The sequence below is a fragment of the Tsuneonella sp. HG249 genome, assembly GCF_053819205.1.
Window position 1 is genome coordinate 1,999,325 of the sequence record NZ_JBSOQY010000001.1, and the last position, 56,739, is coordinate 2,056,063.

48 protein-coding genes (1 of these 48 running past the window's edge) are annotated in these 56,739 nt (G+C 64.1%); 22 read left to right on the plus strand and 26 right to left on the minus strand.

The window, feature by feature from the left end:
* The first annotated feature begins 37 nt into the window (after positions 1-37).
* Positions 38-1,078, plus strand: coding sequence for a glycoside hydrolase family 43 protein (locus ACWPM1_RS10065; RefSeq protein WP_455694696.1), 1,041 nt, complete (start codon positions 38-40; stop codon positions 1,076-1,078).
* On the opposite strand, the gene ACWPM1_RS10070 is transcribed toward ACWPM1_RS10065, so the two are convergent.
* From ACWPM1_RS10070 to dgoD, 3 genes are all read right to left on the minus strand, one after another.
* Positions 1,050-2,573, minus strand: a complete 1,524-nt coding sequence (locus tag ACWPM1_RS10070; protein ID WP_455694697.1) for a tryptophan halogenase family protein — start codon at positions 2,571-2,573, stop codon at positions 1,050-1,052. The genes ACWPM1_RS10065 and ACWPM1_RS10070 overlap by 29 nt on opposite strands.
* A gap of 94 nt (positions 2,574-2,667) precedes the next feature.
* Positions 2,668-5,445 (minus strand): TonB-dependent receptor, encoded by a 2,778-nt coding sequence (locus ACWPM1_RS10075; RefSeq protein ID WP_455694698.1) that lies wholly within the window; start codon positions 5,443-5,445, stop codon positions 2,668-2,670.
* A 111-nt stretch (positions 5,446-5,556) separates the two neighbouring features.
* The gene (dgoD, locus tag ACWPM1_RS10080) at positions 5,557-6,693 is read right to left on the minus strand and encodes a galactonate dehydratase (RefSeq protein WP_455694699.1); all 1,137 of its coding nucleotides are present in this window, start codon (positions 6,691-6,693) and stop codon (positions 5,557-5,559) included.
* A 90-nt stretch (positions 6,694-6,783) separates the two neighbouring features.
* On the opposite strand from dgoD, the gene ACWPM1_RS10085 reads away from it, so the two are divergent.
* The 6 genes from ACWPM1_RS10085 to ACWPM1_RS10110 are packed head-to-tail and all read left to right on the plus strand — an operon-like array spanning position 6,784 to position 12,096.
* Positions 6,784-7,662 (plus strand): 2-dehydro-3-deoxygalactonokinase, encoded by an 879-nt coding sequence (locus tag ACWPM1_RS10085; protein ID WP_455694700.1) that lies wholly within the window; start codon positions 6,784-6,786, stop codon positions 7,660-7,662.
* On the plus strand, positions 7,659-8,285 hold the full coding sequence (locus tag ACWPM1_RS10090) for a 2-dehydro-3-deoxy-6-phosphogalactonate aldolase (RefSeq protein WP_455694701.1): 627 nt from the start codon (positions 7,659-7,661) through the stop codon (positions 8,283-8,285). Before ACWPM1_RS10085 ends, ACWPM1_RS10090 begins: the two co-directional genes overlap by 4 nt.
* Positions 8,282-9,214, plus strand: coding sequence for a Gfo/Idh/MocA family protein (locus tag ACWPM1_RS10095; RefSeq protein WP_455694702.1), 933 nt, complete (start codon positions 8,282-8,284; stop codon positions 9,212-9,214). The genes ACWPM1_RS10090 and ACWPM1_RS10095 overlap by 4 nt, the downstream gene beginning before the upstream one ends.
* Positions 9,215-9,245: 31 nt before the next feature.
* A complete protein-coding gene (locus ACWPM1_RS10100; protein ID WP_455694703.1) occupies positions 9,246-9,947 on the plus strand; it encodes a FadR/GntR family transcriptional regulator in 702 nt (233 codons plus the stop codon).
* 1 nt (position 9,948) lies between these two features.
* Entirely contained in the window at positions 9,949-10,800 is an 852-nt protein-coding gene (locus ACWPM1_RS10105) for an SMP-30/gluconolactonase/LRE family protein (RefSeq protein ID WP_455694704.1), read from the plus strand.
* A gap of 24 nt (positions 10,801-10,824) precedes the next feature.
* On the plus strand, positions 10,825-12,096 hold the full coding sequence (locus tag ACWPM1_RS10110; protein ID WP_455694705.1) for a family 1 glycosylhydrolase: 1,272 nt from the start codon (positions 10,825-10,827) through the stop codon (positions 12,094-12,096).
* Between the two features lie 15 nt (positions 12,097-12,111).
* Here ACWPM1_RS10110 and ACWPM1_RS10115 read toward each other — a convergent pair whose 3' ends face one another.
* The 6 genes from ACWPM1_RS10115 to ACWPM1_RS10140 form a co-directional block, all read right to left on the minus strand.
* Complete coding sequence (locus ACWPM1_RS10115; protein ID WP_455694706.1) at positions 12,112-12,360, minus strand: hypothetical protein; 249 nt, start codon at positions 12,358-12,360, stop codon at positions 12,112-12,114.
* Positions 12,361-12,478: 118 nt separating this feature from the next.
* On the minus strand, positions 12,479-13,783 hold the full coding sequence (locus tag ACWPM1_RS10120) for an ABC transporter substrate-binding protein (RefSeq protein WP_455694707.1): 1,305 nt from the start codon (positions 13,781-13,783) through the stop codon (positions 12,479-12,481).
* Entirely contained in the window at positions 13,780-14,610 is an 831-nt protein-coding gene (locus ACWPM1_RS10125) for a carbohydrate ABC transporter permease (protein WP_455694708.1), read from the minus strand. Before ACWPM1_RS10125 ends, ACWPM1_RS10120 begins: the two co-directional genes overlap by 4 nt.
* Complete coding sequence (locus ACWPM1_RS10130) at positions 14,607-15,485, minus strand: carbohydrate ABC transporter permease (protein WP_455694709.1); 879 nt, start codon at positions 15,483-15,485, stop codon at positions 14,607-14,609. The genes ACWPM1_RS10125 and ACWPM1_RS10130 overlap by 4 nt, the downstream gene beginning before the upstream one ends.
* Complete coding sequence (locus ACWPM1_RS10135; RefSeq protein WP_455694710.1) at positions 15,482-16,576, minus strand: ABC transporter ATP-binding protein; 1,095 nt, start codon at positions 16,574-16,576, stop codon at positions 15,482-15,484. Before ACWPM1_RS10135 ends, ACWPM1_RS10130 begins: the two co-directional genes overlap by 4 nt.
* A 64-nt stretch (positions 16,577-16,640) precedes the next feature.
* The gene (locus ACWPM1_RS10140; RefSeq protein WP_455694711.1) at positions 16,641-17,465 is read right to left on the minus strand and encodes a phytanoyl-CoA dioxygenase family protein; all 825 of its coding nucleotides are present in this window, start codon (positions 17,463-17,465) and stop codon (positions 16,641-16,643) included.
* 90 nt (positions 17,466-17,555) lie between these two features.
* Between ACWPM1_RS10140 and ACWPM1_RS10145 the strand changes: the two genes are divergently transcribed.
* A complete protein-coding gene (locus tag ACWPM1_RS10145) occupies positions 17,556-18,959 on the plus strand; it encodes a glycoside hydrolase family 43 protein (protein ID WP_455694712.1) in 1,404 nt (467 codons plus the stop codon).
* 72 nt (positions 18,960-19,031) lie between these two features.
* On the opposite strand, the gene ACWPM1_RS10150 is transcribed toward ACWPM1_RS10145, so the two are convergent.
* Positions 19,032-20,153, minus strand: a complete 1,122-nt coding sequence (locus ACWPM1_RS10150) for a hypothetical protein (RefSeq protein WP_455694713.1) — start codon at positions 20,151-20,153, stop codon at positions 19,032-19,034.
* Positions 20,154-20,355: 202 nt separating this feature from the next.
* Between ACWPM1_RS10150 and ACWPM1_RS10155 the strand changes: the two genes are divergently transcribed.
* Both ACWPM1_RS10155 and ACWPM1_RS10160 read left to right on the plus strand, forming a co-directional pair.
* Positions 20,356-21,912 carry a winged helix-turn-helix domain-containing protein gene (locus tag ACWPM1_RS10155; RefSeq protein ID WP_455694714.1) on the plus strand — a complete coding sequence of 519 codons (1,557 nt, stop codon included), beginning with the start codon at positions 20,356-20,358 and terminating at the stop codon, positions 21,910-21,912.
* 734 nt (positions 21,913-22,646) lie between these two features.
* Entirely contained in the window at positions 22,647-23,456 is an 810-nt protein-coding gene (locus ACWPM1_RS10160; protein ID WP_455694715.1) for an NUDIX hydrolase, read from the plus strand.
* On the opposite strand, the gene ACWPM1_RS10165 is transcribed toward ACWPM1_RS10160, so the two are convergent.
* The 9 genes from ACWPM1_RS10165 to ACWPM1_RS10205 are packed head-to-tail and all read right to left on the minus strand — an operon-like array spanning position 23,457 to position 33,579.
* Positions 23,457-24,413, minus strand: coding sequence for an alpha/beta fold hydrolase (locus ACWPM1_RS10165; RefSeq protein WP_455694716.1), 957 nt, complete (start codon positions 24,411-24,413; stop codon positions 23,457-23,459).
* Between the two features lie 17 nt (positions 24,414-24,430).
* Complete coding sequence (locus ACWPM1_RS10170; protein WP_455694717.1) at positions 24,431-26,038, minus strand: flavin-containing monooxygenase; 1,608 nt, start codon at positions 26,036-26,038, stop codon at positions 24,431-24,433.
* A complete protein-coding gene (locus ACWPM1_RS10175) occupies positions 26,035-27,648 on the minus strand; it encodes an acyl-CoA synthetase (RefSeq protein WP_455694718.1) in 1,614 nt (537 codons plus the stop codon). The genes ACWPM1_RS10170 and ACWPM1_RS10175 overlap by 4 nt, the downstream gene beginning before the upstream one ends.
* A gap of 19 nt (positions 27,649-27,667) precedes the next feature.
* Entirely contained in the window at positions 27,668-28,762 is a 1,095-nt protein-coding gene (locus ACWPM1_RS10180) for an acyl-CoA dehydrogenase family protein (protein ID WP_455694719.1), read from the minus strand.
* The gene (locus tag ACWPM1_RS10185; protein WP_455694720.1) at positions 28,762-29,985 is read right to left on the minus strand and encodes an acyl-CoA dehydrogenase family protein; all 1,224 of its coding nucleotides are present in this window, start codon (positions 29,983-29,985) and stop codon (positions 28,762-28,764) included. The genes ACWPM1_RS10180 and ACWPM1_RS10185 overlap by 1 nt, the downstream gene beginning before the upstream one ends.
* Positions 29,982-30,458 carry a Zn-ribbon domain-containing OB-fold protein gene (locus ACWPM1_RS10190; protein ID WP_455694721.1) on the minus strand — a complete coding sequence of 159 codons (477 nt, stop codon included), beginning with the start codon at positions 30,456-30,458 and terminating at the stop codon, positions 29,982-29,984. Before ACWPM1_RS10190 ends, ACWPM1_RS10185 begins: the two co-directional genes overlap by 4 nt.
* Positions 30,455-31,630 (minus strand): thiolase C-terminal domain-containing protein, encoded by a 1,176-nt coding sequence (locus ACWPM1_RS10195; RefSeq protein ID WP_455694722.1) that lies wholly within the window; start codon positions 31,628-31,630, stop codon positions 30,455-30,457. Before ACWPM1_RS10195 ends, ACWPM1_RS10190 begins: the two co-directional genes overlap by 4 nt.
* 10 nt (positions 31,631-31,640) lie before the next feature.
* A complete protein-coding gene (locus ACWPM1_RS10200; RefSeq protein ID WP_455694723.1) occupies positions 31,641-32,780 on the minus strand; it encodes an NAD(P)H-dependent flavin oxidoreductase in 1,140 nt (379 codons plus the stop codon).
* Positions 32,781-32,793: 13 nt separating this feature from the next.
* Complete coding sequence (locus ACWPM1_RS10205; protein WP_455694724.1) at positions 32,794-33,579, minus strand: FadR/GntR family transcriptional regulator; 786 nt, start codon at positions 33,577-33,579, stop codon at positions 32,794-32,796.
* A gap of 131 nt (positions 33,580-33,710) precedes the next feature.
* Here ACWPM1_RS10205 and ACWPM1_RS10210 point away from each other — a divergent pair, with 131 nt between their 5' ends.
* The 3 genes from ACWPM1_RS10210 to ACWPM1_RS10220 are packed head-to-tail and all read left to right on the plus strand — an operon-like array spanning position 33,711 to position 35,813.
* Entirely contained in the window at positions 33,711-35,012 is a 1,302-nt protein-coding gene (locus ACWPM1_RS10210) for a cytochrome P450 (RefSeq protein ID WP_455694725.1), read from the plus strand.
* Between the two features lie 23 nt (positions 35,013-35,035).
* Entirely contained in the window at positions 35,036-35,362 is a 327-nt protein-coding gene (locus tag ACWPM1_RS10215) for a 2Fe-2S iron-sulfur cluster-binding protein (RefSeq protein ID WP_455694726.1), read from the plus strand.
* Positions 35,363-35,414: 52 nt separating this feature from the next.
* The gene (locus tag ACWPM1_RS10220) at positions 35,415-35,813 is read left to right on the plus strand and encodes a PaaI family thioesterase (RefSeq protein ID WP_455694727.1); all 399 of its coding nucleotides are present in this window, start codon (positions 35,415-35,417) and stop codon (positions 35,811-35,813) included.
* A 959-nt stretch (positions 35,814-36,772) separates the two neighbouring features.
* On the opposite strand, the gene ACWPM1_RS10225 is transcribed toward ACWPM1_RS10220, so the two are convergent.
* Together ACWPM1_RS10225 and ACWPM1_RS10230 are read right to left on the minus strand one after the other, a co-directional pair.
* Positions 36,773-38,335 carry an ABC1 kinase family protein gene (locus ACWPM1_RS10225; RefSeq protein WP_455694728.1) on the minus strand — a complete coding sequence of 521 codons (1,563 nt, stop codon included), beginning with the start codon at positions 38,333-38,335 and terminating at the stop codon, positions 36,773-36,775.
* A gap of 30 nt (positions 38,336-38,365) precedes the next feature.
* The gene (locus ACWPM1_RS10230; protein ID WP_455694729.1) at positions 38,366-38,857 is read right to left on the minus strand and encodes a MarR family winged helix-turn-helix transcriptional regulator; all 492 of its coding nucleotides are present in this window, start codon (positions 38,855-38,857) and stop codon (positions 38,366-38,368) included.
* A gap of 124 nt (positions 38,858-38,981) precedes the next feature.
* On the opposite strand from ACWPM1_RS10230, the gene ACWPM1_RS10235 reads away from it, so the two are divergent.
* The 3 genes from ACWPM1_RS10235 to ACWPM1_RS10245 are packed head-to-tail and all read left to right on the plus strand — an operon-like array spanning position 38,982 to position 43,175.
* Entirely contained in the window at positions 38,982-40,109 is a 1,128-nt protein-coding gene (locus ACWPM1_RS10235; protein WP_455694730.1) for an HlyD family secretion protein, read from the plus strand.
* Positions 40,106-41,677 carry an MDR family MFS transporter gene (locus ACWPM1_RS10240; RefSeq protein WP_455694731.1) on the plus strand — a complete coding sequence of 524 codons (1,572 nt, stop codon included), beginning with the start codon at positions 40,106-40,108 and terminating at the stop codon, positions 41,675-41,677. Before ACWPM1_RS10235 ends, ACWPM1_RS10240 begins: the two co-directional genes overlap by 4 nt.
* Positions 41,678-41,687: 10 nt before the next feature.
* On the plus strand, positions 41,688-43,175 hold the full coding sequence (locus tag ACWPM1_RS10245) for an efflux transporter outer membrane subunit (protein WP_455694732.1): 1,488 nt from the start codon (positions 41,688-41,690) through the stop codon (positions 43,173-43,175).
* Positions 43,176-43,362: 187 nt separating this feature from the next.
* On the opposite strand, the gene ACWPM1_RS10250 is transcribed toward ACWPM1_RS10245, so the two are convergent.
* The 5 genes from ACWPM1_RS10250 to ACWPM1_RS10270 all read right to left on the minus strand — a co-directional run bounded on the left by ACWPM1_RS10250 (position 43,363) and on the right by ACWPM1_RS10270 (position 52,352).
* Positions 43,363-46,344, minus strand: coding sequence for a TonB-dependent receptor domain-containing protein (locus ACWPM1_RS10250; RefSeq protein WP_455694733.1), 2,982 nt, complete (start codon positions 46,342-46,344; stop codon positions 43,363-43,365).
* Positions 46,345-47,051: 707 nt separating this feature from the next.
* Positions 47,052-47,954 (minus strand): alpha/beta fold hydrolase, encoded by a 903-nt coding sequence (locus tag ACWPM1_RS10255; protein WP_455694734.1) that lies wholly within the window; start codon positions 47,952-47,954, stop codon positions 47,052-47,054.
* A gap of 215 nt (positions 47,955-48,169) precedes the next feature.
* A complete protein-coding gene (locus ACWPM1_RS10260; RefSeq protein WP_455694735.1) occupies positions 48,170-51,199 on the minus strand; it encodes a TonB-dependent receptor in 3,030 nt (1,009 codons plus the stop codon).
* Positions 51,200-51,549: 350 nt separating this feature from the next.
* A complete protein-coding gene (locus ACWPM1_RS10265) occupies positions 51,550-51,840 on the minus strand; it encodes an AlpA family transcriptional regulator (protein ID WP_455694736.1) in 291 nt (96 codons plus the stop codon).
* 50 nt (positions 51,841-51,890) lie between these two features.
* A complete protein-coding gene (locus tag ACWPM1_RS10270; RefSeq protein ID WP_455694737.1) occupies positions 51,891-52,352 on the minus strand; it encodes a helix-turn-helix domain-containing protein in 462 nt (153 codons plus the stop codon).
* Between the two features lie 346 nt (positions 52,353-52,698).
* On the opposite strand from ACWPM1_RS10270, the gene ACWPM1_RS10275 reads away from it, so the two are divergent.
* The 6 genes in view from ACWPM1_RS10275 to ACWPM1_RS10300 are tightly spaced (at most 29 nt apart) and all read left to right on the plus strand, a layout consistent with a single transcriptional unit that may run on beyond the window.
* On the plus strand, positions 52,699-53,028 hold the full coding sequence (locus tag ACWPM1_RS10275) for a hypothetical protein (RefSeq protein WP_455694738.1): 330 nt from the start codon (positions 52,699-52,701) through the stop codon (positions 53,026-53,028).
* 29 nt (positions 53,029-53,057) lie between these two features.
* On the plus strand, positions 53,058-53,345 hold the full coding sequence (traL, locus tag ACWPM1_RS10280; RefSeq protein WP_171128498.1) for a type IV conjugative transfer system protein TraL: 288 nt from the start codon (positions 53,058-53,060) through the stop codon (positions 53,343-53,345).
* A 12-nt stretch (positions 53,346-53,357) separates the two neighbouring features.
* Positions 53,358-53,930, plus strand: a complete 573-nt coding sequence (locus ACWPM1_RS10285; protein ID WP_455694739.1) for a type IV conjugative transfer system protein TraE — start codon at positions 53,358-53,360, stop codon at positions 53,928-53,930.
* Positions 53,930-54,688: a type-F conjugative transfer system secretin TraK gene (locus tag ACWPM1_RS10290; RefSeq protein ID WP_455694740.1), complete on the plus strand. Its 759-nt coding sequence runs from the start codon at positions 53,930-53,932 to the stop codon at positions 54,686-54,688. The genes ACWPM1_RS10285 and ACWPM1_RS10290 overlap by 1 nt, the downstream gene beginning before the upstream one ends.
* The gene (locus ACWPM1_RS10295; protein WP_455694741.1) at positions 54,681-56,015 is read left to right on the plus strand and encodes a TrbI/VirB10 family protein; all 1,335 of its coding nucleotides are present in this window, start codon (positions 54,681-54,683) and stop codon (positions 56,013-56,015) included. The genes ACWPM1_RS10290 and ACWPM1_RS10295 overlap by 8 nt, the downstream gene beginning before the upstream one ends.
* On the plus strand, positions 56,012-56,739 hold the 5' portion of the coding sequence (locus ACWPM1_RS10300; RefSeq protein ID WP_455694742.1) for a DsbC family protein. Its footprint extends 139 nt past the window's final position; only the first 728 of its 867 coding nucleotides appear in the window; the start codon lies at positions 56,012-56,014; its stop codon lies off the right edge, out of view. The genes ACWPM1_RS10295 and ACWPM1_RS10300 overlap by 4 nt, the downstream gene beginning before the upstream one ends.

Here is a 56,739-nt window from a genome sequence, read left to right on the forward strand (position 1 = left end):
GCCGACGCGGCAAGCGCGGCACCGCCCGGAGGTTCACTTGCGCACAACCCTCGCCCTTTTCGCGGGCATCGCCGCGGTCCTGACGAGCGGTCCGGCCGTCGCAAGAGAGCCTTCGCGCCCTTTTGTTCCGGTATTCGAGACCGACTTCCCCGACGCGGCGGTCTTGCGCGACGGTGCCGATTTCCTCGCCTATGCGACGAACGCGCAGGGCGACAAGGCCAATGTCCAAGTCGCCCGCTCGAGCGATCTGGTAAACTGGGAACTCGTGCGCGACGGGGACGGGCTCCATGACGCTATGCCAGTCCTGCCGCCGTGGGCCAACCGCGGACGGACCTGGGCTCCCGAGGTAATCAGGACCGCAAGCGGGTACGTCCTTCACTTCACCGCACACGATCGCGCCAGCGACTTGCAATGTCTCGGCGCGGCATTCAGCACGAGCCCGCTGGGACCGTTCGTGTCGACCGCGACCGAACCACTAGTCTGCCAGACAGAACTGGGAGGAACGATCGACAGCCACCCATTCCGCGACGCCGATGGGCAGATCTACCTTTACTACAAGAGCGATGCCAATAACCCGAAGTTCGGCAAGAAGACGGATATCTTCGTGCAGAAGCTGAGCGCAGACGGATTGGCCGTCGAAGGCGAGCCGGTAACCTTGCTTCGCAACGATACGCCTTGGGAAGCCCACGTGATCGAAGCGCCGACGATGGTGCAGCGGGGGGATGGCTACGTGCTGTTCTTCTCGGCCAACCACTTCGGCTGGGAAACTCACCAGCGGCTGTCGCCCTATTCAATCGGTTACGCCCGCTGTTCCGGCCCGATGGGTCCCTGCACCGATGCGCCGGAAAACCCGATCATCCACAGCTACAACGATCGCAAGGCGGGGTGCCTCAGCGGTCCGGGCCATCAGAGCGTGTTTGCCGTAGGGGGCCGCGAGTTCGTGTCGTTCCATGCGTGGGCCGCCACCAAGGGCTGTCGCCGGGCAGACAACGCGCGATATCTCTACGTCGCCCCGCTATTATGGGATGGTGACACGCCGCGGCTGGGCGTTAGCCTGAGGTCGGCGGAGAAGCGTTAGCGCACGCGCGCGCGACGAACTCGGCGTGGGGCGGCATGTTCTCGGCCATGCGCCGGTAGCTGAGTCCCATCTTGTCGAGCGCGTCCCGGGCCATTGCCGGGTCGATGCCGTTCACAGCGGGCTCGGTCTCCCGCGGAACGACGCCCTGCCCCAGGAGCACCGCCACCCAGCTGGCGGTACCGAACAGCTCCCGCCCTTCGCGAAACAGCCGCCCCTTGGCGCGCCACAGCTCGAGCTTGGCGGCGAGGCTGTCGGGAATGGTCATCGTTCGGCAGTAATCCCAGAAGTCGGAGTCTGTGCGTTCGGTGGCATGGTAATGGAGTATGATGAAGTCCCGCACGTCCTCGAACACCTCGGCCATCTGCCGGTTGTATTCGTCGCGTTCGGCCGGATCGAAGCGGAGGTCGGGGAACAGCGCGATCAGCTTCGCAATCCCGCTCTGGATGAAATGGATGCTGGTCGATTCGAGCGGCTCGACGAACCCGCTCGACAGACCCAGCGAGACGACGTTCGCGTTCCACGCGAGGCGGCGCCGCCCGGCGGTGAACGAGAGGTGCCGCGGCTCGGCAAGCATCTCGCCTTCGAGGTTAGCGCACAGCAGCGACTCGGCCGCGGCCGCATCGAGGTGGGCGCTGGAATAGACCAGGCCGTTGCCCATGCGGTGCTGGAGGGGAATGCGCCACTGCCAGCCCGCAGCGCGCGCCGTCGACCGCGTGAAGGGGTCGGGCGGACCCTCGAGTTCGGAGGGGACCGCCACCGCGCGGTCGCAGGGGAGCCAACGGCTCCAGTCGTCGTACCCGGTGGCCAGTTCCTGCTCGATAAGCAGCCCACGAAAACCCGAGCAGTCGATGAACAGTTCCCCTTCGATCGCGCTGCCGTCGGCAAGCGCCAATGCGCGTACATGCCCGCTTTCCCCATCGCGTGTGACGCTGACAATCTTTCCCTCTATTCGCCGTACCCCCTTCCCCTCCCCGACGCTGCGCAGGAAGCGAGCGTAGAGCCCGGCATCGAAGTGAAAGGCGTATGCGAGTTGCGATAGCGGCAGTCGTGCGTCGGGTCCCGGCCGGGCGAACCGGCCGAGGCGAGCGGCAGCCGCGCTCATCGACCAGTGGGCGATGTCGGGGAGCGAGCGACGCCTGGCCTCGCGAAGGTAGATTTGGTGAAAATGGACCCCCTGGAAGTCCTGTCCATGCGGCCCAAACGGGTGGAAGTATCGCTCCCCCAACTGGCCCCAGTCGACGAACTCAATCCCCAACTTGAAGGTCGCCTTGCTAGCGGCGAGGAATTCGTCCTCGTTGATGCCGACCATGGCGTTGAATGCGCTGATCGGCGGTATCGTGGCTTCCCCCACCCCGACGATGCCGATCTCATCGGATTCGACGAGCACGATCTCGACCGTGCGCGTGTCCAGCAGCACCGACATTGCGGTCGCGGCCATCCAGCCGGCGGTGCCGCCGCCGACGATGACCACCTTGCTGATTGCCTGGTCGCTCATCCTGCCGCTTCGTGCACGCAGCGCGGAGCCGCGGCAACATGCCTTGCGCGCCTTCCGCCGATCACTACGATTCTGCGGGGTCCCGCCCAGGTGTTCAGAAGCGGAAGCGCACCCCGCCCGACATCACCGACTCCTCGAACCGCACGACCATCGGGAAGATCTCTGGCGCGCTCGGCACGCCGGCCGGATAGTTCACCCGGACGATGTCCGACTTGAATGGATCGCCCAGGATGTTGGTCCAGTCGAAGAACACAGTGAAGTTGTCGGTGACGTTGAGACTGCTCGACCAATCCAGCCGTGAAACCGGATTGCCGCGGCCTTGGAGGGTGAAGAATCCATCGCGCTCGGCGCGATCCGCCTCCGGGAAGCTGGTGCGGTGGTTGTAGGCCAGACGAACGGTGAGGCGCTCGTCCTCGTACATGCCGACGAGGTTGTAGGTCCACTTCGACACGTCGGGAATGTCCGCTCGCAGAGTCGTGGCGTTGGGCGCACCGGGGCGCGGTGTGCATTCGGTGTCCGGAGTGGTTGAGCAAAAGAACCCGAACTCGGCTTCCGCATCGATGTAGGTCACGTTCGCCTGGGCGCCGAAATTGCTGAGAATCCCCGGCAGGAAGTCGAAGAACCCGGTCACCTGTGCTTCGAAACCCTGGATGCGCGCTTCGCGGGTATTTACCGGACCGGTGATGACCAACGGCAAGCCAGACTCTGCATCGGCGTCAGGGAATTGGTAGCCCCGATTGGCGATGAATCCGGTCATATCGCGGCGGAACAAACCTACCGACGCAAAACCGGAGCGCGAGAAGTAATACTCCAGGCTGGCGTCGTAGTTGTCGGACTCGAGCGGTTGGAGGAAGGGATTGCCGCCTGACCCGGTGCGCACGCAGTCGGTTGGACCACCGGGCACGCACCCCGGTGGCGGGTTGAGCCGCAGCGCCGGATTGAGCTGATCGAAGCCCGGCCGCGTACGGGTCTGCGTCGCGGCGAGGCGCAGCTGCCACTCCGGCGTGAGGCGGATGCGCATGCTCGCATTGGGCAGCCAGTCGGTGTAGCTGTTCTCGAAGTCGACCGGCACCGGCCCCGCGGTTGTGAACGCTGTCCCGCGAATGTCGCTCTCGGTCTTCACCACCCGCATGCCGAGCGAGCCGTCGACTTCGATGCCGCCCCCTCCTCCGAATGCGTAGTTCAACTGCGCGTAGCCCGCCCACGAGCGTTCACTGATAGTATAGGTGCGTGCCGGGTCGGTCGGCGGACCATCGAGCGACCCGGTACCCGTCTGGGTGATGTTGAACTGCCGCAATTCCGTGAGGTTGTTGTGCACGCTGTCGAAGGTGGGCCCGAACCAGCTCATGGGGAACGGTGCGTTACTATCGCCGCGGAAACCGGCCGGCTGGAGAACATAGTCCAGCGGCACGGCGGTGATCGGAATGCCCCTATCGCGCAGGTTCCAGTAGAAATTACCAGCGTTCGCCGATGCGTTGCGGTCGACGAAACGGGCACCCCATTCGATGCTGGGCAGGAAATCGATTCCCGTGGGCTCGAAGACGAAATCGAGGCGGGCCTGCCAGTCGTCACCCTTGGCGGTCAGGTAATCCTCGAAGAACCCGCGATAGTTATAGATCGCCGGGTTGGTCGGATCGATTCCGCGCACCTGGAAGGTCGGTCCGGAGCCGCCGACTTCGCCGGTGAACCAGTCGACGGAGAAATTGTTGGTATTGATCTCGTAATCGACGCTCTCAGTGCGCAAATCGAAGGTGCTGTCGGTGCGCGCGATGTCGGCGGTTATCAGGAGGGGTCCGGTTTCCCAACGCCCGCCCGCGGCAAACTGGTAGGTATCGGTGTCACGGCTGGTGGCACCCTGGAAGCCCCAGGTCTGGTTGCCGCCGCAGCACGCAGTCGGCCGGTTTACTGTGCCGCTGATGATCTGGTTGCCGTTGAGCACGATGTTCTCGTACGACGCGCCACCCCACAGCGGCTGCGCCCACATCCGGTCTGTCGCGCGCTCGCGGTAGCCCTGCCATAGCCCCTCGACGTAGAACTCGAGGTCGGGTGTGGGCCGCCACTGGATCGCGCCGTTGACCGATGGACGCCAACGCTCGGCTTCGTTGTAGCGAATTTCCGGCCAGTCGGGCGAGCGCGCACCGGCAAGATCGGCAATGAAGAAGCCGTGCCGGCGAATCGAATCCCGGTAGTGCAGCCGCGTATAGGAGACGTTGATAAGCGCGCCGATCTCGCCCGCGCCGACATCCCAGCGGTTGCTGAGGAGCAACTGGGCGTTGGGCTCCACGTCGCGCGACTGGTCGGGGTAGACCGCCCAAACCGAGCCGGCCACTTCGGCGCCGTCGAAGTCGAACGGGCGGCGCGAGCGAACATTGATAAGGCCGGCCACGCCGGGCTCGACGAGGTTGGCGCTCGAAGTCTTGAAGGCCTCAATTGCGCTGATGCCCCCGGCGGGAAAATCCTGCAGGGCCACAGACCGCGTTTCTGCAGTGAAGATCTCGCGCCCGTTGTACGTCGTGGTATAGTTGAAGCGGTCGAGCCCACGCAGTAGCACGCGGCTGGCTTCGCCGCCGTTGCGCTCCACCTGAATGCCGGGAATGCGCGCCGCGGTGTCCGACACGGCAACGTCGGGCAGCTTGCCGATGTCCTCGGCGACGACCGCATCGACGATCTGTTCGGAATTGCGGCGGATGTTCTGGGCGCTCTGAAGCGACTGGCGCAGGCCGGTGACGACGATGCCGGCGTCCTCACCTTCTGGCGGGGCCTCTGCTGCCGGATCGTCCACCGGTGGCGCATCCTGCGCCTGCGCAACGTTCGCGCCCGCAGCCAGCACGATCAGCGAAACCGTGCATCGAACGATCGTTCTCACGCGCATCTTGCACTCCCCACCTAGATTGCCCGCCGTTCGCGGGTCTCGCGCTCGCTGATAGCGGCCCTCCGCATGCCCGGGCAAGCGATTTATAAGATTAATCCTATTCAGAAGCCTTTACCACTCGGCGAAGCTGCCGTCCGCATGGCGCCAGATCGGATTTCGCCAGCGATGGCGGGTCTCGTGCGCGATTCGAACGGCCCCCTCATCGATCTCGATCCCCAGCCCCGGGCCTTGTGGAATCGCGAGGTAGCCGTCGCTCGGCGTCAGAGCCGCTGCATCGGAGCAAAAGGCGAGCAGATCGTGGTTTTCATTGTAGTGAATGCCGAGCGACATTTCCTGCAGCACAACATTGGGAGCAGTCGCCGCCAACTGCAGGCAGGATGCCAGCGCCAGCGGCCCCAGCGGGCAGTGCGGTGCCACGGCGACATCATAGCATTCCGCCATCGCGGCAATGCGCCGGCACTCGCTGAGCCCGCCCGCGTGGCTGAGATCCGGCTGGATTATGTCGGCCGCACCGCTTTCGAGGAAAGGCTTGAAGTCCCAGCGGGAGTAGAGCCGCTCGCCGAGCGCGATCGGTGTTGAGGTCAGATTCCCAAGCTGGACCAGCCCTTCGGGGCTCTCCGAGAGTAAAGGCTCCTCAATGAACAGCAGTCCCAGCGGCTCGAGCGCCTTCGCTAGCTGCTTGGCCATCGCCCGGTGCACGCGGCCGTGAAAGTCGAGCCCCACGTCCAGCCCTGCATCCTGAGCGGCCTTCACCCGGTCGACGATATCATCGAACTTTGGCGTCGAGAGGTACTCGAGTTCGGCAGTCGCGTTCATCTTCACCGCGGAGAAGCCCTGCTCCTTGCGAGCGCGTGCGGCGGCCGCAATGTCGGCCGGGCGGTCCCCGCCGATCCAGGCATAGGCGCGGACCCTGTCGCGTACGCGACCGCCCAGCATCTCCCAAGCCGGCACCCCGTAATGGCGCCCCTTGAGGTCCCACAGCGCCTGATCAAGTCCGGAAAGGGCCGACATGAGGACCGCCCCGCCGCGATAGAATCCGCCGCGATAGCCGACCTGCCAGACATCTTCGATGCGGCGCGGATCGTGACCCATCAACCGGTCTCTGAGCGCCTCGAAGGCGCCATCGACGGCCTCGGCGTGTCCTTCGAGACTTGCCTCACCCCATCCGACCGAGCCGTCGTCCGCCTCAATCCGGACGAACAGCCAGCGTGGCGGAACGTGAAAAGTCTCGATCCGGCTGATTTTCATGAAGCGGGGCGCCCTCGACATCGACGGGTCGCACTTTTATACGATAATTGAACAGCCGCAAGCACGCGCTGCTGCCCTGGGCGGGATATAATGAGCTGGCACCAAGCCTACATCGCCGTCGATTGGGGGACGACCAATCGCCGCGCCTACCGTGTCGAACGCGGTGGACCGACAGCGAGTTTCGAGGACGACTTCGGCCTTTCATCGGTGCCTACTGGTGAATTTCCCGCTGCGGTTACGGAAATTCGCGAGACGCTGGGCGACCTGCCGATGCTGCTCGCCGGAATGGTCGGCTCCAAGCGGGGTTGGCACGAAGCGCCTTATGTGGAGGTGCCGGCGAGCGAAGAAGCGCTGGCGCGGCGGGTTCTCTGGATTGATCACCGTACGGGCATCCTTCCGGGCCTTTGCCAGCGGGGGGACCGCGGCGCGGATGTCATGCGGGGCGAAGAGGTCCAGATCGTTGGCGGGATCGTCGCGGGATTCATTCCAGCGGATTCCGCCGTCTGCCACCCCGGAACGCACGCCAAATGGGTGGAGGTCGTTTCCGGCAGAATCGTTCGCTTTCGAACCATGATGACTGGCGAACTGTTTGCGCTGCTTCGCGAGCACAGCATCCTCGCCGAAGCGGTCACGGGCACGGCAAAGATCGGCCCCCAGTTCGACGCAGGGGTGATGGAGTCGCTCTCGGGCCGGCCTCCGCTGTCCTCGCTGTTTCAGATCCGCGCGCGCGGCCTGCTCGAAGGAGACGTCCCCGACGCAGTTTCGCGCGCCAGCGGAATACTAATCGGGAGCGAAGTCGCTGCAGGACTACGAGAGTTTCCGGGAACTACCCTGACCGTGCTGGGCCGTCCGGACTTGTGCGCCCTCTATGCGCGGGCACTATATCTGGCCGGTCGAGACAGCCAAGTGGTCGATGGCGCAGAAGCCTTCCTCGCGGGGATCGCCAAGATCGTTCGGAGACTGCCATGAGCAACGTCATCCAATTCCGTCGGCAATTCGCGGCCTGCCCTCTTGTGGCCATTTTGCGCGGGATTCCTCCCGCCGAATGCGAAGAGGTCGGCGAAGCTCTGGTCGAAACGGGCATCGGCATCATCGAGGTGCCCCTCAACTCTCCTGATCCTTTCGAATCGATCGCGAAGCTCCGCGCTCGACTCGGCGATCGGGCGCTGGTCGGGGCCGGCACGGTTCTCGATCCAGAACAGGTTGCGCGGGTCGCAGGGGCCGGCGGCCAGATCGTGGTTTCGCCCAACGTCGATCAGGCCGTCATCCGCGCGACAGTTGCGGCGGGACTGGTGTCCGCTCCCGGGTACTTCACCCCGACCGAAGCTTTTGCCGCCTTGGAAGCAGGAGCAAACGCTTTGAAGCTGTTTCCCGGCGAAGCCGCCGGGCCTGTGGTGGTAAAGGCCCAGCGCGCCGTCCTCCCTCGCGCGGCGTTAGTGATCGTGGTCGGTGGAGTGACCCCGCAGGTGATGGCAAGCTACCTCGATGCCGGCGCAAGCGGGTTCGGGCTCGGGAGCGGATTATACCGACCCGGTGACGACGCGGCTGCCGTGCGTCGCCAGGCAATGGCATACACGCGGGCGTTGCCGTGACCATCCGGATTGCCCTGGTCGGATTCGGCCATATCGCCCGACATGAGCATCTGCCGTCGATCCGGGCGAACCAGGACTTTCGGCTAGCTGCTGTTGTAACGCGGGGCTCCGATCCTGACGTAGGAGCGCCCTGCTTCGAAAACATCGGCACCATGCTCGAGCAAATGCCGGGCGAAGTTGACGCCGTGGCGATTTGCACGCCGCCAGAGGTACGCTTCGCGATCGCGTGCCAGGCGATCGCCGCAGGGCTTGGTGTGCTACTCGAGAAGCCCCCGTGCTCCACGCTCGGTGAAATACTGGAGCTCGAGCGCGCTGCGCGCCAGGCTTGCGCCCCCCTCTACGCCGCATGGCATTCGCAGCACGCAGTCGGGGTGGAGCCGGCGGCGCGGGTCTTGGCCGGGCACGAAGTCGCCAGCCTCGACATCGAGTGGCGCGAGAACGTGCGCAAATGGCATTCGGGGCAGCGGTGGATTTGGCAGGCTGGCGGGTTCGGCGTATTTGACACCGGGGTCAACGCGCTCTCTATCGCCAGCCGAATCCTCCCCTCTACTTTGGTGGTCGATACCGCCCGCCTGCTGATACCCGCGGACGCTCAGTCGCCAATCGCAGCAGAAGTTGTGTTCGCGGGAACGGACCGAGGTGCGCGGTTCGACTGGCGCGAGACCGGGCCGGAGAAATGGGCCGTCAGCATCACCACCGGTTCGGGATTGTGCGTCGAACTCCACGATGGAGGTGCGTCGCTCACGATCGACGGCGTGCCGCAAGATTTGCCGAAACGGCCGGAGTACCGTTCCATTTACAGCCACTTCGCGCTCGTCCAACAAGAGCGGCGGGTGGAGGTGGACGCGGAGCCATTGCGGATCGTGGCGGACGCGTATTTGTGCGGGGAGCGCGAGACGGTCGATCGTTTCGGAGTGGGTGCCGAGTGAGCGCTCCGGACACAAGCGGGAGGGGGCGAAGATGAGCAGCCGGGACGGGCGCAATTTGACTTACGGAATGCTGGACCGGATCGGCCGCGCGATTGTGACCGGGGCCTACGACAGTACCCCGTTTCCGACCGAGGCATCTCTCGCCACCGAATTCGGCGTGAGCCGGTCGGTGGTTCGCGAGGCGGTCAAGATGCTGGGGGCGAAAGGTCTGCTGACCGCACGCCCGCGCAAGGGCACGACCATTCAGCCGGCAACCTACTGGAACCTCTTCGATCCCGATGTCCTGCGCTGGCTGCTCGAGCGCAAGTTCTCCCTGGAATTGCTCAGACATTTCACCGAGTTACGGATCGCCATAGAGCCCGGCGCCGCGGCATTGGCGGCGCGGACGCATGATGGGGAGGGGTTGGCGATCATTTCAGCCGGATTCGCACGGATGGTCGCGGCCGAGGCCGGCGACGACGATCCGCTCGATTCCGACATCGCCTTCCATGTCGCGATCCTCGAAGCGTGCGGCAATCCGTTCTACCGTCAGTTCCGCGACGTGGTCGAGACCGCGCTGCGCACGTCGATCAGATTCACCAATAGATTCAAAGGCAGAACCGCCGATCTCGACCAGCACCGGGCGGTTCTGGAGGCGATCGAGCGCCACGATTCCGAGGCCGCGGGCACTGCGATGGCGGCGCTGATCATCGACGTCCAGGCGCTGATTGCGGCCGCGGAACAGGAAGCCTGACGTGGAATGCATCGCCGACGTGGGCGCCGTTCTCGGCGAAGGACCCGTCTGGATAGCGCGCAATGAAGCGCTGCATTGGCTCGATATAGTGTCCGGAAGATTGTTCCAGAACGCTGCGGGACAGACCGATGTCGTCGAGCCGACGCAAACGCTGTGTTCGATCGTGCCGCGCGCCGCCGGCGGCTTCATCGGCGGCAGCCTCGACGGGATCGTCGCGATCGGCGCGGATTTCGCGATTGCCCCATTGGTCCATCCCGAAACCGATCAGCCAGGCAACCGCTTCAACGACGGCAAGGTCGACCGCGAGGGCCGCTTCTGGGCGGGAACGATGGACCGGACGGAAAGGGCCGCCAGCGGCTCGCTCTACCGCCTCGATGCGGACCGCCGCTGCACCCGGATCGACAGCGGCTACACCGTCACCAACGGGCCCGCCTTCAGCGTCGATGGCCGGACGATGTACCACACCGATTCCGGCCGCCAGATCATCTACGCGTTCGAGCTCGACCGCGCCGGCAACGCCTCCAACCGCCGCGTCTTCGCCCAATTCGGCGAGGGCGACGGCTATCCCGACGGGATGACCGTCGATGCCGAGGATTGCCTATGGGTGGCTTTCTGGGACGGCTGGTGCATCCGCCGCCTCTCGCCGACGGGCGAAAGGTTGCAGGAGATCGCGGTGCCAGTCCAGCGCCCCACGAGCTGCGCGTTCGGCGGCGAGCGGCTGGACAAGCTTTTCATCACCTCGGCGCGCCGCGATTTCACCCCAGCGGAACTGGAACGCCAGCCGCAGGCGGGCGGTTTGTTCTGTTTCGAGCCCGGCGTGACGGGCATCGCCGAATTGCCGTTCGCAGGCTGAAGGAGACGAAAGATCGCCCACTTCATGTTCGCCACGGGGATCGAGAACAGCATCCCCACCATCGACGGCGGCCGGACCCGCGTCGACCAGATGGAATCGTGCGGCCACTACGAGCACTGGAAAGTCGACTTCGACTGCGTCGAAGAACTCGGCATCCACTACCTGCGCTACGGCCCCCCGCTCCACACCACCTATCGCGGGCCGGGACGGTACGATTGGCAGTTCGCCGACGAGACCCTGGCCGACCTCAAGCGCCGCAACATCACCCCGCTGCTCGACTTGTGCCATTTCGGCGTGCCGGACTGGATCGGCAATTTCCAGAACCCCGACTTCCCGCAACTGTTCGCGCTCTACGCGGGCGCGTTCGCCGAGCGCTATCCGTGGGTCCAGCTCTACACCCCGATCAACGAGATGTTCATCTGCGCGGTGTTCTCCGCCCGCTACGGCTGGTGGAACGAGCAGATGACGACGGACCGTTCGTTCGTCACCGCGCTCAAGCACATCGTCAAAGCCAATGTCATGGCTATGATCGAGATCCTCAAGCGCCGGCCCGACGCGATCTTCGTCCAGAGCGAGTCCTCGGAATACTTCCACGCCGACAGTCCGGCGGCGATCGCCCCGGCCGAAATCCGCAACCAGTGGCGGTTCCTCTCGCTCGACCTCAACTACGGCCGCCGGGTCGACAGCGACATGTACGAGTACCTGCTGGAAAACGGCATGAGCCGCGATGAATACAACTGGTTCCTGACCCACCGGCTCAAGCAGCACTGCATCCTCGGCAACGACTACTACATGACCAACGAGCACCGCGTGTACGCCGATGGGCATACCGACGCGGCGGGCGAAGTGTTCGGCTACGCCGAGATCACGCGCCAGTACTTCGATCGCTACAGCCTGCCCGTGATGCACACCGAAACGAACCTGCGCGAAGGCCCACGCGGCGACGAAGCGGTGCTGTGGCTATGGAAGGAGTGGGCCAACGTCCTGCGCGTGCGCAACGTCGGCATCCCGACAGTCGGGTTCACCTGGTATTCGCTGACCGACCAGACCGACTGGGATACCGCGTTGCGCGAGAAGAAGGGCAGCGTCTGCCCGGTCGGCCTCTACGACCTCGACCGCAACATTCGCGCGGTCGGCAAGGCCTACAAGAAGCTCATCGCCGACTGGCGGGAGATCCTGCCCGCATCGAGCATGTGCCTCACCGTTCCGATCGTGCCGCCGGGGCACTCCGAGCGGCTCTACGCCCTGGAGCAGCAGGCCGAGGCCGCCGAGCGGATGCGGGCCCGGCTCGGCTGACTGCGCTCCGCCGTTTCAGGCTGCGGCCGCGACGTCCGGCAACCCGGCCAAGGCATAGCGCGCTTCACAATGCGCCTCCTCTGCGGTCAGCCCACGCAGGTAAGTCACACACAGGTGTCGACCGAAAAAGTCGTCACCACGCATGCGGATCTCCGCCTCCGCGCCGTTGGGCAGGCTGTCGCGCAGCCGGCTAAGTTCTTCGATGATGTCGTCGAGCGATCGGTGGCTGTCGATCTCGACGTATTCTCTAACCCGTCTTTGCATAATCTGCCCCCGCAGATGATGTGATTGAAACGATCCAAATTCAGCCCGGCCTTTATCGTTCGGATCGGCACCGGCCAGTGAGCCGATCCGCGCTTGGCAAATTATCTTCTCAGGAAACCTATAACATTTGTGACAGCAATTCGTTTACCCGCCGCTCGGCATCTTTCAGTGCCCTATCCACAGGTTTGAGCCCCGTCACCGCTGCTTCGATCTCCTCCGCCAGCAGCCCTTGGATCGCCGACTGCCGCTGAACGTATGCTGGCAATTGCCCGCCGGTCGCGGCCATCGCGGCGATTTCGCTGCGGTGGGGGAGCGCCTTGAACTGCGGCATGTCGAGCACCGCCTTGAAGGCAGGCAGATGCCCGGTTCGCGTCCAGTCGTAGTTGTGCCGCGCGAGGAACCCGAGAAAGGCGGAGATCGCCTTCAGCTCCGCTGCGGTGCGCTCGCGCTTCGGCATGATCCACGAATGCCCGTCGACGAACGCCGCCGGGTGGCCGTAGATCGCCGGATAAGGCACCACCGCATAGGACTTGTAGAGCGGCCGGCCCGGCGTGTTGGCCTCCGTGTCGTAGGGCCCGATCATCCAGGTGCCGACGGGGAAGATGCCCCCTTCCCCGTTGGTGAACGCCTGCGTCGCGGCGGAGAAATCCTGGCTCCGCGTCGTAAGGCCTTCGGCATGGATCAGGCGCAGCAGCTCGACGATCTCGCGCGCCTGCGGCGTGTCGATGCGAATGTGCCGCGCATCGGGAAATATCACCTGATCCTGGGCGAGAAGGTAAGTGTATACATTGCGGACGTGGGTCGCCGGATCGTTGACCTGCGCCTGGATGAGGTAAGGCTTGCCGGTCGCCTCGCGAAACTGCCGGGCGTGGTCGAGCAGCTCCTCCGGCGAGTTCGGCAGCACCGGCTTGCCGCCTCGCATCAGCCCGGCCTCGTCCATCAGCGCGGTATTGATGTGGAAGAGGCCGCCGATGGTGTCCCACGGCATGGCGTAGATGCGCCCGTCCTTGACCACCCCTGCCCTGCCCGCCGGGGTGAAGTCGTCGGCAGTAATGCCGGCGTCCTTCAGCACCGCGTCCATCGGCGCGAGCAGGCCGAGGGCCTGGTAGTCCGAGATCACCGACTGGTGCATCGTCACGAGATCGGGTGGATCGCCCGCCGCCAACTGGGCCGATAGTTGGGGGTAGCCCGGCCAGGCGACGACGTTGACCTTGATCCGGACGTCGGGATTTTCCGCTTCGAACGCATTGATCATGGTGGCGAGTATGCCGCACTCGGTTTCCGCCTTGGCGACGTCGGTGGTCGAGCCGTAAACCGCCCCGCACTCGCCGAAGAAGCGCTGGACCACGATCGTCGTCCGGTCGTCGCCCCGGCTGCATGCCGCCAGCAGCACCGCAGCGAGCAGAACGAGCGCGCGCCTCATCGCACCGCCGTCCCCGCCATCGCCCGCACGATCTGTTTCTGGAATATGAGATAGACGATAAGGATCGGGATCGAGGCGAAGACCGCCTGCGCCATCAGGAAGCCGAGCCCGCTGGTCTGCGCATAGTTCATCTGCGACGACGCGAGCCCGACGGTCAGCGTGAACCGGTCGCTGGTCGTCGCCGAGATCAGCGGCCACCAATACTCGTTCCACGAGCCGAGGAAGGTGAACACGCCCAGCGTTGCCTGTGCCGGAATCGTCAGCGGCAGCAGCACCTTCCAGAACAGCGTGAAGCGCGTCGCGCCATCGAGCATCGCGGCTTCGTCGAGCTCGACCGGGATCGCGCGGAAATACTGGGTCATGAAGAATACCCCGAACGGGGCGACCAGCCCGGGCAGCATCAGCCCGGGATACGAATTGTGGAGCCCAAGGTCGGCGAACAACTGGTGGCGCGGTAGAATGACCGCCTGTTCGGGAATCGCGAGCCCGAACAGCACGAGCGCGAAGATCGTCTTGCGAAAGGGGAATTCGAGCCGGGCGAAGCCGTAGCCCGCCAGCGAGCAGAGTATCAGCACCCCGGCGGTGGTGCCCAGCGAAACGATCGCGCTGTTGAGCAGCCAGCGCGGCACCATCGATGCCGCCACGATCGCCTGGTAATTTTCCAGGGTATACGGCGGGGAGAACGCCGCCGCGCTGTCGCGCATCAGTTCGTCGTTGCTCTTGAACGACAGCAGCAGCGTCCAGATCAGTGGCGCGACCATGATCGCCGCGCCAATCAGCAGCGCGATCAGCGCCGGAAGCGACAGGCGGTTGCGCTCGCCGCTCACCGGGCGGCGTCCATGCGGCTTACCGTCCAGTACTGCAGCGCGGTGACCACCAGCACGAGCAGGAACAACACCTCGGCCGCGGCGATGGCGTAGCCGAGTTCCCACCGGCCGAAGGCAAGCTCGTAGATGTAGAGCACGATCGGCCGCGACCGCCCGCTCGGGCCGCCCGAGGTGAGCAATTGCGCCTGGCCGAAGATCTGCAGCTGCGCGGCGGTCTGCAGCATGACGACCAGCACCAGCGTGCGCCGTAGCGACGGCAGGGTGACCTTCCAGAACGTCGTCCACCGGCTCGCCCGGTCGAGCGCGGCGGCCTCGTAAACGTCGCCCGGAATCTGCTGTAAGCCGGCGAGGAACAGCATCATCGGCAGCCCGAGGCTCCACCAGATCGTAGTGATGGCGAGCGCGGGAATGGTCAGGTCCGGGTGGCTGAGGAAGGGGATCGGCTCCTGCCCGAACCAGGCAAGCACCTTGGCGATGAGCCCGGCGTCGGGGGTAAGCACGAACCGCCAGATCAGCGTGACGATGGTCACCGAGAGGACCGACGAGGAAAAGAATACCCCGCGCAGGATACCCGCCGAGCGGGTGGTGCGGTTGAGCGCGAGCGCCAGCAGGAGCGTGATGACGGTGAGCGTCGGCACGATAAGCAGGGCGAGCAGGAAAGTGTTGCCGACCGCCTCGTAGAAGATCGGGTCGGCGAACAACCTTGCGTAGTTTTCAAGACCCACGAAGCGGCGCGAACCGAACAGGTCCGCCCGGTTCAGGCTGATCTCGAACCCCATCAGCAAGGGGTAGAGAAGCAGGAAGGCATAGAGCGCGACGAAGGGCCCGACGAACGCGTAGCCATGCCAGGCTTTCCCCGTGCGCGCGCCCCTCATGCGTCGGCCACCGCGTGGTAGCCCGTCCCGTCGGGGCCGAAGATGTGGGCTGCCCCGCCGTCGATGGCGAGCCCGACGCGGTCGCCGATCCGGAGCGTGCTGGCGCCCTCGTCGACCGCGGTCGCTTCCTGCCCGTCCGCCAGCCGCGCGTAGACGAGCGTGCGGTCACCCAGCCGTTCGACGAGGATCGTTTCCGCATCGACCGTTCCCGATCCCGGCGCGACCGCGCGCACGTTTTCGGGGCGCAGGCCGAGCGTCAGCTCGTCGGTCGCCGGCAGGTCGGCAACGGGAACCCGGGTCTCGACGAGGCCGCCCTCGCCCAGCGATACGGTCGCGAACTCGGCCGACGCGGCCCGCGTCACCCGCAGCAAGGCGATCGCCGGCGAACCGACGAACGCGGCCACGAAAGTGTTGGCCGGCCGGGTGTAGACTTCCATCGGTGCGCCAACCTGCTGGATGCGCCGGTCGTTCATCACCACGATGCGGTCCGCCAGCGTCATCGCCTCGGCTTGGTCGTGCGTGACCATGATCACCCCTGCTTCGACCCGCCGGCGCAGCTGCGCGAGCTCCACCCGGGTGCGGTTGCGCAGGGCCGCGTCGAGGTTCGACAGCGGCTCGTCGAGCAGGAACAGTTTGGGCTGCTTGACGATCGCCCGGCCGATGGCGACGCGCTGGCGCTGGCCGCCGGAAAGCTGGCCGGGCTTGCGGTCCAGCAGGCTTTCGATCTCGAGCACGGCGGCGGCCTGCTCGATGCGCGCCGCGATCTCGCCGGCCGAGACGCGCGCGTTGCGCAGGCCGAACGCCATGTTGTCGCGCACGGACATGTGCGGATAGAGCGCGTAGTGCTGGAACACCATCGCCACCCCGCGGTCGCCCGGCGGCAGCCGGTCGATCCGATCGCCGGCAAGCCTGACTTCGCCGCTGTCCGCTGTCTCCAGCCCGGCGATGATGCGCAGCAAGGTGGACTTCCCGCTTCCGGAGGGACCCAGGAAGGCGATGAACTCGCACGGCACCATCGCCAGCGATACACCGTCGAGGACCAAGGTTTCGCCGTAGGACTTGCGAATCTCGCTGAGTTCCAGACCGCTCACCCTCGCCACCTCTTTTATCAGACAATTGTTCATCGGCCAGCTTGGCGGCCGCGTCAATCCGCGTTCAGTAGGCGGGCTCGAGGAGCCCTTCGATCACGTGGTGCTGGATGACCGGTTCGAGCTCCTCGACCGTGCGGTAAGTGAGGTGGGAACGCACCTGTTCGGGCAATGCGGCAAGATAGCCCGGGGTGACCTGCAAGTCGTGATGCTGCGCGTTGATCGCTCCCGGGGCGTCGACCCCGACCACCAGCACCGGCCGGGCCTCTTGCGAGCGGTTGGCCGTCCCGCGGTGGATCGTCACAGCCGAACGCGCCGAAATGTCGCCACGCTGCGGGAGCTTCTGCTCGGCGCGCGCCTCATACCTGGGCCACAACGCGCGCGGCGGGAACATCCCCCTCGTGCAGCCTTCGAACATGTCCCACTGCGTGCCGGGCGCGATCTCGAAGGGGCCCATCTCGGGAACGGTGTCGACCGCGGTGAGATTGAAGGCGAGCGAGTTGAGCCGGCGGCCGACGGTGGTTTCGGCCGGTGGTGCGAAGTCGCGGTGCCAGGGCTGATCGGTGGCGCCGGGGAATGGAATATCGAACCCCACCTCGACGATCTTGTATTCGGGGCCGAGGACGGCGCTGCACACGGCGACGAACCACGGATGGGTCGCGATTTCGACGAAGCCGCCGATCCGCTCGGGCTGCACTTCGACGTAAAACCGGCACGGGCCCCTCGGCAGCGCACCGCCGGGAATGGAGTTCGCCTCCTCGAACAGCTTCTCGATGTCGCCGCGCAACCGATCGGCGAAGGCGACGTCGAACGCGCCCCGGAGCGCGATGATGCCGTCGCCGTACAGCCCGCGCATGATCTCCGACGGCTCCGGCGGTTCGGTCTTGCGCATCGGGCCTCCCACCTCTAGCAGCGATTTATCGGATAAATCAGACCCGGCTTGGGTCAAGTTGTTTTCGGCAAAACGGCGCTGCGGACCAGAATGAAGAACCCTTTCGAGATCGAAGCCAGCGAAAGCGACGGGACCACGACTCTCCGCGTGTCGATCAACGGATCGGCTCGCAGCTTCCGCCTGACGGGCGGCAAGCACCAGGACTACCTCGATCTCTTCTCGGCGCTGGCCGAGCAATGCGGCACCCGGCCGCCGCACACTTTCGACGGTCCGGTGGCGGGCGACGACCCTGAGCCGGACTGGCGGCCGCTTATCATCGAGAACCTGAGCGATCGCACGACCGCCGGATATGGCGACCCCGCGGTGCTCAAGGTCGACGACGGCTATATCCTCGTCGCCACCTCCAACGATGCGCCCGACGCGTTTCCAGTCCTTCATTCGCCCGATCTCGAACGATGGACTCACCACGGCTTCGTCTTCCCCGAGGGCGAGGCGCCCGAGTGGACCGCGCACGGCCGTGAGGTGGGCGATTTCTGGGCTCCGGAGATGGCCCGCGTGGGCAATGAATACTGGCTCGTCTACACGGCCCGCCAGCGTTCGAATGCGCTGGCCATAGGGCTCGCCAAGAGCGACAGCCCCTATGGCCCCTGGCACGACCTCGGCCACCCCCTCATCAGCGCGCATGCCGTCAACACGACCGACATACCGGACAACGCAGGATTGCCGGTGCTGAGCGGTGGGGTGATCGATTCGCACATCTTCATCGATGACAACGGCGATCGTTACCTGTTCTGGAAGCGCGACAACAACGGGGTCTGGCCCCGCCCGTTGGCCCGGTTGCTTGGCCAGCGGCCCGACCTCGTCGAGGCGCTTTTCAGCGAGCCCGCAGACCGCCTCACCGCGCACTTTGCCGCGGCCGTACTGCCGTGGGCCCAATCGCGCCGTCCGATGGAGCGGTTCTTCTTCATGCAACCGCTGATCGAGGCGGTCCTGGCGAACTGGAATCATGCCAAGGCGTTGCTGGCCGAGGTGCCGGAAGCGGCGATGATCCTCGATGCCATGACCACTCCCATTCACGCACAACGACTGTCGGAGGAAGGCGAGCTGATCGGCCAAGACACGCTGGTCCTCGCCAACGATCTCGATTGGGAAGGCCATCTCATCGAAGGGCCGTTCGTGACCCGTCAGGACGGGAAATACTGGTTGTTCTACGCCGGCAACGACTTCGGCACGCCGGCCTATGGGATCGGGGTGGCGGTCTCGGACCATGTCCTCGGTCCTTACGTGAAACGCCCCGAACCCTTGCTCAAGTCGAGCCATGCATGGTGGGCACCCGGGCATGCCTCGGTCGCGGCTGGTCTCGACGGCAAGCCGCAGCTGTTCTTCCACGCATTCTTTCCTGGAACAGGCGGCTACAACACCTTCCGCGCTCTCCTGACGACGCCCCTGGTGTTCGAGGGCAACGAGGTCACTGCCGGCGGCATTGGGAGCTAGTCACTTCCCTCAAGTGTGCGGAAGCGCGAGCGTGTATCGCGCGCTTCCGCAACTCGCGTCGTTCGACCGAGGCTAGAACTCTCCCGCCAGGCCTACCCGAACCGCGTTGTTCTTGTTGCCCGCAAAGGAAAAGCCGGCTCCGATGGCGAAGGGCTTTTCCGACGCGATCCGATGCAGGAAAGATCCCCCCGCCGCCTGTTCGCCTCGGAAATTGGCCAGGTTGAGGACGAACGACGTGCGCCCCTCTTCGGAAGGCATGGGGGCTTGCCCCATTGCGACAGCCGCGGCGGTGCCCTGCTGCGCATCGCGGCGGTCCAGGGCGCGAAGATCGAACAGCTCGTCCACGCGGCTTCCCAACGTGGAGCTCGCTACCAAGAGGCCGGCCAACTGGGACGCCTGTGCCGCCGATGCGCTCTGAAGCGCCGCTACGGCTGGAATGATGGCCGTATCCCGGCCCACGGTTCCGTTGGCGTCGACAGTGGCGACCGCGATCGCTCCGGCCTGGGCCGCCGTGCTTGCGGCGATATCGCCAATCCGGACCGAGCTTCCCGCCCCGCCCAGGGCGACCTGGTTGACCGCGGACGTTGCGGCACCAGCTCCGACCGCGGTTGAACCGTCGAACGTGGCGGAAGCAGCGCGGCCGATGGCGGTGCCCCCCACCCCCGATGCGGTGGCCAGGGCCCCGACGGCCGTCGCGTTGGCGGCGTTGGCGGTTGCACGAACGCCCAGCGCAACAGTGCCGGCTTGGGTGGCCACGGCCGCATTGCCCAGCGCGGTTGAACCCATGCCGGTCGCCTGCGTGAAGGGGCCCACCGCGGTTCCGTTCAAACCGCTGGCAAGGGCCTGATGACCGTGAGCCACCGTGAAGTTGCTTGTTGCCCTCGCTTGGTAGCCAAACGCTTGGGAGCCGGTCGCCGTGGCAGCGGTCTCGCTGCCGATCGCCGACGATCGCAGGCCGGAGGCCAAGGCCTGCTCACCCACCGCCGTCGCCTCGTCATTGGTTGCCGCTGCCACGTTGCCCACTGCGACGGCACCCGCTCCTGTCGCGTTTGAATCGACGCCGCACTCGGTGCTCGCCGCTCCTGCACCGACGTTGCATTCTGGCGTCGGGTCCGCGAGCGCTGTCGACGGGTAAAGTGACGCACCCAACCCCAGTAACGCCGCCTGTGCTACGCCCAATCGAATCATGCTCATTTCTCGTTCTCCCACCTGATTTGCCGGCGCACCCTGCGCGGGCCTTCGGGGAGTCTCGGTCGCGCTTCCCGACTGTTACGGGCCTGAAACTGTGTTAGGCTGGCGACCGCGAGATCCCGCTGCGAGCGAGATCTGACCGGGACAGGTGGTGGCGTGAATGAACGAAACCAGATCTTTTCCTGATGCTTTTCCGTTGGGAGAGTTGTCCCAGGCGTCGGCGCCCAGCCGCGCGGAACCGCAGCAGCTGGCGCGTCGCGCGGATTTTTCGCTGGGGGCCGCGACGATCCGGCCATCGGTCCGCACCGTCGAGGGGCCGGGCGGCTCGGCCCCCGCCGAGCCGCGCGTGATGCAGGTTCTCGTGGCGCTGGCGGATGCGCAAGGCGCGGTCCTGTCGCGCGACGACCTCATCCGCAGTTGCTGGAAAGGCCAAATCGTCGGCGACGATTCGATAAACCGCGCGATTTCCGAGGTTCGCCGGATCGCCAGGAAGACCGAGGGTGGTTTCGAGATCGAAACCATTCCGAGGATCGGCTTCAGGCTAAAACAAACCGCGGGGAAGATTGGACGCGCTGACCCCGTTGAAGGAACGCCCCCTCGGCCCGATGCAATCGGCCGTCGCGGCCTCATCGTCGGCGGGTTGGCGGTTGCCGCGGCGGCTGGCGGGACCATCTGGGCAACGGGACGGCCATCGGAAGATCGGGCATTGCGCCTGATCGAGCAAAGCCAAGAAGCCATGCTCCCTGGATCCGAAGAAGCTGGGCGAAAGGCGGTCGCACTGCTCGAACAGGCGGTCGCCGAAGCCCCGGCGAACGCGAATGCGTGGGGCCTGCTTGCCCTGACCCGCGCGCGGGTCGACGAGCATGCGATGACCAGGACAACGTTTCCGACAGCGAAGGTATTCGAGGCGGCGAACCGCGCGCTCGAGATCGACCCGCGGAATGCCGACGCGAAGGCGGCATTGGCCTTGGCGGCTCCGTACTACGGCGACTGGCTGAATGCCGAGCGCCGATACGACGCCGTCCTTGCGGATTACCCGGACCACGTTGTGACCTGGGATTCGCGATCGTTCTTCTACGGGGCCGTGGGCCGCATGCGCGAAAGCGCGACTTCTCGCATGGCCTTTCTCGGAAGCCGCCCGTTCGACGCCGGATTCCTGTACCGGGAAGTCTATGCGCTGTGGTTCCTGGGCCGTCTTGCCGATGCTGATCGGGCTGCGGCGAGAGGTCTCGAGATGTGGCCGGGGCATTCGGGACTGTGGTTCGCGAAGCTATGGGTGCTCGCGGCGACCGGCCGCTTCCAGCGAGCCGTCGCCCATGTGAACGACAAAGCCATGCGGCCGGAGCTCCCCGCTCCCATGATCGCCTCGTTGCGGGCAGCAATCGGTGCCGCGGAAAGTCGGGTTACGGCCGACGTCGATCGCGCGTCTCAGGCGATCGTCGCAGGCGTCGGAAAGAGCGTTGCGGGCGTGGTCAACGCTCTCATGTGCCTCAACCTTATGGGCGCGACCGATGCTGCCTTTGCCGTGGCGCAGGCTTATTATCTCGAGGACGGGCCGATCATCGCATCGATGCAATGGCGGCCCGGCCAGCCCAACGTGCCCGACCAGCGCCGGCGCAAAACGAATATGCTCTTCACCCCCGTCGCCGCCGGTATGCGGCGCGACCCGCGTTTCATGCCCATGCTGGAGCGGATGGGGCTCGCCGCCTACTGGGACCGCCGGGGCGTAACGCCTGATTTCCTACGGGGCCAGCCCGCGTGAGCGGCGGTTGCGCCGAAACGGTTTGCGGGGTTCTGGCCAGTTTGCCCATCGAAAGCTACTGCTGGGAGTTGGTAGCGGAGGAGGGATCCACGGATACAATGTAACCAATTGATATTTAAAAGCTATTTGCGGCCCCAACCTGCAAGATACCCCCATCGATACCCCCACTGCAAGCTTTGCGCCGAACCGTTATCAGAACGCGGCGAGCGATTCCGCCGGTCCGGCATGACAGCTCTCCACCAAGCCCGGCGCTTCATTGATCGGGCGTCCAGCTCTCGATTCCAAGATACGGGCGTGGCGCCGCTAGTTTAACCTCCCGGCCGCGAGCGGGCAAAGGATTCGGACGGCGATCGATCCGGCCGCTGCACTGTGGTGCTGAAGAAGTACCCCACCCACAGCGCCATGATGAAAGCTGGGGAACGCGGACCTTAGTCGGGTTCAAGCGAATGGCGGGGCAACCCGCCTTATCGTCCCTCACCGGCCGGTTCCTCTCATCCTGACCACGATGATTTGCAGCTAGTTACCTCATTGACCCTGGCCAATGAGCGGGCCTAAGCGCCTCGCAAGGTTGGCGATGCGCAAAGCGGAGTCATGCACGCTACAGCAATGATCGAGTCCCAAAGCCAACTGTTGGATGGACGCAGCTAGAGTCCTCACAAGCGTAGGTGCCGCGGTCGCGCACGGGGAGCATATCGAACCTTGACCCGGTCGCGAATGTTCTCGATGCCGTGGCGTTGTCGATCGAACTGGAGGCGGGAAAAGGGATGGCCGGATCTACACTCGACGACGATACGGCACCGCCAAGGCCGGCAGCCACGATTCTGTTGCTGCGTGATTCGCCGCAGTTTGAGGTCTTGATGGTCAAACGCCATCATCAGATCGACTTCGCGTCAGGTGCGTTGGTTTTTCCGGGCGGCAAAACGCACCAGGGAGACGCGGACCCCGCTTGGGCGGATCATGCCGCCGGATGGGGGTCGCTCGACCCCGTTGAGCGCGGGCTTCGGGTTGCCGCAATCCGCGAGGTTTACGAAGAAGCCGGCATCCTGCTTGCCCACCATGCCGATGGCCGGCCCTTCGCGGACGTATGCCACCCGGCCACTCGCGCGGCCGTCGACAAGGGAGATGCAGCGTTTCTCGATGTGGTTCGCGGACTTGGCGTGCGCCTTTCACTCGACGCCCTGACGGTGTTCGCCCGCTGGATAACGCCGGCAATCATGGCGAAGCGGTTCGATACTTTTTTCTACGCGGTGACTGCCCCGGCCGATCAGGTCGCGGCGTGCGACGGACACGAGGCGGTGGACGCCGAATGGATCGCGCCAGCCGACGCGTTGCGCCTTGCCGAAACCGGCGAACGCACGATCATCTTCCCCACGCGGATGAACCTCAAGCTGCTGGCGGAATCGCATAGTGCCAGCGAGGCGGTCGCGCGCGCGCGGGATAGGCCCCTGGTCGCGGTGCAGCCCCAATTGGTCGAGCGCCAGGGTCAAAGACTTCTGACGATCCCGCCCGATGCCGGCTATGGCGAAGTGGCCGAGGCGGTCTGACTAGCCGGCGCTCCATTCCGCCAGAACGGCTCGCAACGCGGCGGTGAACGCCAGCGGCTGATCCAGCATCAGGTGGTGCCGCGCTTCGGGTATCGCGATCATGGGGATGTCGGTGCCGCCGAGCTCGCGCACATAATCTCGTGAATCTGGGGTAAACAACAGGCTCTGCTCGCCGTGGATGATCGTCTTGCGCCCTGGCGCCGCCACCAGTCGCGGGCCGATCTCGAGCCACTCGCTGCGCATATTGTCGCGCTTGAACACCACCGGCGAGAACTTCCACGTCCAGGCGCCTTCCTCGCAGCGAAGAGAGTGATACGCCATGTAATCCATCAGGAACGGCTCGCCGACCGGCTGCGGCGGCGACAGGACGTAGCGCTCGCGAGCGCTCGCGTAGTCGGGATAGCGACGGTGCGGCCGATTGGGGTCGCCCGAACCAGGGCTGGTATGGCCGCCTCCCCAGAAGGCTTCCAGGTGCGACGGGCGCAGCACCATCAGATCGCAAATCGCCGCGCCGCCGAAAGCATCCGGCTCCAGCGAGAGCGCCCTCAGCGCCACCGCTGAGCCGAAACTGTGGGCGACGATGATCGGCTTGCGCGCGTGGCCGAAGAGCCCGAGCGCCTGGGCGACGCCGATCATCTCGCGCCCGCGCGCAGGGAGGTCGCATTCCTTCCGCACCTCGCTGTCGCCCATGCCCGAGAGGTCATAGGCGACCACGTGGTAGTCCGTGGCGAGAAACGGCGCGATGAAGGCGAAACACCGCGCGTGCGAAAGAAACCCGTGCGTCATGAGCACCGGGGGCGCCGCCGGGTCTCCCCAGGCGAAGTAGTGCATTCTCACCCGGTCGACGGTGACGAACCCTTCTTCGCGCGGAACCGAAAGCGCCGCAACGAACCAATCCGGCAGCCGTGACGGTTCGGCGGCCCAGGCGGGGTCGATATCGCTCGAGGGTGCGGACATTCGGAGCGGTCCTCGCTTCAATCGAGATGAAAGCCGCGATAGCCTTCGGCCGCCACCGCGTCGCAAATCGAGGCGTAACCGATCAGGCTGGGGTAGTTGAGCAGTTGGCGTGGCTTGCCCGGGACGTTGTCGCCCATGTACCAGGACCGGGCCTCCGGAAAGAGAGTCATCGCCCCCAATTCGGCGGCGTGCGCCGTCCACTCGGCCGAAGCGGCGAGCTCGGGCTCGAAACGTGAAATCCCGTGTTCGCGCAGCCAGATAAGAAACTCGGCGACCCAGTCGCCCTGAACCTCCGCCGAAGTGGGCCCGTTGGCGAAGCCGGACGGGCTTAGCGGGCCGTAGAAGTAGGCGAGGTTGGGAAAGCCGTGCACGCCATAGCCGAGATAGGCCGACACTCCCTCGCGCCAGACTTCCGCGAGGCTCCGCCCGTCCCGACCGCGGATGTCGATCTGCATCAATCCACCGCGTCCGGCATCGAAACCCGTGGCGAAAACAATCAGGTCGCACTCGACCACGCCTTCCGAGGTGACGATGCCCTCCGCGGCAATTCGCTCGATCGGCGCCCGCTTGAGGTCGACGACCGCGACGTTGTCCTGAGAAAAAATCTCGTAGTAGTTCTGCTCGAGCGACGGACGCTTGGTACCGAACGGATGCGGCGGCTCGGTCGGCGCGAGGGTTTCGTGCAAGGCGGGATCGGCGATTCGGGCGCGGACCTTGTCGCGCCAGAAATCGTAGGCGAAGCGGTTGGCGCGACGGTCGGTCAACAGGTCGGCGAAGTTCGCGTACCAGAAACGCAGGCCGCCGGCTTGCCAAAGCTCTTCGTAGGTGCGCAGCCGCTCCGCCTCGTCCACCTCTAGTGCGGACTCTTCGCGGCTCTGGCTGTCAAAACCGCCGCTCGTACACCGGCGAGCGGCGAATATGCGCGAATAACCGGCCTTCTCTTCCTCCTGCTGCGCGACAGTCAGCGGCTGCTGCTGCATCGGCAGCGCCAGAATGGGCGTGCGCTGCAGCAAAGTGAGCTGGGCGGCCTCGCGGGCGGCTTCCTGCGCGACCTGCACGCCGCTCGCCCCGGTGCCGATGATCGCCACCTTTCGCCCGGCCAGCTCCGCGCCTTCCTGCGGCCAATGCGCGGTGTGATGCCATTGGCCGGGGAAGGTCTCGAGTCCTGGGATTTCGGGCATGTAGGCCTTTGCGGCAAAGCCCAGGCAAGGCAGGAAAAAGCGCGTGGTGATCACCTCGCCAGTGTCGGTGGCTATGCGCCAGAGCCGGTCGCCTTCGTCCCAGGCCGCGCTCGTCACGCGCGTCGCCATCGTCATGTGCGGCCACAGTTCGAGCGTGTCGCAGACGTGGCGGAAATAGGCGCGCAGCTCGCGCCAGCCGGGGAAACGCTCGCTCCAAGTCCAGTCGCGCCACACCTCGGGCAGCGATAATTCGTAGATGGGGACTTGCGAGTCCACTCGCGCGCCCGGGTAGCGGTTCCAGTACCAGATCCCGCCGGGCACGGCCGCGGCGTCGATCAGCCGCGCGTCAAAGCCGGCCTCGCGCAGGCGGTGGAGGAGATATACCCCGCTGAACCCGGCGCCGACGATCAGCGCATCGCAATCCGTCACGGCGGGTCCGCTCATGCAGCCTGGCTCTGGCGAACGGCAAAGTCCCGCACCGCGGCATAGTCGGCCTTCCCGTTCGACGCGCGCAGCGGGATGTCGGCCGGGTAGATCGCCTTCGGCGTCTTGTACCCGGCGAGTCGATCGCGGACATGCGACTTGAGCGCTGCTTCGTCGAAAGAGGCCCCCGGCTCCAAACGCACCACGCCGGTCACCGCCTGGCCCCACTTCTCGTCGGGCACTCCGATTACCAGCGCGTCGGCAACCGCCGGATGGGTCTTGAGCACCTCCTCGATTTCCTCCGGGTACACCTTCTCTCCCGCGGTGTTGATGCACACGCTGCCGCGGCCCAGCAGGGTCAGCGAGCCATCGACTTCGACGCGGCACCAGTCGCCGGGGATCGAGTACCGCACCCCTTCAATGGTGCGGAAGGTCTTGGCGCTCTTTTCCGGGTCTTTGTAGTAACCCACTGGGATTGCCCCCCTGCGGGCGATGAAGCCCGGAGTGCCGCTGCCCGGTTCAACCTTGCGGTCGTGCTCGTCGAACACCGTGCAGTGTTCACCGATGGCGAACTTGGCCGTGTTGGTAGATCCTTGCGCGGTGGTCACGGACAAGCCGAAACCGAGACCTTCCGACGCGCCAAAGGCGTCCATAAGGGCGACCTGCGGAATGTGCCGCACGAGCCCCTCCTTGATCTCACGGCTCCACATGACGCCGGAAGAGACGATCGAGATCAGGCTGGAGGTGTCGTAGCGGCCGGGGGCGGCATCGAGAGCGCGGAGCATCGGCTTGGCGAAGGCGTCACCGACGATCGCGATCGATTGAACCCTGTGCTTCTCTACCGCTTGCCACAACTCGTCCGCGTCAAAAGAGGGGCTTTCGAGCGCGACGATGCAGCCGCCGGCCATCATGGCTCCCAACGCGGTGAGCAGGCCGGTCCCGTGCATCAGCGGGCAAGCGGGCAGAGTGATCCGCCCGGGCCCTTCGTTGCGAATCATCGCAACGGTCTCTTCCATGTTCTGGGGCGCGGGTCCGAGCAGGCCTGCCGCGTCGAGCTGCGCCTTGCGCAGGTCGTCGTGCCGCCACATCACACCTTTGGGCATGCCCGTCGTGCCCCCGGTGTAGATGAACAGCATGTCATCGGGCGAGCGCGCGATGCCCAGCGGCGAACCATCGCCTTCGCCCGCGAGCGCTTCGTAGGGTTCGGCGAACGGGGCGATCACGGCCGGGTCGCCGATCTCGACAAAGATCCTAACCTTGGCGAGACGCGATTTCAGCTCGACGATGTTGTCGCGGAACTCGCTGCTGAAAACGACTACTTCGGCGTCCGAATCGTCGAAGATGTATAGCACCTCGTCGGGCGTGTAGCGGTAGTTGATGTTGACGTGGGTCAGCCGCCCCTTGAAGCACGCGGCCATCGTCTCGCCGTATTCCGGCCGGTTGCGCATGTACAGCGCCACCTTGGCCCCGGGTGCAGCGCCGCGCGCACGCAGTGCGCGGGCGAGGTTGTTGGACCGCGCGGCCATTTCGGCCCAAGTGACCCGCCGATCGCTATGGATCAACGCGGGCACGTCGGCAGGCAGCGCCGGTTCGATCGCGTCGAGGATGTCGCCGAAATTCCACCCGGTCATCGTCGTTTCTCCTGACCCATCACGCTGCCGCGACACCCCACCCCTGGAGTTGCGCCGCTTCGGCCCTGACCTTTTCCGGCCCACCGAGCACCTGGCGGTCGAAACCGACGCGCTTGAACCAGTAATGCAGCCCGAGCAAATCGGTGAACCCCATCCCGCCGTGAACTTCGGTCGCAGTGCGGGCGACGAAGCGGTGCACCTCGCCGGTGTGCGACTTCGCGTGGCAAGCAGTCAGGGCCGCCTCATCGCGAACGGCGTCGAAGGCGTGCGCGGCATACCACACGAGCGCGCGACAAGGCTCGTGCCGCGCGGCCATCTCGGCGCACATGTGCTTGACCGCCTGGAAGCTGCCGATCACGCGGCCGAATTGCTCCCGCTCTCCCGCATAGGCGACCGCCTTCTCGATCATCACCTCGGCCGCCCCGAGGCTGTCGGCGGCAAGCAGCGCCCGGCCCGCGTCGCGCAGGCGCCGCCCGGCAGCGCCGCCGTCATCGGCCAGCGGCTCGCCTCGAACTGAGTTCAATCGCAATTCGCCGGCACTGCGGGTCACGTCGATGGTCTTGAGAGCAACCTGCTCGACGCCGTCGCCATCGGCGGCAACCAGGTGGAGCCGCCACGCGTCGTCGGCGACGACGAAATGGTCCGCGCCCTCGAAGTCGAGCGCGAACAGCGCGGTGCCCGACATCCCGTCATCGCCCGCAAGGACGCCCGAGCCGTCGCGCGTCTCGACAATGCCTGAAATTGCAACGCCGAACCGGGCCTCGCCGGCGGCGATCCGCGGTAGCCATTTCGCCTGCTGCGCTTCCGAGCCGGCGAGGATCAGCGCCAGCGGCGCGAGCGCGCTGCGGGCGAGGAACGGGACGGGAGCCACGGCGCGGCCGAGCTCTTCGGCCACTACCGCCGCGTCCAGCAGCGTCATCCCCAGTCCCCCGTGCGCCTCGGGCACCATCAGCCCGCTCAGCCCTATCGCGTGGAGCGCGGCGGCTGCCGGTTCGCTGACCGCGGTTCCCGCGTCGGCGCAGGCGCGCACGTGATCGAGCGGGCAATTTTCCGCCAGGCAGCGGCGGACCGCGTCCTTGAGCATCTGCTGTTCGGAAGAAAGACCGAAATCCATCAGGCGACTTCCTTCCGGCTGGTGGCCGCCGACGGCTCGAGCCGAGGCTCGCGCGGCATGTTGAGCCCGCGCTCGGCAATGATGTTCTTCTGGATCTGCGCCGTGCCCCCGCCGATGATCAGCCCGAGCTGGAACATGTAGTTCCACTGCCACGCGCCGCCCTCACGCTCGCGCGGGCTGCCGTCGTAGAGGATGCCCATCTCGCCCATGGCGTCGATCGCCAGCGCCGAAATCTGGTGCGCCAGTTCGCAGCTCTGCAGCTTGACGATCAGCTTGGCCATGCCGCCGGGCTCGCCTTTGAGCTGATTCGACAGCACGCGCATCCCGTTGTACTTCATCGCCGCGACTTCGGCCTGCAACGCCACCAAACGGTCGCGGAGCACGGGATTGTCGAGGGCGCGTTCGCTGCCGACCCGCTCCTCCTGCATCAGCTTGATCAGGGCCAGTAGCCGGTTCTCGAGCGCGTCGGGATCGCCCAGCATCCCGCGCTCGTGACCCAGCGTCGCATTAGCGACGAACCAGCCCTGCCCGCGCCGACCGACGATCTGGTCGATGGGCACACGCACATCGGTGAAGAACGTCTCGTTGAACTCGGCGTGCCCCGTCATCGTCTTGAGCGGGCGGACCTCGATCCCCGGGGTGTCCATCGGGAAGATCAGATAGGAGATGCCGGCGTGCTTGGGCGCCTCGGGCTCGGTGCGCACCAGACAGAAGATCATGTCGGCCTGCCGGGCGGTACTGGTCCAGATCTTCTGCCCGTTGACGACAAACTCGCCGTTCTCCTCACGCGCGCTGGTGGTGAGGGAAGCCAGGTCGGAGCCCGCGCCTGGCTCCGAATAGCCTTGGCACCAGACGATCTCGCCGCGCAGCGTCGGCGCGATCCAGCGGCGCTTCTGCTCCTCGGTGCCCAGCTCGAGCAGCGTCGGCACCAGCATCGATATGCCCTGGTTGGCGAGGCCGCCGGGCACTCCGGCGCGGGCGAACTCTTCCGCGATAATGCGCGACTTGAGGATGTCCGGCTCGGCGCCGTAGCCGCCGTACTCGCGCGGGATCGTACGCGCTGTGTAGCCGTGCTCGAGCAAGAGCGTCTGCCAGGCGACCGCTTCCGGCGACGGGCGCGCCGCGCGCCCGCCTGCCTTGGGCGCAAGAGGGCGATGGCGCTCGATGAACGTGCGCACCTCGGCGCGGAAGCGGTCGTATTCCGGCCCGTATTCAAGGTTCATACCCGCTCGCCTTCCCCGGCGGTCGGTCGAAACACCGGCAGCCGGAAATCATCCCCCAACGGTTCGAAGGCCAGTTCGACCGGCATGTCGAGCGTAACGTCGCCCGGATCGCAGCCGACAAGCCGCGTGGCCATGCGCACCCCTTCCTCAAGCTCGACCACGGCCGCGACGTAAGGAACATCGGCGGCGAATGCAGGGTGCAGCGCTTGATGGGTGACCGTCCAGGAGAACAGCGTGCCCTTGCCGCTGCTAGGCTGCCAGGTGAAATCGGGCGAACCGCAGCGGGCGCACATATATCGCGGAAGATGCCGCCATGCGTGGCAGGCGGAGCAGCGCTGGAAATGAAGCCGGCCGCTCTGGCAGCGCTCCCAGAATTCCTGCTCGACCGGGTCCTGCGGCCGCGGTCGCGGCTTGGGCGGGAGGGCTTGCGGATCGATGCGCTGCTTGGGCGGAAGGTCGGCCTCGTCGCTCATGCGAACCTCCGCAAGATGGCGATGCTGCCGTCGCCGAGATCGCCCCAGCCGGTCACCAGTCCCGTCTGCGCGTTTTCGACCTGGCGCTCGCCGCAGTCGTGGCGCAGCTGCCGCACCGCCTCCACCACATGGTTGAGGCCCCAGACGTGCGCTTCGCTCAGTAGGCCGCCGTGCGTGTTGAGCGGATAGCGCCCGCCAAGCTCGATCTGGCCGTCGCGCACGAAGTCGAGCTGACCGCCCGGTTCGCAATAGCCCATCGCCTCGAGTTGCAGCAGCACGACGTAGGTGAAGCAGTCGTAGATCTGGAGAAAGTCCATGTCCTCGCGCTTCACCCCGGCCATCTCGAAGGCCTTGGGCGCGGCATAGGACAGCCCGATCTTGAACGGGTCGGGGCGCGAGGGGATGTCGTCGGCCGGATAGGGGTGCCCCTCTGCCGCGCCGGCGATGGTTACCGGCACGTGCGGCATGTCCGGCGCGCGGTCGACCCGCGAGACCACCACCGCGCAGGCGCCGTCGGTCTCGAGACAGCAATCATAGAGCCGGAACGGTTCGGAGATCCAGCGGGCGTTCGAATATGTCTCCCAGTCCAGGGTGCGGCCGTGCGTGAACGCCTTGGGATTGAGCTGCGCGTGCTTGCGACACGCGAGCGCCACCGCGCCCATCGCTTCGGCGCCGACCCCGTGGAGCTTGGCGTGGCGCATCGCCAGCCAGGCGTACATCTGCACCGGCAGGAACACCCCGTAGGGAATGTAATAGCCCTGGATGGTGTTGGTCAGGGTGTTCATGTTCATCGGCCGGGTGCGCGGGGCGCCCGGCTTGGGACGCAGGGCCGAGAACCCGTTCCAGCCGAGTGTAACGAGGACGTGGTCGCACAGCCCCGCAGCAATCGCCATCGCGGCGTTCTGCAACGCGGTCGTCGGGCTTGCCCCGCCCATGTGGACGGTGGCGGCGTAGCGCAGGACGTCGATCCCAAGGTTGGCCGCCAGCTCTTCGGAGGAGGTATAGATCGGAGGCGGGACGATACCGTCGATGTCCGACGGTTCGAGCCCGGCATCTGCGATCGCCCGGCGCGAGGCTTCGAGCATCATGTCGACCGCGGTGCGATCGGTGCCCTTCACGAAGTCCGTTTCGCCGACTCCGGTTATCGCCGCCTTGTCCGAAAAGCTGCTCATGCGCGGCCGGTCAGCAGAACCGTTCGGCGGCGGCCAGCGCGCGTTGGGCCCCTGCGACCAGGTCGCGCATCACCTCGGCTGCCGGACGCACCGAGTGGATCAACCCGATCCCCTGCCCCGCGAAGCCGGGCATGATGTCCTGGCGCTTCGCGGCTATCCCCGCCGCCATCACCGGCCCGGAAACCATCGACTGGTAGGGCATCGGCAACGGCTCCTTGCCCGCCGAGACCCACGCGTCGGCCCACTTGTTGCGGATCATCCGCGCGGGCTTGCCGGTGATCGAGCGGCTGACGACGGTGTCGGCGTCGCCCCCTTGCGCGATCGCCTGCTTCTGGAAGTCCTCGATGCCCGCCTCGTCGGTCGCGAGGAACGCGGTGCCGACCCACGCGCCTTCGGCCCCGAGCATCAGCGCGGCGGCCACCCCGCGCCCGTCGGAAATGCCGCCGGCGCCCAGCACCGGCACACGATCGCCGACGGCGTCGACCACCTGCGGGATCAGCGATATCGTGCCGATCGGCGAGTTGTGGCCGCCCCCGTCGTGACCCTGCGCGACGATCACATCGACTCCCGATGCCACCACCTGCTGCGCGTGCTTGACCTTGCCGACTACCGCCATGACGATCGTGCCGTTGGCGTGGAGGCGGTCCATCCACGGCCCGGGGTTGCCCAAGCCCGCGGCGTAGACCGGCACCTTTTCCTCGATCACCACTTCCATCTGCGCCTCGAAAAATTCCTTGGAGAACAGCGCCGGCCCGCCCTGGGTCGCGGCTTCGCCCGCGGCGCGCATCGCAGCGGCGCGTTCGACCGGAGGAAGCCCTTCGCGCTCCATGAATTCCCGCGCGAACTGCTGATATTCCTCCAGCAAGGCTGCGGGGTCGACCGGTGCCCCGCCGGCCTGAGGAGCCGGGCCCCGGCGCACCGAAGCTGGGAGCAAGGTATCTACACCGAACGGCTTGTCGGTGAGCTCGCGAGTTTCGCGGATCCAGTCTCGCAACCGCTCGGGCGTGCAGGCCGCTGCTCCCAGCACGCCCAAGCCCCCCGCATTCGAGACCGCCGCGGCCAGCGCCGGCACGCTCGCGCCGCCCATTCCGGCCAAGGCGATTGGGTACTCGATCTTCAGCAGATCGCAGATTCGGCTGTGCAGAGCCATGCTGTTCCTTTCCTCAAGCCTGGCGGCTTGCGTTTTCCCAACGAACTTTTTGCGCGACGATTCCCGGACTTCGCTCCGTCAGGTATCGGGTCGATCCAGCGGTCAGCCTTTCCATCTGGGCGCGCGCGCCTGCCGCATCGCGCATCCGGACGGCATGAAGCACGCGGCCGAGGCAGCGTAGCTGCGCGGCGCGCTCCTGCGCCGAATACCCGAGGCTTGTCGACATGTTGCGCGTCAGCAGGTGAAGCGCCGAGACTAGCAGCCCGAAGGCCGGATTACCGCTGGCCCACCCGAGCAGGTCGTGAAAACGCCGGTTGGTCTCTTCGAATTCAGGCGCGTCGTGCTCGCGCTCGAGCTGGGCCAAGCAATCTTCCAGCGCCGCGAGGTCGGCCGCAGTGGCATTCTCGGCCGCTCGCTGAGCAACCGCTGGGGCGACTGCCTCGCGCAGGTCAAGGAGCGAGCGCAAATCGGTGTCCATGAACTGCAGGATCAGAGCCATCGAACTCGCGAAGTCCGCGGTCTGGGGCCGTGCCACCACGGGCCCCCCGCCGCGGCCCGGCTGGAGATGGATCACCCCCTGAAGTTCGAGGAATCGCAACGCCTCGCGCAGGGTAGCTCGGGCGACCTCGTAACGGGCAAGCATGTCCTCTTCGCGCGGCAGCCGATCGCCGGGGCCGTGCGCGTTCGCTTCGATGTCCTCGACGATCTCGCGTGCGAGCACGAGCGCGCGCTTTGCTTTGGAAGCGCCCGCGCGCTCGTTGGGCGGCCCTTGTGTCCCTTGAATCAGTGCATCTGCCATCCAAACCTTATAAGAGTTGGCGATCTACCCGTCCAGCCCCCGCTCGATCAGGAGCAGCGATGCCTTCTTCGCTTCTAAACCTTATCATCTTTATTGACCTAGCGCTTCACGCTGCACTAAAAGGTGCACTCGTGGGGAAGTATCAGGAGGCGGTCATGGCGACGTTGGCGAACGAAAGTCTCGCGCCCGAAGTGGGGATTGCTGAGAAGGTGGCCGACATCCCGCTGGCGGAGATCGACGTCTCCCGCCCGAGCCTGTTCCAGAAGGACACGATCGGGCTGTTCTTCGAACGGTTGAGGCGCGAGGATCCGGTCCATTACTGCGCCGAAAGCGCCTACGGGCCCTACTGGTCGGTCACCAGGTTCGACGACATCATGGCGGTGGACACCAATCATAAGGTATTCTCGTCCGAGGCCAAGCTCGGTGGCATAGCTATCGAGGACATGCACCGCGACCAGAGCAATCTCGAACTCGAGATGTTCATCGCGATGGACCCGCCCAAGCACGATGCGCAGCGCAAGGCGGTCACCCCGGCGGTGGCGCCGTCGAACCTGCTCCTGCTCGAACCTGTCATCCGCGAGCGCGCAGCGGAAATCCTCGATTCCCTCCCCGTCGGCGAGGACATCGACTGGGTGCAGAGCGTCTCGGTCGAATTGACGACGATGACGCTGGCGACGCTGTTCGACTTTCCGTGGGAAGAGCGCGCGAAGCTGACCCGGTGGTCCGATGTGACCACCGCGATCCCGGGCTCCGGAATCGTCGAATCCTACGAGCAGCGCCGCGAGGAATTGATCGGGTGCGCGATGTACTTCAAGGGATTGTGGGAGCAGCGGATCGACAAACCGGGTGGCAACGACCTCATCTCGATGATGGCCAACTCACCGGCAACGCGTGACATGCCGTTCCTCGAATTCCTCGGCAACCTCTTGCTGCTCATTGTCGGCGGCAACGACACCACACGCAATTCGATCAGCGGCGGCGTGCTCGCACTCAACCGCTATCCCGACCAGTACCGCAAGCTGCGCGAGGACCCCTCGCTGATTGCGAGCATGGTGCCGGAGATCATCCGCTGGCAGACGCCGCTTGCCCACATGCGGCGCACCGCGCTCGAAGATACCGAGATCGGCGGCAAGCGTATCAGCAAGGGTGACAAGGTCGTCATGTGGTATCTGTCAGGGAACCGCGACGAGACGGTCATCGACCGCGCCGAGGAACTCGTCATCGACCGGCCCAACCCGCGGCATCACTTGTCGTTCGGCTATGGCATCCATCGCTGCATGGGCAACCGGCTGGCCGAACTTCAGCTGGTGATCATCTGGCAGGAGATCCAGAAGCGCTTCCGTTTTGTAGAGGTGGTCGGCGAACCCGAGCGCCTGCTGTCCAACCTCGTGCGCGGAATAACCCGCCTTCCGGTACGGCTCCACGCCCACTGATCTTTACGAGAAAGACGAGAACCGTGGTCAAGCTCACCTTCGTCGGTCCAGACGGACGAACCTACCCGGTCGATATCGAGGCCGGCTCCTCGGCCCGCGATGCGGCGCTGTTCAACGATGTGCCGGGGATCGACGGGGACTGCGGCGGGGTATGTGCGTGCGCCACGTGCCACGTCCACGTCGATTCGGCCTGGATCGACCGCGTCGGGTGGCTCGCGGGGGGCAGCATGGAATCGGAACTGCTGCAATTTGCCGAGGGCGCAACCGAAACCAGCCGGCTCGCCTGCCAGATCTCGCTCGAGGCTGACCTGGACGGCCTTGTTCTGCACGTGCCCGCGCAGCAGTACTGATGGCGGCAGGCACCGCGCTGCGCATGGGGCTTGTCGCCCCCATCGGCAGAGCATGACGCCTGAGTTGCTCGAACAGGCGCTCCATGTAGCACCATTTCACCAGTGGCTGGGGGTGAGCTTGCGCGAGAGCGGCCCCGACGGGATCACGATCGCGATGCCCTGGCGGGAAGAGATGATTTCTAACCCCGCTCTGTCGGCCATGCATGGCGGTGTGCTCGCTGCTCTGATTGATCTGACCGGCTTCTATACGGTACTCGCCGCAGGTCACGTCTGCACCTCCACCGCCGACATCCACGTCGATTATCATCGGCCGGCCAGCAGGGAGTCGCTGACCGCGCGTGGGACTATTGTGCGGATTGGAAAGCGCCTGAGCGTCGCCGAGGTGCGCGTTAGCGGGGAGACCGGCAGGCTCCTTGCTAGCGGTCGCGGCGCCTATGCAATGAAGGGCTGAGTTCGCAAAGAAGAGGCGGAAGGGACTCCAACGCTTCACCTAGAGACATCCGGTGAGATCTGAGACGCGTTCGGGAGCTGACCTCGTTCTAATATGGACGTATGCGCGTTCCACTTCGCAAACTGAGTTAGCCGAGCCAGGCGCAGGCTAACGTCGGCATGCCAAACGATATCGCGAAGCTCGCAATCGCTCCGCTCCACCGCTTTGGAGCTTAAGATCGAGGGCCATCGTCGATGGCGCTGGAGTCAGGATGAACTGCCCCGCCCTTCGATCCGTCCAGGCTCTCAGCCTTTCGATCAGCGCATTCCGCGTAGAGGCCGGCGCCCGCCTGATCAATGGTGGACCGATTATAGCTCCAGTGCCGTTTTCATCTTCGCCTGGGTCGGCGAGGGATCGAGAAGGAGTCCTTCGATGAGCCTGGATTGCTCTGATTGAGACTGACCTTGGCGACCCTTACGATCAGAACGTGCGGACCCCTCAATCCATTTCGTTCATCAGATCAAGCATGCGGTGATTATCGGTGACGACCTTCCGCTTTAACCCGACTCGCCAGCCGGCTCCCAACACCGCGCCACCAAAAGGCCGTAGAAAGCATTCGACAAAAAAGGGCGGGGCAGCTCTGCGAGCCGCCCCGGAGTCGAAGGAGAGGAAAGGATAGACCAAAGTGCTCCTTCCTCGAGACCGGACACTAGCTCCTCGGGAAGGATTGGTAAAGTGCTTTAGCGCTGCCCTGCGTCGGTTGAAGCTAAGCTTGTCCCGCATCAATCCCAGCGAGATTGAGCTGCGGCTTAACCCAGGTGATTCCGATGCGCGGGCGACAAAAGCGAGCTCCAGACGCCAGTGCGCCAAATGCTTTGAGAGGCCGGCGCCCGAGACAGTTTAGGTCCGCGGGTCCCGCACTCGCCTGCGGGGGTCTAGATTAATCTACTGGTACCCTCATGATTTGACCTACCAGCTCGTTACCATCTCCGGAAGAGCACCACCGCGGCAAGCGCCAGCGAAATACCCGCGAGCAACCAGGACTGTTCCACGAGCAGCGCGGCGGCCACAATCAATGCAGCCGCCACTGGACCACGGATCGGCTGCCCACCATGGCTTTTACCCGCAAGCTTTTCGAGACTGGCCGGATCCAGCCTGACAGGCAGATAGCCGGATTTTGCGATCGAGCTCACGTTGGCGAGCAAGTCCGGCAGGGATGCCGACAAACCGAGGAGTTGGCCGCGGATTTTCCTCAAACCCGAGCGCGCGCTGCCGAGAGAGAATTGTTCCGCGAGAAGCTCCGCCATGATGGGGCGGGTTTCCGCGGCGATGTTGTAGTAGGGCGCCAAGGAACGGACAAAACCCTCTGCCGTCAGCAGCGCCCGGAGAAGGATCGCCAGGTCAGGTGGGAGGACCAACTGATACTCCCGCAACAGATCGAACACGCGGGAGAAAATCTGCGAGAATTCGATTCCCGAAAGCACCGTTCCCCTGAACTCTCCGATCAACTGATCCAGATCCTGCGTGAGTGCATCGTGATCGACCGTGGGCTCGCCCGCCCAGGCGAGCAGGACATTGGCGACATCACCCGGTTCATCGCCAGCGATCGCCAAGACAAGGCGGACGATCTCATCGCGCCTGGCCTTGGTGATCGTCCCGACCGACCCGAAGTCGATGAAGCCGACATCCTGCTTGCCGATTAGGAACACATTGCCAGGATGCGGATCTCCGTGGAATTCGCCGTTAAGAATGATCATGCGTAGAACCGCATCCGCGTAGCGTTTTGCAAAGGCTGCGACACTCGGATCTCCCCGCGCCACGCCGAGTGTGGACGCCGGTCTCCCGTCCAGACGTTCCTGGACGTTGATCCGCAGCCCTGTGAACTCCCAGTGGATCGCCGGGGTCTTGATGCCGATGGTGTCGAGATAGCCGCCGATCCGCTCACAGGCTCGGGCTTCGGCAGCGAGGTCCATCTCCCATGCAAGATTGCGGCCGAATGTACGCATGAACTCAGCCGGGCGATAGCGTGCGATATCGGGCGACCTAGCCTCGGCGATGACGGCGAAGCGCGTTAGGAGACGTACATCGGCTTCCATCCGTGAGGCAGCACCGGGACGCCGAACCTTTACGATCACCTCGGTGCCATCCAGAAGGGAGGCCGAGTAGGTTTGCGCGATAGAAGCCGAAGCCAGCGGCGCTTCATCGAAACGGGCAAAATCGCGGCGCCAGTCCTCTGACCAGCTCGAAATCAATGTAGCCTCGATCTCTTCGAAAGGGACTGGTACGACTTGATCGTGCAGGGTGGCGAATGCCGCAATCCACTGTTCGGAGAACAGGTCGCTGCGCGTCGCGAGGAGCTGGCCCAGCTTGATTCCTACCGGTCCGATATCGCGCAGGAAAGCAACGACTGCTGCGGGACGAAACTCGCCTCGATCAATGGAGCCATCGGGATATGGAATGACCCCGAGCGCCCCGGCGAGATTTTTCGCGCCGTGCCTGACGAGGATCTGCCCGATTTCTGCGACGCGGGCGATGTTGCCCATGGGCTTTTCCGCCGAGAAAGGCATTTTGTTCTATTCCGCTTCGGTCTGGTAGCGATCGAGGTTTATTGAGATCTTCGAAAGAGTCTGATGAAACGCACGCTTTTCCTCGACGGCGATATTGCGCCAAAGCACGTTATGAAGCCGATCCGCCGAACCCCTCAGTTCAGGGAGCAACGTATCGAGCTGCTCGGTCAGAAGGAGCTGCCACGCCCTTCGATCGGTTTCGGCTCGCCGCCTTTCCATCAATCCCCGAGCACACAGTGCGGCGACCGCCTGACCGATGGTGGCCGATTCAAGCTCAAGCGCCTTGGCAATTTCGGCCTGCGTTATCGTAGGATCGCGAAGGAGTTGTCCGATGATCCTCCATTGCGTCTGATTGAGCCCGATCTTGGCCACGCGTGTATCGTAAACCCTGCGCGCGCCTCTACTTATCTCGCTCAGCAGATAGAGAATCCGGTCATCATCGGTGATGACTTTCGGGCGGCTTCGTGACCGTGTCACCGGCTCGGGGATTACGTCCATACCATTGCCTAGCCAAATCGCTCCGCCGATCCCACCTCCAAATTGCTAAACCATTTTACTATATTGCAGAACTCGCTTATGGGCGGCTCATTCCCCCTCACAGCGAAAGCGCCAGAAGATTCAGATGAGCGATAACTCCAATCAGTTGGAGCAGGAGAACACGCCGGTTCCGACTTCGCGATCGCGTCGCACGTTACGCGTGGTGCTCATCGCGGTTGGCCTGGCCGCCATGCTCGCCGGCGGCTGGTGGTATTACCGGCACGTAACCTTCGGGCGCTACATGCAGTCGACCGACAATGCGTATGTCGCGGCCGATAGCGTGGTCGTCTCATCGAAGGTCGCGGGATACGTCAACGAGGTGTTCGTTTCGGAGAACGATCAGGTTGCTCGCGGCCAGGCACTCGTCCAATTGGATCTACGGGACTACCGTACGCAAGCACAGCAGGCACGGGCCCAGATCGCTGCAACGCTCGCCGGCGCGGATACGATCCGGTCGCAGGTCACCGAACAAGACGCCGCCATTCGCCAGGCGCAAGCACAGCTCGCCGCCGCGAGCGCTGGGGTCTCTCTCGCCAACGAACAGGTAGCGCGGTATCGGCCACTGGCCGCTTCGGGCGCGGAGCCGCGCGAAAAGCTCGATCAGTTCGTGACCCAGGCGCGGCAGGCGCGCGCTGAATTGGCCAATGCGCAGGCTGCGGTCGGGGCTGCTATCGCTCGCCGTTTGACATTGTTCGAACAGATCGACCAGACCGAGGCGCAGGCGGAAGCGGCGCGCGCGCAGCTTGAAGCCGCCAACCTTACTGTTGCCTCGACTTTGCTACGCGCCAGCAAAGCAGGCCGGGTGGGCGATCTGACGGTTAGGACTGGACAATTCGCTCAGCCCGGCCAGCGTCTGATGACCGTCGTTCCGTTGCACGATCTCTACGTCACGGCGAATTTCAAGGAGACGCAGGTCGGTCTCGTACGGCCGGGCCAGCCGGTCATCCTCGAAGTCGATGCTCTTCCTGACGTTGAAATCAAGGGACGTGTGGACAGCATTTCGCCGGGAACGGGAGCGGAATTCTCCATTCTTCCCCCCGAAAATGCGACGGGCAATTTCACGAAGGTTGTCCAACGCATCACCGTCCGGATCGCGATCGAGGCTTCGCCCGAGCTGCGCCGTCTACTCATTCCCGGAATGTCGGTTGTCGCCACCGTCGACACCCGAAAAGCTGCCGATGAACTCAAAAAGGTCTCGAGCGCCCAACAATGACGGAAACGCTGGCAGCAGACACCGCTTCTGCCGTTCCCGTCGCGAGCCGGCAGAATGCCGATGTCACCGCGTGGGCTGCAGTAGCGGCTGGGGCGCTCGGGGCGATGCTGGCCACGCTCGACATATCGATCGTCAATTCCGCCCTTCCCGTAATCCAAGGCGAAATCGGCGCGACCGGGACTGAGGGTACCTGGATCGCTACGGCATTTCTTGTTGCGGAAATTGTGGTAATTCCGCTCAGCGCCTGGCTCGAACGCCTGTTCGGTCTGCGGTCTCTGCTTATCATCGCGGTCAGCGCATTCACCGGCTTTTCAATACTTTGCGGAGTTGCGAGCGACCTCACAACGATGATCATCGGTCGCACCGGCCAAGGATTTATGGGCGGTGTGCTTATTCCGACGGCGATGACCATCGTGGCGAAAAGGCTGCCGCCTCACCAGCAGCCGATCGGGATGGCGCTGTTCGGGATGACGGTGATCCTTGGTCCGGTCATGGGGCCGCTGATCGGCGGTTGGCTGACCGAGAATTTGAGCTGGCACTATGCATTTTTCGTCAACATCCCGGTTTGCGGGCTACTGTTGCTACTGCTTTTTGTAGGCCTGCCCTACGAGCGACCGAAATGGGAACATCTTACCGACGCGGATTGGGCAGGGATTTTCGGCTTGATCCTGGGTCTGGGCGGGCTGACCGTTGTTCTGGAAGAAGGGCACCGCGAGGAGTGGTTCGACTCCTCGCTGATTCGCTGGCTCACACTAGTGACCGTGATTGGCTTCGCCTCGCTGATCTACGGGCAGCTGCACGCCCGCAAACCGGTGCTGAAGCTGCAGCTCCTGCTCAATCGCCAGTTCGGAAGCGTGGCGGTGATGGCCCTGGCGCTGGGCATGGTCATGTATGGGTCGACTTACGTTATTCCCCAATTTCTTGCCGTTATCTCGGACTACAACGCCCTTCAAACCGGGCTCGTCATATTCTGGATGGGTGTCCCCGCATTCCTTCTCATGCCCGTCCTGCCATTCATGATCCGCCGGATCGACATCCGCATCGCCGTGGGCGCCGGCATGCTGCTGATGGCGGTAAGCTGCTTCGTAAGTACCAGTCTCACAGCGGAATCCGGGGGTGCAGTTTTTACCGAAAGTCAGCTTCTGCGCGGCGTGGGCATGATCCTGTCGATGATGTTCCTGAACCAGGCAACGGTCGCGTCGGTGGCGAAGGACGATGCCGGAGACGCCTCGGGCATTTTCAACGCCGCCCGAAACCTCGGCGGTTCTTTCGCGCTGGCGGGGCTGGCTTCGTTCCAGGACCAACGGATCTGGCACCATAGCCGGCGCATGGAAGAAACCCTCAATGCGAACAGCACTTCGCTGCAATCTTACGTCGACGGATTGGCGCGCACCTTCGGCAGTATGGAGGAGGCCATGAAGGTGCTCGGCGGCACCATCCAGCGCGAGGCGTTCATCATGACTTACAACGACGTCTTTTGGGTGATGGGCATCCTGACTCTGGCCACAGTGCCGCTGATCGTTTTCCTGCGGCCGCTTCCCAAGAACGCTTCCCTTTCGATGCACTGAGCCCCCCACAATGCGCAATTCCATACTCCCCCTTCTGGCCTTTATTCTGGTGTCCGGCTGCACCGCCGGCCCGGATTACTCCGGCCCCCCGGAAATCGTGTCCGCCAACGCGAGCGAACGCTTCGTGCGCGCGGGTAACGAAGTGAGCGCGAAGGCGCCCGCGCTTGCGGCTTGGTGGGTGCTCCTGGACGATCCCGAGCTGACACGACTGGTGGAGGCCGCGCTGGCTGACAATCCTTCGCTCCAAGCCGCGCAAGCGCGGATCGCCCAGGCACGGGCGTCGATCAGGCAGGAACGCGCAGGAAGATTGCCCGCGCTGGGAACACAGGCGACGACAGTTCAGGGCCGGCTTCCCGGCCTCGACATCCAGAACGGTGCCCCCCCTTCGTCCGGACCTCCCGATCCGCAGGCGGAAAGCGACGATACCATCAGCTTCTACAATGTGGGTCTCAATGCCAATTGGGAGCTGGAATTCGCCGGTGGTTCCCGGAGGCGGATCGAGGCCGCCAATGCGCAGGCAGCCGCAGCCGTGGCCAATGCGGAAGATGCCAAAGTCCAGCTAACTGCCGAAGTGGCGAGCGACTACGTCAACCTGCGCGAGGCCCAGTTTCGCGCCGCCCAGTACCGGACCCAGATCGAACTGCAGAAGGACATTCTGGCGCTCACCTATCAGCGCTACCAGCAGGGCGCATTGCCGCTGTTTCCGGTGGGCAACGAAAATGCTGAACTCGAGGTGCTCAAGTCCCAGCTTGCTGAAGCCGAAGCCGATTCGGCTGTTCAGATCGACGCGCTTGCCATCCTGACCGGCCGAGTGCCCGGCTCAACGTCCGAAGAGCTCGGTGCGGCCGGCGACGTTCCCCTTCCTCCGGAACTGGTGACCGTGGGCGATCCAGCCGGTCTCATCGCGCGCCGACCTGACATACGCGCTGCGGAGCGCAATCTTGCAGCTGCGACCGCGCGTATCGGAGTAGCCGAAGCGGCCCGATTCCCCAAGCTGTCGTTCATGGGAATACTTGGACTTGGCGGATCGTCTCCCGACGATATTTTGGATCTCAGCAATTTGTCGGCGCTAGCCATACCGCGGTTGGAATGGAACTTTCTCGATTTCGGCCGGGTCGACGCCTCGGTCGATCAGGCGGGGGCCGTCCGCGACGAGGCTGTCGCCAGTTACCGGAAAACCGTGATTGCTGCGCTGCAGGACGCCGAGCGAGCACTGGCGCGCTTCGGGCAGCAGCGTGTCGGCTTGGCAGCGCGCGCCCAGATCAAATTTCAGGCTGATCGAGCGGCCGACCTGAACCGCGAGCGCTTTGCGGCCGGGGTTATCTCGCAGGCTGATCTCGATCAGTCCCTTCGCGATCAGCAACAGGCATCAGGTGACCTCGTCCGCGCGAAAGCCGCCCTTACCCGCGGCTGGATTGCGCTCCAGAAGGCGGTGGGCCTGGGATGGCAGAACGCGCGTGGGGGCGACAGCGATTCGCGCGAAAAGCCGGTGCCTTAAGCGGCAGAGGAACGCATGCTTAGAAGGCGGCCAGGAGGGACTTAACAAGCATACGCCCCTTTTGTCGCCGGCAGAAGGCGGTCGTTGAAGCGGAGCACGCACCATGGCGTGCCCGGCTGATCTGGCCGAACTATATTTGCTCAACCAAAATAAGCGGCTTCGCCGACCTAATCCAACTGATCGCCGTTCAGAACTCTTTGCGGATACCGATCTTGAAGTTGCGCCCCAAGGGGTTCGCGGTGAACGGGTCGTAGTTATAGTCAAGCCGAGCGAAGCCGGGCTGCTTGTCGGTTAAATTGTAGACGGACAATAGGAGATCAGTTTCCATCGGAAGGCCAATGCGGGCGGTAAAATCAAAAGTGGTAAAGCTCGGAATTTCATAGCCAGTGGTGCCTGCGGTAAACCGTTGATCGATGTAACCCTGGATATAGTTGATCGACAGGCGGGCGTTGTGCCGAGCCCAGCCTGCCTCGACGAAGCCGGTCGCCTTCCACTCGGGAAGCGGATAAGCCGTCGTCTGAAAGTTGAGCTTGCCAACCGCCGAGAAGCCAGGTTGGATCACATTTGAACCGATGGAGAAATCGTTGGTCTCGTAGTCGATCACGTAGCTGGCGGTAACGCCGGCACCATAGGACCCCTCGGAACTGAATTCTCCGCGATAGTTGGCCAAAAAGTCGAGCCCGGAGGTCGAAAGACCCGCGCCATTGGTATAATTCGTATTGATGACCGTCACGCCGCCCAGGTTCGGGGTGAGCGTGCCGCAACCCCCGCTTGCCGGTCCCCCTGAGAAGATAAAGCGGTTCGCTAGTGGGTTGGCGCAGTTGGCTGGCGTCGCGGCCGGCGTGCCGGATCCGGCGTTGCCGCCGAAGACTGAGTTAATTAATCCCGCCAGCGGCTCGGCGACCAAGTCGTCATGGAAGTCATATCTCCAATAATCGACGCTGGCATTAAACCCTCCCAATTCGACGATCACACCGCCGCCGTAGCTGGTGGCGCTTTCCGGGATGAGGTTGGGATTGTCGTTGATACGAACCGCTCGGAACGAGCCTCCGACGAACTGTAGCGAGGTGGTGTAGTCTCCCGCTGCGAGAATGTTCGGCGGCGGTGCCCGGAACGTGGTTTGATACGAACCGCGCAGGGCAAGCCAATCGGTCACCTCGAACCGGGCACTGACCTTGGGGTCAAAAGTCGAGCCAACATTGCCGCCGTAGCTTTCATATCGAGCAGCGAGTTGCAGATCGATGCGATCGCCGATCGGAACCTGGACTTCTGCGAACACAGCCTTGGCAGATTGCCGGCCGCTGCCGGGAGTGCTCGAACCGAGGAAGCCAAACAGGCCGTTGGGATTAGCGCATGTTTTCGTCCCAAAGTCGAGCGAAGACGAGCACGGGAATTGAGTCAGGTCATTAAGGGGGCCGTACTCGTCGTTAAATGCTAGCTTGCGGTACTGCACACCAAGGGCATAGCCGACATTGGACGAGCCGCCCAAGTTGATGCCGGTGTCTCCGCTAAAGACGAGGTTGGCCACGTAAAGATTGTTGCTGTTCTGGGTCCTCGATTTCTTGCTGAAGTAGTCGAAGATTGCAGGACTGTTAGCCAACGCGGGATTGAAGTTCGGATTGGTCTCCCCGGTGACAGGATTGGATTGGATCCCGTTCGAGAACGGGTTGAAGAACAAACACGGGCCGACGCCGGGCGTGCCGGTCAGCGGGTTGCACCCTTCGCCACCCAGGCCGCGCAACGCGAGCTGCAGGCGATCGACGATGGTATCGTATTGGTTGAAATCGCGGTTGTAGTAATGGTAGACGCCACTCAGCTCCCAGTTGAACATCGGCGACATAGAACCGCGCAAGTTGGCGCTCAATCGGACTGAATCCCCTTCACGAACCACAGGCGCTGCCCCGTCGATGCCATTGACATCTTTAAAACGGGGGTCGCCGCCGAGAAGGGCGGCACGGAATGCACCGGCAGCGACAAGGGCCGAATTGGCACCCAGCGGAAACTGATCTGGGTTGGCCGCCCTGTAGGCGATAAGGCCCGGGTTGTTTGGCGGCACGAAATACTGCGAGCCGATCGGGTTCGCGAGCGTCGAGGGCGAATTGAGCAGGAGGTAACTTGGTGACGTGTTGGCCAAAACCTCAGTGCGCCCATAGAGGGCAGAAGCCTCGAAAGTGATCGTGTCGGTGAGATCAATTTCAGTCTCAAGGTAGGCTTGGAAGCGATCTTCCTTTTCCACGAGCAGATCGAAGATCGTGTACTGAGCTGCGCAGCGGTCTGCCAGCGCCGTTGTCGTTTCTACTGCGTTCCTGACCGGGACCCCCCCGAGCGGTGCGCATCCTCGATCGACCTGGAAGCCCCCCCTCAGCCCAGCGCCAGGCCCGAAGAAGAACGGAAGGAAGGCACTGGGATTGCCGCCTTGGCTATAACCCCCCGCCGGGTTGTCCGCATATGGACGATAGGCGAAATCGCGGTCGATCACCCGCAGCGGCGAACGATGCTGGTACCCGAACGAACCTAAGACTCGGAAACCATCCTGGCTGTGGCCGTAGGTCGCCGAGGCGGTCCAGTCGCCATCGCTGCCTTCGATGAAGCGCCAGTCTGCGGCTAGGACGAGACCTTCTAGCTGTTTGTTCGTGATGAAGTTGACCACGCCTCCGATCGCATCGGAGCCGTAAGTTGCCGCGGCCCCATCTTTGAGCACTTCAACCCGGCCGATGGCCGCGACGGGCAGCAGATTGATGTCGACTCCAGGGGTCCCTACGGGCGACGGCGCTAGGCGACCACCGTTTAGAAGTACGAGAGTACGGCTGGGGCCAAGCCCCCGCAGGTTCACTGTTGCGACCCCTTCGGAACCTTGAGAGCGTGAATCGAACTGATTGGAGTCGCCCAGCACGCCGCTCGATCCCGGCAGGTTCTTAACCAAGTCGAGCGCCGTAGGCGTGCCTTGGTTAATCAGCTCTTCCTGCGATATGACGTCGATCGGCAGCGCTGACGTTTCGCTTGAGCCGCGGATAAGCGATCCCGTGACGACGATCTGGTTTTCGACAGGAGGAATGTCAGATTCGGAAGTCGGGTCGTTGGCTTGGCTTTCTTGCGCCCACGCCGGCACAGCGATCGCCCCAACACCAAGTGCGATAAGCGCGCACGAACGGCGCAGGGTGGTTTTCATCATTCTCTCCCGTGCATATTTCTAACGCAATTTTTTGCGCTGAGAACGGATACCCGTTCTTCGAAGCCAAGAAATGACCGCGTCGTCGCCGATGTCAAGGAAACTTCGCGTTCTTCGAAAGATGAACGAGCGTGGCGAAGTTGTGGAGTGGGACTCACACCGTCGGCGGGCTCGCTAAGGCATGTCAATCGCCTGCAAATTTCGCTATGCCTCACGCCAGAATGAGCAGTCACACTGTTCGATCAGGTCCGGCGTGTCGCCTCTCCCCCGGGACCAAAACGGCCCCAAAAGAGGCAATTTCTCAGCGGACCCCGAGTGAGGTACAGGAAAGGACAGACGACGCAGGATCGCTCCTGCGCGCGAAGCAACTACCCTCCAAATTTCTAGTAGAAAGCCTTACAACTCTCACTCGCCAACTGAGCGTAGACGATACTCGAAAGATAGTGCGCTCAAGGCGTCCCCCCGCGATCACGCGGTCGGCACTTATCAGAAGCGGTGCTGGCAGCCCCTGCAGGTAGCCGAGCCATCAATAACGAGGGTTGAGTTGCGGTATGTAGCGCTGGCGCTTCGCGCGCATGCAATCGCAGCCCGCGCTGCCAGCCTGATCGCCACGCCGCTGATACGATTTCGAGCGTCAACCTCGAGCGCTCCCTTCCCGACTATCATCAGGCATAGGCTGACCTCCGCCCAGGTGAGAGCCGCCCCCCTCAGGCATGATTGTCCCTGCCGTTCTGTACTCCGCGATGATGCCGGCTCAGAAAATCCAGAATAGCGGCTGAAAAGGCGTCATTGGAATCGCCTACGACCATGTGCGTGGCATTAGCGATGTCGGTGTACTCTGAATGGGGAACAAGTTGTCGCAGATGGGCAACGGCCTCTTCAGAAACGAGATCGCTCGATGCGCCCCGGATGAGGTGCAGCGGAAGGGTGAGATTGGCCGCGGCCTTTGCCAAAGTATCGAGCTGCTGCTCCTGACGGTTCGGATCGTCGCTTCTGGCAACCATGATGTTGCGGATAAAGGCAGGGTCCCAATGCCAGTAGAAGCGGCCATCAGCCTTCTGGCGAAGGTAAGTCTTCAATCCGTCGCTCGCGTCGCGATTGCGACGGTGCGGAGTGTAGCGGGCGATCACCGCCGCTGCCTCTTCCGGTGAGGCGAAGCCGGAATCGACATGTTCTTCCATGAAGCCCACTACGCGTGCGACCCCGTCCGGCTCCATTCGGGGTGCTATGTCAACCAGCGTCAGTGACGCAAAACTGCCCGGCGCGAGATCTCCTTCGGCGATCAGCCCGGCGAGGCCACCGAGCGACGCGCCAACGAGAGCCGGTTTTTGTTGCATGCGGGATGCTATCGCGAGAAGATCAGACGCAAAATCGCGGATGTCATAGGCACCGCTTCCTGACCATTGGCTGCCACCATGACCGCGCATATCGATAGCGGTCGCACGAAAGCCTGCAGAGGCCAGATCGCAGGTCACTCGTTTCCATGCTCGACGGGTCTGACCGCCCCCGTGAGCGAGGAGGACCGGCATACCCCGCATGTCGCCTTGGGCCTCAGCTAATCGTAAAGGTTTCTCTCGCCATTTACCGCCCGTATGGAGGGAGCAGAACATAGTAAAAACGATTTAGTTTCGGAGCTCGTTCTCAAGTGTGTTTGAAGACAAGCGCAAGCTACCACTAGGAAGTGCTGCTAGCTGTCTCTCAGTTGATGCCCACACTGACGAGCAGTTTGGACGGTCATTGCAAATTGCTCGACGCCCTAACGCCTCGGCAATGTTCTTAACTCATCACCAGCTGTGGCTATCTCTTCGAGTGGTCGAAACCTGCTCTAGAGCTTAAACCCCGCCGCGATGCCATAGCGCCTCGGCTCGAGAGTAAAGATGTTGGTATAGTTGCCCGAGGACTGATCGGTCACGTAGAGACCCGTGATCGAGTTGTTGTCGAAGATATTTTGGACGAACGCCCGGATATACCACCGCTCATCGGGTGCGTTGAGCTGCACCTGAGCGTTCGCCTGTACAAAACTGCGGACACGGTTGACGTTGCCGCCGAAGATGTTTCCGGTCGTCTCTCCCGTGAAGGCGATATCGGCCCGCGGAGTGAGCGTGAAATTGCCCATCGGCGCGGCGTACTGGATGCCCATCGAGACCTTGTAGTCCGGCGCCCCAGGCAGCCTATTGCCCTTGATGTTGACCGGGATGCCTCCCGAGTAGTCGTAAGTTACTCCGTCGATGACGGTCTTGGTTTCAATCCCGCCGAATGCGGCTCCCACCGTCGGGGCCAGGGCTTGGAGCACGGCGCAGATGCCGAACGCGCCCGTCGAGGCGATGCCGCTATTAGGCCCGAACGATGTCGGCGCGCGCAGGCCCGCCCCCGGAGATACGCCGGGTATTGCGCCCGCGTTGACCAGGTTATTAACTTGCGTGACGTAGCCGTTCACGCCCGCAATGCTGCCCGATGCCGAGGCGACCGCGCAATTGGCCGCATTGGTGATATCCTTGATGATCACCGCATCGGCGCGTCCTCCGCCGAAGTCACGCGGATTGGCAAGGTACTTGTCCGAGGAGACCTTGGTGTTGAGGTAGCTGGCGGTGATGTTGACGGCGAGTTCGCGCACCGGCCGGATCACGGCTTCCGCCTCGAGGCCCCAGATGTCCGCATCGACGTTATCGTTCACCGAAGTTCGCGCAACGATACGGCTTAGTTGGAGCTGCTTGTACTGGTAGTAGAAACCCGTGAGGTTGAGCTGCAGCGCACCAAAAGTGTTCTTGGAACCTATCTCGAACGCGTTGACGAACTCGGGCGCGAACGCCTCGGGCACTGCGAAGATGGGCGACAACGGCGGATTGATGCCGCCCGATTTGTAACCCCGCGAATACGAAGCATACAACAGATTGGCCGGGGTGATCTGATAATCGAGCACCGCGCGGCCGGTCCATTCGCTGAACTTGGCCTGACGAACGGCGAACTCCTGCGCGCCCGGAAGGCCCGCGTCGTAGTCTAGGCCGGCGTAACCGAGGGCGTTGGTAATGTCGGGCGAGTTAGTGGGAACCAGCACGGACGTGCCCGCCGTATCGACGAACAGCGGCGTTCGCGCGCGCACTGCCTTGCGGTCGTTGTTATAGCGGACACCCACCGTCAACTTTAGCTGGTCGCTAAGATCATAGTAGCTTTCGCCGAAAATTCCGAACGTCTTGACCTTCAAATCGTCTGAATTGTTGCGGTAAAATGGAGATCCGAGGAAGTACGATTGCCCAGCAGCCGGTGGCGGTAGACCTGCACCCAGCGCCCCGAACGCCCCAAGCAACCCTGCGGCGTAGTCGAGCCCGAACGCGTTGACGTAATAGCTGTTCTCGGTCAGGTGCAACTGGCCATAGATGCCGCCGAGCAGGAAGTTGAACGGGCCGTCCCAATCGGAACTGATGATGGCTTCGGCTGTCCAGCTCTTCTGCTCATTGTTCGAGCGGTCGAACGCCAGCGGGTTCATCGAGCAGACCGAGTCGTTGGCTGCTCCGTATACGCCGACAAGGTTCGGATCGGAATTCGATGTACACAGCACGCCGTTAGGTCCGTTCGGGATAAGGCGCGCGGCGATCGGCGCAAGGTAAGCCTGAAGCCCTGGACCGAAGGTGCCAGCCGCAGCAGCAGCCAAGGTGTTCAACCCGTTCTGCAACGGCGCGCGACTTTGCGCGGCATTGTTGTAGTCCTGCTGCGAATCGACCTTCACGTTCTGCCAATTGCCACTGAGTTTAGCATTCAGGCCGCCGCCGAGCTCCTGGTTAAGCTGGCCTTGAACGATCCATTCCTCAGCGAAATAGTTCGGCGCGAACGCGGTGTTGATAACCCGTGGATCGGGTGGGTTCACCGCGGTGCCGAAGACATCCGGGCCATAAAGGCTTCCCGTAGAGAAGTTCGGCAGCCCCGGCTGCCCAGATGGTACACCCCGGATGCGAAAGAATTCTTGCGAAGCGAAAATCGCGCCGAGAGTGGAGCTGCCATCAGGAAAAGCATAGTCGAGTCGGCTGTTCAGACAGCCCAGAACGCCAGTTTCGTCGCGCTGGCACAACTGTTTCTGTATGCGCATGCGCTGGTCGTTCTCGCGGAAGTACTGCGCAACGAGATCAAGTGTAGTGCCGCTAGTAGGCTCCCAGCGGAGCGAACCGCGCACGCCGTACATTTCACGGTCGTCATAGCGGTCACCGTTGAATTGGTTCAGGGTATAGCCATCACGGTTCAGATAGTAACCCGCTATTCGGGCGGCGAGCGCCTGACCTAGCGGGATGTTTACCATCCCTTTGGCCTTGATACTGTTGTAGTTGCCGTACTCGACATCCCCTGCAGCGCCGAACCCACTCAAATCGGGACGCGCCGTACGGATATTAACCACGCCGGATGTGGCATTCCGGCCAAAAAGTGTTCCTTGGGGCCCGCGCAACACTTCGATCTGCGCCAGATCGAAAAACTCGCCCTCGAATAGCCGCGTACCGAACAGCGGGGCGTCATTAAGATGGATTGCGGTAGCGCTGTCGCACGTCACCCCTACGCACAGATCGCCGATACCGCGAATGGTGAAGCTCGAGGACGTGAAGTTCGTCTTGGTGAAGGTCACGTTCGGAAGCGTTAGCTGAAGATCGGAGGTGTTCTCGATCTGTTGGGCTTCCAGCGCCTCGGCTGTGAATGCGCTGACCGCGATCGGCACGTCCTGGAGCGCTTCTGCTCGCCGCTGCGCGGTAACGACAATGACGTCTCCAGGTTCAGCCTCTCCGTCAGTGTTTTCCAACGGAGTGTCCTGCGCGCGAGCGGGAAACGCGATGACCGAAGCACAAATGCCGGTGAGCAGGGCGGCCTTCATCCTCATCAGAAATCCTCCTCCGAACGGGGCCGTCTATTCGCGGCCTATGTGTCCAAAAGAGAAGCTAAAACAGTTTACAGTCTGTTGGCAATAGGAGGACACGAAAATGCAGGCAAAAGTCCGTGACGATCAGAAATTTTGCGCCGCGCGGGGTTGCTGCGCGTAGGGGTCGCATTTGGGCATAAAGGGGGGGAAACAGCGATCTTGCAACAATGCGCTATCCCTCGGCAATCAAAAAAGCCGACCAGATCTCGCAGGTTTAGCAATGCGCTTTTCTGAGGGTGAACGCCTTGCTCAACCCTACGTGAAAGGTCATGCCTGCCCACCACCTGAGGCTCGCAACGCCAGTTTTAAAATCACCGACAACGGCGCCGACTGGCGCCATCAGGCGAGGCGGAAGCTTTCTGCTCGACAATATTGCGGACCCAAAAGTCGATCTCAGCCTCGACCCAGACGGCGCATTTCGGACCGAGCGAGCGCGACCTCGGAAACCTGCCCTCGCTCATACGCTGGTAAATGGCTGACCGTTTCAGGCCAACGCGCGCGATGACTTCAGGCAACCGCAGGAGCCGCGCCGGCGAAGGGGGTGAGGATTCAGTTTGGACGAACGGGGGCACGGTATCGTTGCTCTGGGGGACGGTGGCCATCGGTCTTTCCTGCTTCGTTATGAGCTCGGTCCCCTCCGAGGTCGGTCCCGTCAGCGGCTCAGCGAGATTGAAATGTCGCGGTTGGCCAGGTCATCGATATGCTTGGCCAGCATGCGTGCCACGAGCTGCGACGTGCCATTGGCCCAGCGCGGCCTGACGTCCTCGATCCGTCGGCCGAGCGTGCGCTCAAGCTGCCCCGGCAACGCGCTGAAGAATTCCTCGAGGAACTCACCCATCTCGCTGCGCATCCACTCGCAAGCCAGGTCTTCCTGGCCCGCCAGAGCGAGAACGATGGTCGCGCGTGGGAAGGCGCCGCAGGCATCAAGAATGCGGGCCGCCTCATCCAGGCCGATCGGCCGTTCGCCGCGGATGACCCGCAGCAACGTCTCGCGGTGCATCCCGACTTCGCGGGCGATCTGGTGCCGGGGTTTGTCAGCTTCTTCAACAGCGTAGGCGAGGGTTCGCGCGATACACTCGTTCGCGTGACCGTTCATCGGGGTTGTTTGATGCATGGTGGGTCTCTCGGTTGATACGTGATTCGCAGGCATATCGCGAGAGCACCGTTGTAGGAAAACGAAAAGAACACATCGGGAACATCTCGTTTATAGGCGACCCGCGCCGAGAGCCCGATTCGCCGCAGCAATACAGCCGTCCCGGCGGAATCCTCCGTCAGAGAATGCCAGCTAAGTGGCTGCGCTTGGAGGCAATCTCCGGCGCGCGTCATTGCCATCGATCCGCATGCGTCCGCGCCAGTGCCGTGATGGCTGGAAAGGCTTTCCTACACCCATTTCCTAGATGCATTTGGAACACACAGCGAACGAAAGGACGCTGCCTTCACCCCTCGAAGCGGAGCTTCACATGCAGTCTCTCACCCTCCCCCGGCGGCACAGCGCCAACGGCTTCGGCAAGGCCGTCAATCTTGTCATTCCCGTCGCCATCGCCGCGCTCGCGGCCAGCGCCGCCTACGCCGGCGCTGATACGACCTTCACCCCGGCGCTGACCAAGTTCACCGATTTCCTCGAAGGCTCGGGCGGCAAGATCATCACCGTCCTCAGCCTCGCGGGCGGCCTGATCGGCCTCGCCTCGGGGCGCTTCTCGCTCAGCCAGGTCGCGGTTCCAGTCGGCGTCGGCATCGGCGTGGGCACGGGTGTCCCGATCGTCACCTCGGTCGTGACCGCGGTCATCTGAGGCGATCGGGCACGGGAAGGCGCGTCGTCATGGCGGACCGGTACATCATTCCCCGTCGGCTCGACGATCCGGAGCTCATCGGCTTCTGGACCATCGACGAGTTCGCCGGGATGATCGTTCCCTTCACCTGGGGAATCCTCAGCCAGCATATCTTCATCGGCATCGTTGTCGCCTTCGGCGCCTGGTTCGCGCTGCGAAAGGCAAAAGCAGGACGCGCCAGCTCCTGGCTCACCCATGCCGCATATTGGTATCTGCCGGCCGGGTTTCTGGGCCTCCGGGCGACGCCGCCTTCCCACTGCCGCCTGCTTGCCGGTTGAGGGGAGAAACCCATGTTCGCCGACATTTCCCACGAGCGCCAGCAGTCGCTGCTGAGGCAGCGCAACCTGTTCGCGCTGTCCAGCGCCGGCCTTGCTGTCGCGCTCGCCGTGGCGGCAAGCCTTGCCGCGACGCGCGACCGCGAGGTGGTGCTCCTGCCGACGTTGCCCAAGCAATTGACGGTAAGCAGCGCGGGCGTCGAAGCCGATTATCTCGAGCTGGTCACCCGTGACACCGCGCTCGTCCTCTTGAATCGCAGCCCCGAAGGGCTCGACTACTGGATGAACGAGATCCTGAAGCTCGCCGATCCGGCCAGCCACGGCCGCCTCAAAGCCGAGCTCGTACGCATCGTCGAAGAGCAGCGCGGCTCGGACGTCACCCAGGCTTTCGTCATCCGCTCGATGACCGTCGACCCGAAAGGCCTCACGTCCGAGGTCTCAGGCACGCTCAAGACCTTCGTTGGCGCGCAGGTCATCGCCAGTGACGAGCGCCGTTTCCGCTTCAGCTGGACCTACCGGGGGTTGCGGCTCGCGCTCTCGGGCTTCGCCCAGCTGCCACCCCAGGACAAAACCAAGGAGCCCCAGTGATGGCTTACCAACGTGCAAGGCGTGCGCGCACGGCACTGCTGAGCGTGACCGCTCTGCTCGCGCTCTCAGGCGGCCCGGCCCGAGCAGCCGACCAGTTCAAGCAGGCGGCCGATGGCGCCGGTATCGAATGTTCGGTCTCGGCCCGCGAACTCACCCGCTTCGCGCTCATCAATGACCAGTTCGCGAGCGTTTCGAAGATCTCGACCGGCACGCCTTACAACGACTTTGCCGTCACTAATGAACCGCTGCGCGGCGACATCTACGTCTCGGTGCCCGAGACGTACGCGGCCAGGAGCATCAGCTTCTTTGCGACGACCAAGAAGGGCTACGTCTACAAGGTCGCTTGCCGCGTAGAGCCAATCGAGGCGGCGCAGGTGTTCATCACCAATCCCGCGATCGCGACGAACCAGGCGGCGAACTGGGAGAGCGAAACCCCGCTCGACACCAGCGCTGTCCGGCTTGTGCAGGCGATGGCCAACGACCGGACAATCGAGGGTTACGAGGTGCGGCAATCTACCGCCCTGCCCGCCCGCGTGGGCGACCTCGAGATCCAGCTTGTCGCCGATTACCGGGGCGCGAACCTCGCCGGCAAGGTCATCCGCATCACCAACCGCGGACGCAAGTCCATCACTCTCGCGGAGCGCGACCTCGCGCCCCGCGACACCCTCGCCGTCTCGATCGTCAACCCGACGCTCGATCCCGGCTCCAGCACGACGGCCTTCGTGGTCGGCGCCAACGGGGAAAGCAGCCATGACTGATACCAGCGACAATCCCGCTCCGCTGCAGGCCGAGCCAGCCTCGCCGTCCGAAGTGACCGGGCTCAACGCGCGAACGGCGCGCCGGCAGAGATTGCTGCTCGGGGGCATCGGCGCTCTCGCGCTCGTCGGCGGCAGTTGGTTCATCCTCGGCGGCGACCAGGACGGCACGTCGGACGACGCGCAAGCTACGCAAACCATCGATACGGCCGGCCTCGTCAACCGCGACCTCTCGCAGCGCGAGTTCGTCGCCAGCTATGGCAACCGGCTCGACGCGGTAACGCGCGAGCAGAAGGCGCTCCGGGAATCCGCTGTCCCGCGCAGCGAAGTCGAGGCGCAGCTCGCGGCGCTCAAGGCCGAAAACCAGGCCATGCGGGTCGACGGGCAGGCGGCGATCGATGCGATCTCGGCCGAGAATGCGGACCTCAAGTCGCGGCTTGCTACGCAGGCTGCCGCGCCGGCTCCGGTTCCGACCGCGCCGGCCTATGGGCCCCAGGCGGGCGGCTACGATGCGCGCGGCCGTCCAGCCGCAACGCCGCAGCCCGGCAGCGCGACAGCAGGCGGTGACGCCTTGGTCCCGTCTCCCGGCGAAGTGAAGCTGTTGAGCTTCACCTCGGAGAAGGCGGGCGCGACCGGCCTCCGCTCGGCCCGCCCTGACGCCCCGCCGGTCGTGGTCGAGGACTCCGCCGATTACCTGCCGCCCAATTCCTATGCCCCGGCGCGGGTGATCGTTGGCGTCGATGCCTCGGCCGGCGTTGCCAGCCAGACCGATCCGCTGCCCGTGGTGCTGAGGATCACCGGCCCGGCGCGCTCGGTCATGCAGAACGGGAAGGTGCTCACCACCCGAATCCAGGGCTGCGTGGTCAACGGCGCTGCGCGCGGCGATCTCTCCTCGGAGAAGGTCTATGTGAAGCTCGCGCGCATGACCTGCGATCAGCCCGGTGGGCGCGTGGCAGTGAGCGAGGTCAAGGGCTTCATCAGCTTTGCCGGCAAGTCCGGCGTGCGCGGCCGCGTCGTCAGCCGCGAAGGCAGCCTTGTCAGCCAGGCGCTGCTCGCCGGGATCATCGGTGGTTTCGGTCGAGGCTTCTCGGCGAACGCCAACAGCATCTTCTCCGGCGTCACGACCAACGCCGACGGAACGCGCTCCAAGCTGTCGCCCGGCGACATTCTCGGCGGCGGGCTCGGCCAAGGCGCCGCTGACGCGGCCGATACGGTCAGCAAATATCTGATCGAACGCGCCGAACAGTACCAACCTGTCGTCGAGATGCCGACCGGCATCGATGTCGAGATCGTGTTCCTCGACGGCGTCTACGTGAGGAATTCCCAGTGATCGAAGCACCCAATTCTCCAGCGCGTCGCTGGCTGCGCCCCGCCGTAGGGCTCGCCGCCATCGTCGCCTTGTCCGCCGCGACCGGCTGGGGCGTCGCAAGCCTCGCAGCGCCGACGACCGCTCCCGATAGCGCCAAGGTGCGGGCGGCGCTCAAGCTCAGGCTTCCGAAGACGCCGATCGACGCGATCGACTGCTCGGGGCTCGGCGGCCTGTGCGAAGTCGCTTCGAAGTCGACCCTGTTCTACGTCGACCGGGCAGCCAAGTATCTCGTGATCGGCCGCGTCTACGACATGGAGGCGCGCCAGGATCTGACGGCCGCGCGGCTGCTGGCCCTAAACCCCGACCTGCTCACGGCCGGCGCCGCCCGGCGCCAGGCAGGAGAGGACGAGCCGCCCCAGCAGCGCCCGAGCGTCCCGGCGCGGGTTTCGCTCGCCGGTCTCCCGGCAAACGGGGCCATCACCTGGGGTCCGGCCGAAGGGCCGAAGGTGGTCGTCTTCTCCGACTTCAACTGCAGCTACTGCAAGAAGCTCGAAGGCGAATTGAAGGCGATCGGCGCGCGCGTCGAGGAACGCCCGATTTCGATCTTCGGCGCGGAAAGCCGTCAGCTGGCCGAGCAAGTGCTCTGTTCGTCCCGTCCGCAGATGTCGCTGCGCATGGCCTATTCGGGCCTGGCGCTCGCCAATCCCAAGCCCTGCGACACGACCGGCCTCGACGCCAACGAGGC

What these genes read in the sequence shown, in the direction of transcription:
- ACWPM1_RS10070 (WP_455694697.1), bottom strand. Translation starts at nt 2,573, where the DNA reads ATGAGCGACCAGGCAATCAGCAAGGTGGTCATCGTCGGCGGCGGCACC.
- ACWPM1_RS10075 (WP_455694698.1), bottom strand. Translation starts at nt 5,445, where the DNA reads ATGCGCGTGAGAACGATCGTTCGATGCACGGTTTCGCTGATCGTGCTG.
- dgoD (WP_455694699.1), bottom strand. Translation starts at nt 6,693, where the DNA reads ATGAAAATCAGCCGGATCGAGACTTTTCACGTTCCGCCACGCTGGCTG.
- ACWPM1_RS10085 (WP_455694700.1), top strand. Translation starts at nt 6,784, where the DNA reads ATGAGCTGGCACCAAGCCTACATCGCCGTCGATTGGGGGACGACCAAT.
- ACWPM1_RS10090 (WP_455694701.1), top strand. Translation starts at nt 7,659, where the DNA reads ATGAGCAACGTCATCCAATTCCGTCGGCAATTCGCGGCCTGCCCTCTT.
- ACWPM1_RS10100 (WP_455694703.1), top strand. Translation starts at nt 9,246, where the DNA reads ATGAGCAGCCGGGACGGGCGCAATTTGACTTACGGAATGCTGGACCGG.
- ACWPM1_RS10110 (WP_455694705.1), top strand. Translation starts at nt 10,825, where the DNA reads ATGTTCGCCACGGGGATCGAGAACAGCATCCCCACCATCGACGGCGGC.
- ACWPM1_RS10115 (WP_455694706.1), bottom strand. Translation starts at nt 12,360, where the DNA reads ATGCAAAGACGGGTTAGAGAATACGTCGAGATCGACAGCCACCGATCG.
- ACWPM1_RS10120 (WP_455694707.1), bottom strand. Translation starts at nt 13,783, where the DNA reads ATGAGGCGCGCGCTCGTTCTGCTCGCTGCGGTGCTGCTGGCGGCATGC.
- ACWPM1_RS10130 (WP_455694709.1), bottom strand. Translation starts at nt 15,485, where the DNA reads ATGAGGGGCGCGCGCACGGGGAAAGCCTGGCATGGCTACGCGTTCGTC.
- ACWPM1_RS10140 (WP_455694711.1), bottom strand. Translation starts at nt 17,465, where the DNA reads ATGCGCAAGACCGAACCGCCGGAGCCGTCGGAGATCATGCGCGGGCTG.
- ACWPM1_RS10145 (WP_455694712.1), top strand. Translation starts at nt 17,556, where the DNA reads ATGAAGAACCCTTTCGAGATCGAAGCCAGCGAAAGCGACGGGACCACG.
- ACWPM1_RS10150 (WP_455694713.1), bottom strand. Translation starts at nt 20,153, where the DNA reads ATGAGCATGATTCGATTGGGCGTAGCACAGGCGGCGTTACTGGGGTTG.
- ACWPM1_RS10165 (WP_455694716.1), bottom strand. Translation starts at nt 24,413, where the DNA reads ATGTCCGCACCCTCGAGCGATATCGACCCCGCCTGGGCCGCCGAACCG.
- ACWPM1_RS10170 (WP_455694717.1), bottom strand. Translation starts at nt 26,038, where the DNA reads ATGAGCGGACCCGCCGTGACGGATTGCGATGCGCTGATCGTCGGCGCC.
- ACWPM1_RS10175 (WP_455694718.1), bottom strand. Translation starts at nt 27,648, where the DNA reads ATGACCGGGTGGAATTTCGGCGACATCCTCGACGCGATCGAACCGGCG.
- ACWPM1_RS10180 (WP_455694719.1), bottom strand. Translation starts at nt 28,762, where the DNA reads ATGGATTTCGGTCTTTCTTCCGAACAGCAGATGCTCAAGGACGCGGTC.
- ACWPM1_RS10185 (WP_455694720.1), bottom strand. Translation starts at nt 29,985, where the DNA reads ATGAACCTTGAATACGGGCCGGAATACGACCGCTTCCGCGCCGAGGTG.
- ACWPM1_RS10190 (WP_455694721.1), bottom strand. Translation starts at nt 30,458, where the DNA reads ATGAGCGACGAGGCCGACCTTCCGCCCAAGCAGCGCATCGATCCGCAA.
- ACWPM1_RS10195 (WP_455694722.1), bottom strand. Translation starts at nt 31,630, where the DNA reads ATGAGCAGCTTTTCGGACAAGGCGGCGATAACCGGAGTCGGCGAAACG.
- ACWPM1_RS10200 (WP_455694723.1), bottom strand. Translation starts at nt 32,780, where the DNA reads ATGGCTCTGCACAGCCGAATCTGCGATCTGCTGAAGATCGAGTACCCA.
- ACWPM1_RS10205 (WP_455694724.1), bottom strand. Translation starts at nt 33,579, where the DNA reads ATGGCAGATGCACTGATTCAAGGGACACAAGGGCCGCCCAACGAGCGC.
- ACWPM1_RS10220 (WP_455694727.1), top strand. Translation starts at nt 35,415, where the DNA reads ATGACGCCTGAGTTGCTCGAACAGGCGCTCCATGTAGCACCATTTCAC.
- ACWPM1_RS10225 (WP_455694728.1), bottom strand. Translation starts at nt 38,335, where the DNA reads ATGGGCAACATCGCCCGCGTCGCAGAAATCGGGCAGATCCTCGTCAGG.
- ACWPM1_RS10230 (WP_455694729.1), bottom strand. Translation starts at nt 38,857, where the DNA reads ATGGACGTAATCCCCGAGCCGGTGACACGGTCACGAAGCCGCCCGAAA.
- ACWPM1_RS10235 (WP_455694730.1), top strand. Translation starts at nt 38,982, where the DNA reads ATGAGCGATAACTCCAATCAGTTGGAGCAGGAGAACACGCCGGTTCCG.
- ACWPM1_RS10240 (WP_455694731.1), top strand. Translation starts at nt 40,106, where the DNA reads ATGACGGAAACGCTGGCAGCAGACACCGCTTCTGCCGTTCCCGTCGCG.
- ACWPM1_RS10245 (WP_455694732.1), top strand. Translation starts at nt 41,688, where the DNA reads ATGCGCAATTCCATACTCCCCCTTCTGGCCTTTATTCTGGTGTCCGGC.
- ACWPM1_RS10250 (WP_455694733.1), bottom strand. Translation starts at nt 46,344, where the DNA reads ATGAAAACCACCCTGCGCCGTTCGTGCGCGCTTATCGCACTTGGTGTT.
- ACWPM1_RS10255 (WP_455694734.1), bottom strand. Translation starts at nt 47,954, where the DNA reads ATGTTCTGCTCCCTCCATACGGGCGGTAAATGGCGAGAGAAACCTTTA.
- ACWPM1_RS10260 (WP_455694735.1), bottom strand. Translation starts at nt 51,199, where the DNA reads ATGAGGATGAAGGCCGCCCTGCTCACCGGCATTTGTGCTTCGGTCATC.
- ACWPM1_RS10265 (WP_455694736.1), bottom strand. Translation starts at nt 51,840, where the DNA reads ATGGCCACCGTCCCCCAGAGCAACGATACCGTGCCCCCGTTCGTCCAA.
- ACWPM1_RS10270 (WP_455694737.1), bottom strand. Translation starts at nt 52,352, where the DNA reads ATGCATCAAACAACCCCGATGAACGGTCACGCGAACGAGTGTATCGCG.
- ACWPM1_RS10275 (WP_455694738.1), top strand. Translation starts at nt 52,699, where the DNA reads ATGCAGTCTCTCACCCTCCCCCGGCGGCACAGCGCCAACGGCTTCGGC.
- traL (WP_171128498.1), top strand. Translation starts at nt 53,058, where the DNA reads ATGGCGGACCGGTACATCATTCCCCGTCGGCTCGACGATCCGGAGCTC.
- ACWPM1_RS10285 (WP_455694739.1), top strand. Translation starts at nt 53,358, where the DNA reads ATGTTCGCCGACATTTCCCACGAGCGCCAGCAGTCGCTGCTGAGGCAG.
- ACWPM1_RS10290 (WP_455694740.1), top strand. Translation starts at nt 53,930, where the DNA reads ATGGCTTACCAACGTGCAAGGCGTGCGCGCACGGCACTGCTGAGCGTG.
- ACWPM1_RS10295 (WP_455694741.1), top strand. Translation starts at nt 54,681, where the DNA reads ATGACTGATACCAGCGACAATCCCGCTCCGCTGCAGGCCGAGCCAGCC.